Annotated in this window: 46 protein-coding genes (1 of these 46 running past the window's edge); 26 read left to right on the top strand and 20 right to left on the bottom strand. The window is 66.2% G+C overall.

What is annotated here, in order from left to right; all coding sequences use genetic code 11:
- Positions 1-466, top strand: partial view of an AMP-dependent synthetase/ligase gene (locus ACWEO2_RS23050; protein ID WP_452407201.1) — the final stretch only. The gene continues 1,373 nt to the left of window position 1, outside the view; only the last 466 of its 1,839 coding nucleotides appear in the window; its start codon lies beyond the left edge, outside the window; its stop codon occupies positions 464-466.
- Positions 467-532: 66 nt separating this feature from the next.
- On the opposite strand, the gene ACWEO2_RS23045 is transcribed toward ACWEO2_RS23050, so the two are convergent.
- The gene (locus ACWEO2_RS23045; protein WP_452407200.1) at positions 533-2,266 is read right to left on the bottom strand and encodes a GAF domain-containing protein; all 1,734 of its coding nucleotides are present in this window, start codon (positions 2,264-2,266) and stop codon (positions 533-535) included.
- A 506-nt stretch (positions 2,267-2,772) separates the two neighbouring features.
- On the opposite strand from ACWEO2_RS23045, the gene ACWEO2_RS23040 reads away from it, so the two are divergent.
- Both ACWEO2_RS23040 and ACWEO2_RS23035 read left to right on the top strand, forming a co-directional pair.
- Positions 2,773-3,693, top strand: coding sequence for an Acg family FMN-binding oxidoreductase (locus tag ACWEO2_RS23040; protein ID WP_452407315.1), 921 nt, complete (start codon positions 2,773-2,775; stop codon positions 3,691-3,693).
- Positions 3,694-3,799: 106 nt separating this feature from the next.
- Positions 3,800-4,678, top strand: coding sequence for a universal stress protein (locus ACWEO2_RS23035; protein WP_452407199.1), 879 nt, complete (start codon positions 3,800-3,802; stop codon positions 4,676-4,678).
- 121 nt (positions 4,679-4,799) lie between these two features.
- On the opposite strand, the gene mgtA is transcribed toward ACWEO2_RS23035, so the two are convergent.
- Both mgtA and ACWEO2_RS23025 read right to left on the bottom strand, forming a co-directional pair.
- Positions 4,800-7,457 carry a magnesium-translocating P-type ATPase gene (gene mgtA, locus ACWEO2_RS23030; protein ID WP_452407198.1) on the bottom strand — a complete coding sequence of 886 codons (2,658 nt, stop codon included), beginning with the start codon at positions 7,455-7,457 and terminating at the stop codon, positions 4,800-4,802.
- Complete coding sequence (locus ACWEO2_RS23025) at positions 7,454-7,777, bottom strand: CBS domain-containing protein (protein WP_452407197.1); 324 nt, start codon at positions 7,775-7,777, stop codon at positions 7,454-7,456. Before ACWEO2_RS23025 ends, mgtA begins: the two co-directional genes overlap by 4 nt.
- A gap of 423 nt (positions 7,778-8,200) precedes the next feature.
- Here ACWEO2_RS23025 and ACWEO2_RS23020 point away from each other — a divergent pair, with 423 nt between their 5' ends.
- Entirely contained in the window at positions 8,201-8,464 is a 264-nt protein-coding gene (locus ACWEO2_RS23020) for a hypothetical protein (protein ID WP_452407196.1), read from the top strand.
- Positions 8,461-8,898, top strand: coding sequence for a pyridoxamine 5'-phosphate oxidase family protein (locus ACWEO2_RS23015; RefSeq protein ID WP_452407195.1), 438 nt, complete (start codon positions 8,461-8,463; stop codon positions 8,896-8,898). Before ACWEO2_RS23020 ends, ACWEO2_RS23015 begins: the two co-directional genes overlap by 4 nt.
- Before the next feature lie 250 nt (positions 8,899-9,148).
- Here ACWEO2_RS23015 and ACWEO2_RS23010 read toward each other — a convergent pair whose 3' ends face one another.
- Positions 9,149-9,580, bottom strand: a complete 432-nt coding sequence (locus tag ACWEO2_RS23010) for a hypothetical protein (RefSeq protein ID WP_452407194.1) — start codon at positions 9,578-9,580, stop codon at positions 9,149-9,151.
- Between the two features lie 141 nt (positions 9,581-9,721).
- Here ACWEO2_RS23010 and ACWEO2_RS23005 point away from each other — a divergent pair, with 141 nt between their 5' ends.
- Complete coding sequence (locus ACWEO2_RS23005) at positions 9,722-10,126, top strand: hypothetical protein (RefSeq protein WP_452407193.1); 405 nt, start codon at positions 9,722-9,724, stop codon at positions 10,124-10,126.
- Positions 10,127-10,363: 237 nt separating this feature from the next.
- Here the strand turns inward: ACWEO2_RS23005 and ACWEO2_RS23000 are convergent, their stop codons facing one another.
- The 6 genes from ACWEO2_RS23000 to ACWEO2_RS22975 all read right to left on the bottom strand — a co-directional run bounded on the left by ACWEO2_RS23000 (position 10,364) and on the right by ACWEO2_RS22975 (position 15,824).
- Positions 10,364-10,924: a phosphoribosyltransferase gene (locus ACWEO2_RS23000; protein WP_452407192.1), complete on the bottom strand. Its 561-nt coding sequence runs from the start codon at positions 10,922-10,924 to the stop codon at positions 10,364-10,366.
- A gap of 230 nt (positions 10,925-11,154) precedes the next feature.
- A complete protein-coding gene (locus ACWEO2_RS22995; RefSeq protein ID WP_452407191.1) occupies positions 11,155-11,760 on the bottom strand; it encodes an Rv1733c family protein in 606 nt (201 codons plus the stop codon).
- 442 nt (positions 11,761-12,202) lie between these two features.
- Positions 12,203-12,682, bottom strand: a complete 480-nt coding sequence (locus ACWEO2_RS22990) for an N-acetyltransferase family protein (protein ID WP_452407190.1) — start codon at positions 12,680-12,682, stop codon at positions 12,203-12,205.
- Positions 12,683-13,133: 451 nt separating this feature from the next.
- Complete coding sequence (locus ACWEO2_RS22985; RefSeq protein WP_452407189.1) at positions 13,134-13,661, bottom strand: flavodoxin domain-containing protein; 528 nt, start codon at positions 13,659-13,661, stop codon at positions 13,134-13,136.
- Between the two features lie 185 nt (positions 13,662-13,846).
- Positions 13,847-14,101, bottom strand: a complete 255-nt coding sequence (locus ACWEO2_RS22980) for a hypothetical protein (RefSeq protein ID WP_452407188.1) — start codon at positions 14,099-14,101, stop codon at positions 13,847-13,849.
- Between the two features lie 505 nt (positions 14,102-14,606).
- On the bottom strand, positions 14,607-15,824 hold the full coding sequence (locus tag ACWEO2_RS22975) for a PucR family transcriptional regulator (RefSeq protein WP_452407187.1): 1,218 nt from the start codon (positions 15,822-15,824) through the stop codon (positions 14,607-14,609).
- An 826-nt stretch (positions 15,825-16,650) separates the two neighbouring features.
- Here ACWEO2_RS22975 and ACWEO2_RS22970 point away from each other — a divergent pair.
- The 14 genes from ACWEO2_RS22970 (at position 16,651) to ACWEO2_RS22905 (ending at position 37,423) form a co-directional block, all read left to right on the top strand.
- The gene (locus tag ACWEO2_RS22970) at positions 16,651-16,914 is read left to right on the top strand and encodes an acyl carrier protein (RefSeq protein WP_354957644.1); all 264 of its coding nucleotides are present in this window, start codon (positions 16,651-16,653) and stop codon (positions 16,912-16,914) included.
- 3 nt (positions 16,915-16,917) lie between these two features.
- Positions 16,918-22,926, top strand: a complete 6,009-nt coding sequence (locus ACWEO2_RS22965) for an aminotransferase class III-fold pyridoxal phosphate-dependent enzyme (RefSeq protein WP_452407186.1) — start codon at positions 16,918-16,920, stop codon at positions 22,924-22,926.
- On the top strand, positions 22,923-23,822 hold the full coding sequence (locus tag ACWEO2_RS22960) for a hypothetical protein (protein ID WP_452407185.1): 900 nt from the start codon (positions 22,923-22,925) through the stop codon (positions 23,820-23,822). The genes ACWEO2_RS22965 and ACWEO2_RS22960 overlap by 4 nt, the downstream gene beginning before the upstream one ends.
- Positions 23,819-24,073 carry an acyl carrier protein gene (locus ACWEO2_RS22955; protein WP_452407184.1) on the top strand — a complete coding sequence of 85 codons (255 nt, stop codon included), beginning with the start codon at positions 23,819-23,821 and terminating at the stop codon, positions 24,071-24,073. The genes ACWEO2_RS22960 and ACWEO2_RS22955 overlap by 4 nt, the downstream gene beginning before the upstream one ends.
- Before the next feature lie 2 nt (positions 24,074-24,075).
- On the top strand, positions 24,076-25,791 hold the full coding sequence (locus tag ACWEO2_RS22950) for a fatty acyl-AMP ligase (protein ID WP_452407183.1): 1,716 nt from the start codon (positions 24,076-24,078) through the stop codon (positions 25,789-25,791).
- Positions 25,788-27,179: a cytochrome P450 gene (locus ACWEO2_RS22945; RefSeq protein ID WP_452407182.1), complete on the top strand. Its 1,392-nt coding sequence runs from the start codon at positions 25,788-25,790 to the stop codon at positions 27,177-27,179. The genes ACWEO2_RS22950 and ACWEO2_RS22945 overlap by 4 nt, the downstream gene beginning before the upstream one ends.
- Positions 27,180-27,328: 149 nt before the next feature.
- Complete coding sequence (locus ACWEO2_RS22940; RefSeq protein ID WP_452407181.1) at positions 27,329-30,073, top strand: PEP/pyruvate-binding domain-containing protein; 2,745 nt, start codon at positions 27,329-27,331, stop codon at positions 30,071-30,073.
- The gene (locus tag ACWEO2_RS22935) at positions 30,070-31,401 is read left to right on the top strand and encodes an aminotransferase class I/II-fold pyridoxal phosphate-dependent enzyme (protein WP_452407180.1); all 1,332 of its coding nucleotides are present in this window, start codon (positions 30,070-30,072) and stop codon (positions 31,399-31,401) included. The genes ACWEO2_RS22940 and ACWEO2_RS22935 overlap by 4 nt, the downstream gene beginning before the upstream one ends.
- 1 nt (position 31,402) lies before the next feature.
- A complete protein-coding gene (locus tag ACWEO2_RS22930) occupies positions 31,403-32,806 on the top strand; it encodes a nucleotidyltransferase domain-containing protein (protein ID WP_452407179.1) in 1,404 nt (467 codons plus the stop codon).
- 146 nt (positions 32,807-32,952) lie between these two features.
- Positions 32,953-33,654: an HAD family hydrolase gene (locus ACWEO2_RS22925; RefSeq protein ID WP_452407178.1), complete on the top strand. Its 702-nt coding sequence runs from the start codon at positions 32,953-32,955 to the stop codon at positions 33,652-33,654.
- A gap of 1 nt (position 33,655) precedes the next feature.
- The gene (locus ACWEO2_RS22920) at positions 33,656-34,588 is read left to right on the top strand and encodes a diacylglycerol/lipid kinase family protein (RefSeq protein ID WP_452407177.1); all 933 of its coding nucleotides are present in this window, start codon (positions 33,656-33,658) and stop codon (positions 34,586-34,588) included.
- Positions 34,585-35,361, top strand: coding sequence for an SDR family NAD(P)-dependent oxidoreductase (locus ACWEO2_RS22915; RefSeq protein ID WP_452407176.1), 777 nt, complete (start codon positions 34,585-34,587; stop codon positions 35,359-35,361). Before ACWEO2_RS22920 ends, ACWEO2_RS22915 begins: the two co-directional genes overlap by 4 nt.
- Before the next feature lie 165 nt (positions 35,362-35,526).
- The gene (locus ACWEO2_RS22910) at positions 35,527-36,000 is read left to right on the top strand and encodes an HAD-IIIC family phosphatase (RefSeq protein WP_452407175.1); all 474 of its coding nucleotides are present in this window, start codon (positions 35,527-35,529) and stop codon (positions 35,998-36,000) included.
- A gap of 226 nt (positions 36,001-36,226) precedes the next feature.
- Positions 36,227-37,423 carry an MFS transporter gene (locus ACWEO2_RS22905; RefSeq protein ID WP_452407314.1) on the top strand — a complete coding sequence of 399 codons (1,197 nt, stop codon included), beginning with the start codon at positions 36,227-36,229 and terminating at the stop codon, positions 37,421-37,423.
- Positions 37,424-37,462: 39 nt separating this feature from the next.
- Here ACWEO2_RS22905 and ACWEO2_RS22900 read toward each other — a convergent pair whose 3' ends face one another.
- Positions 37,463-37,615, bottom strand: coding sequence for an alpha/beta fold hydrolase (locus ACWEO2_RS22900; RefSeq protein ID WP_452407174.1), 153 nt, complete (start codon positions 37,613-37,615; stop codon positions 37,463-37,465).
- A gap of 66 nt (positions 37,616-37,681) precedes the next feature.
- Between ACWEO2_RS22900 and ilvD the strand changes: the two genes are divergently transcribed.
- On the top strand, positions 37,682-39,388 hold the full coding sequence (gene ilvD / locus ACWEO2_RS22895) for a dihydroxy-acid dehydratase (protein WP_354959282.1): 1,707 nt from the start codon (positions 37,682-37,684) through the stop codon (positions 39,386-39,388).
- 119 nt (positions 39,389-39,507) lie between these two features.
- Here the strand turns inward: ilvD and ACWEO2_RS22890 are convergent, their stop codons facing one another.
- Positions 39,508-40,392 carry a sigma-70 family RNA polymerase sigma factor gene (locus ACWEO2_RS22890; protein WP_452407173.1) on the bottom strand — a complete coding sequence of 295 codons (885 nt, stop codon included), beginning with the start codon at positions 40,390-40,392 and terminating at the stop codon, positions 39,508-39,510.
- 101 nt (positions 40,393-40,493) lie between these two features.
- On the opposite strand from ACWEO2_RS22890, the gene ACWEO2_RS22885 reads away from it, so the two are divergent.
- Positions 40,494-40,841, top strand: a complete 348-nt coding sequence (locus ACWEO2_RS22885; RefSeq protein ID WP_452407172.1) for a DoxX family protein — start codon at positions 40,494-40,496, stop codon at positions 40,839-40,841.
- A 420-nt stretch (positions 40,842-41,261) separates the two neighbouring features.
- On the opposite strand, the gene ACWEO2_RS22880 is transcribed toward ACWEO2_RS22885, so the two are convergent.
- The 5 genes from ACWEO2_RS22880 to ACWEO2_RS22860 form a co-directional block, all read right to left on the bottom strand.
- Positions 41,262-42,857, bottom strand: coding sequence for a GMC family oxidoreductase (locus ACWEO2_RS22880; protein WP_452407171.1), 1,596 nt, complete (start codon positions 42,855-42,857; stop codon positions 41,262-41,264).
- A gap of 116 nt (positions 42,858-42,973) precedes the next feature.
- Positions 42,974-44,371: an NtaA/DmoA family FMN-dependent monooxygenase gene (locus tag ACWEO2_RS22875; protein WP_452407170.1), complete on the bottom strand. Its 1,398-nt coding sequence runs from the start codon at positions 44,369-44,371 to the stop codon at positions 42,974-42,976.
- Positions 44,371-45,459 carry an LLM class flavin-dependent oxidoreductase gene (locus ACWEO2_RS22870; RefSeq protein ID WP_452407169.1) on the bottom strand — a complete coding sequence of 363 codons (1,089 nt, stop codon included), beginning with the start codon at positions 45,457-45,459 and terminating at the stop codon, positions 44,371-44,373. The genes ACWEO2_RS22875 and ACWEO2_RS22870 overlap by 1 nt, the downstream gene beginning before the upstream one ends.
- Positions 45,460-45,622: 163 nt before the next feature.
- Positions 45,623-47,074 carry an MFS transporter gene (locus ACWEO2_RS22865; protein ID WP_452407168.1) on the bottom strand — a complete coding sequence of 484 codons (1,452 nt, stop codon included), beginning with the start codon at positions 47,072-47,074 and terminating at the stop codon, positions 45,623-45,625.
- A gap of 118 nt (positions 47,075-47,192) precedes the next feature.
- Positions 47,193-47,822, bottom strand: a complete 630-nt coding sequence (locus tag ACWEO2_RS22860) for a peptide deformylase (RefSeq protein ID WP_452407167.1) — start codon at positions 47,820-47,822, stop codon at positions 47,193-47,195.
- Positions 47,823-47,989: 167 nt separating this feature from the next.
- On the opposite strand from ACWEO2_RS22860, the gene car reads away from it, so the two are divergent.
- Positions 47,990-51,469 carry a carboxylic acid reductase gene (car, locus tag ACWEO2_RS22855; protein ID WP_452407313.1) on the top strand — a complete coding sequence of 1,160 codons (3,480 nt, stop codon included), beginning with the start codon at positions 47,990-47,992 and terminating at the stop codon, positions 51,467-51,469.
- Between the two features lie 18 nt (positions 51,470-51,487).
- Here car and ACWEO2_RS22850 read toward each other — a convergent pair whose 3' ends face one another.
- From ACWEO2_RS22850 to ACWEO2_RS22840, 3 genes are read right to left on the bottom strand one after another with little or no spacing between them, the layout of a single operon-like run.
- Complete coding sequence (locus ACWEO2_RS22850; protein ID WP_452407166.1) at positions 51,488-52,111, bottom strand: TetR/AcrR family transcriptional regulator; 624 nt, start codon at positions 52,109-52,111, stop codon at positions 51,488-51,490.
- 13 nt (positions 52,112-52,124) lie between these two features.
- Positions 52,125-53,021: an SDR family oxidoreductase gene (locus tag ACWEO2_RS22845; protein ID WP_452407165.1), complete on the bottom strand. Its 897-nt coding sequence runs from the start codon at positions 53,019-53,021 to the stop codon at positions 52,125-52,127.
- Entirely contained in the window at positions 53,018-54,502 is a 1,485-nt protein-coding gene (locus ACWEO2_RS22840; protein ID WP_452407164.1) for a flavin-containing monooxygenase, read from the bottom strand. Before ACWEO2_RS22840 ends, ACWEO2_RS22845 begins: the two co-directional genes overlap by 4 nt.
- Before the next feature lie 255 nt (positions 54,503-54,757).
- Between ACWEO2_RS22840 and ACWEO2_RS22835 the strand changes: the two genes are divergently transcribed.
- The 3 genes from ACWEO2_RS22835 to ACWEO2_RS22825 all read left to right on the top strand — a co-directional run.
- Positions 54,758-56,242 (top strand): phosphatase PAP2 family protein, encoded by a 1,485-nt coding sequence (locus ACWEO2_RS22835; RefSeq protein ID WP_452407163.1) that lies wholly within the window; start codon positions 54,758-54,760, stop codon positions 56,240-56,242.
- Between the two features lie 239 nt (positions 56,243-56,481).
- A complete protein-coding gene (locus tag ACWEO2_RS22830) occupies positions 56,482-57,045 on the top strand; it encodes a hemerythrin domain-containing protein (RefSeq protein ID WP_452407162.1) in 564 nt (187 codons plus the stop codon).
- A gap of 101 nt (positions 57,046-57,146) precedes the next feature.
- Positions 57,147-57,671 (top strand): MmyB family transcriptional regulator (locus tag ACWEO2_RS22825; RefSeq protein WP_452407161.1); only part of this gene is annotated, 525 nt, incomplete at its 3' end.

Raw genomic sequence — 57,671 nt, 5'->3', positions numbered from 1 at the left:
CGACATCGGCGAGATCGACGCCGACGGCTTCCTGCACATCACCGATCGCAAGAAAGACCTGTTCAAGACCTCCCAAGGCAAGTACGTCGCACCCTCCGCGATCGCCGCAACGTTCAAGGGACTCTGTCCGTATGCCGGAGAACTCATCGTCTGCGGCGAGACCCGACCCTATTGCGTCGCCCTGGTCGGTCTCGATGCCCAGGCCATCACCGAGTGGGCCGATAAGCACGGCCTGGCCGATATGCCGCTCGCCGACATCGCGCGGGACCAGAAGACCCACGACGTGATCGCCAGCTACATCGATGACCTGAACGCCCAACTCAATCGCTGGGAACAGATCAAGAGATTCGGGATCATCGACCGCGAACTGTCCGTCGAGGCAGGCGATCTCACACCGAGTATGAAGCTGCGCCGCAAAATAGTCATCGGCAATCTCGCGGACCGCATCGACGCCCTCTATGACTGAGGTCGAACGATGGAACGCGGAAGGCGCCACCTCCGGGGGGTGACTGTAGTGCCGTACCGGCAGAAGTCAGGGCAGCGGCGCCGACCACCGCAGCACCGTGCCCCGTTCCTCGCCTTTGGTCACACTGAAGCTGCCACCCGCCTGTTCGGCCCGGGTGGCCAGATTCGCCAATCCGCTCATGCGGGTGATGTCGCCGGGGATGCCGATGCCGTCGTCGGTTACTTCGATGGTGACGTCATCGCCTACACGCAGATGGACCGTCATCGTTGTGGCGTGTGCGTGCCGCACCACGTTGCTGACCGCTTCGCACAGTACCGCCTCGACGTCTTCGGATAGTGGCGGGGCCAGCACGGACAGCGGGCCGGCGAGTCGAACTATGGTGCGCAGACCGCTTTCTCCGATCATATCGGCGACAACGGCATGCAGGCGTTTGCGCAGCGTCGGGGCGTCCGCGGTGGTGCTGTGCAGGTCGAAGATCGAGTGCCGGATGTCTTGGACGATCGATTGGATGTCGGCGACGGTGTCGGTGAGTCGGGATTTGACCTCGGGTGCGTGGGCTCGCTGCGCGGTGCTCTGCAGTGAGAGGCCGACTGCGAACAGCCGCTGAATGACGTGGTCGTGCAGGTCACGGGCGATCCGGTCGCGGTCGGAGAGCACATCGAGTTCGCGCATCCGTCGTTGGATGGTCGCCTGTTGCAAGGCCAGAGCGGCCTGATCGGAGAAGGCGGCCATCATCAACTGCCCGGCCTTGTCCAATGGCTGTGCACCGGCCGGTTGTACGGCGGCGAGCACACCGATGACCGAATCCTTGGCCCGCAACGGAAGAATCAGCGCGGGTCCGAATTTCGAGGGCTCGTAGAAGACCGGCTGGAAGCGCAGTTCGTCGACCGCGACGAATTGGCCGGATCGGAACGCTTCGCCGGAATTCGATTCGCCCATCGGGATGTGCTCGCCGAGCAGTTCGTCGGCGCCGACGCCTGCGGCGGCGGCGACCACCAGCTCGGTGATGTCCTCGGTGGGGATGTCGGGGTCCTCGGGCAGGGCGAGGAAGGCGCACGCCGACTGGCTGAGGGTGAGGGCCCGGTCGGCGACGAGTTCGAGGGCGGTGTCGGGTTCGCCGCCTGCGAGCAGTTCGGTGGCCACATCGCGGTTGGCTTCCAGCCACTGCTGGCGAATTCGGGACTGTTCGTAGAGGCGGGCGTTGGCGATGGCGATACCCGCGGCGGCCGCCAGCGCCTGCACCACGACCTCATCGTCCTCGGTGAATTCCTGACCACCGGACTTCTCGGTCAAATACAGATTGCCGAACACCTCGTTGCGCACCTTCACCGGTACGCCGAGGAAGGTGCGCATCGGCGGGTGGTGGGCGGGGAAGCCGACCGAGGACGGATGCTTCGAAAGGTCGATCAGCCGAATGGGCTTCGGTTCTTCGATCAGCAGGCCGAGGACACCGTGACCGCGCGGCAGATCGCCGATCATGACCCGGGTCCGGTCGTCGATGCCCTCGTAGACGAATTCGGCGAGCTGATGACTGGTCTTATCGGTTTCGCGCACGCCCAGCGCCCCGTATTCGGCGTCGACCAGTTCGATGGCGGTGTGCACGATCGAGCGCAATGTGTTGTCCAGGTCGAGTCCGGCGGTCACCACCAGCATTGCCTCGATCAGCCGGTCCATCTGATCACGAACCCCCGCGATCTGCGCGATTCGGTCCTGGACCTCACCCAGCAGCTCACGAAGCCGCAGTTGCGGCAATGTTTCGGTCACCGGCATCTGGTCGGGCACGAGGAACTCGCGATCCATACCCAATTTTTGCATGAGCTCTTACCCCACGCCGTCGCGTGTCGAACCCCGCCGATGCCGATCGGTTTCTTCGTCTTGTACGCGTGGTCCCCGCACAGCACCACGACACCTGTATGGGTTTCCCGCAACTACGTCGCAGCGGCCGCGTTCAGTGCGCTTCGGCCGGTTCGACGAGTGTCATACCCGCGGTAGCGCCACCGCCGATGACGAATTCCGATCCGGTCGAGAAGGTGGCCCAGTTGACGATGAAGCCAACCATCGCCGCGACCTCCTCTGGCACCGAAACGCGGAAGCGGCTGGGCCGCAGCAATACTCGTATCGAAGCCGACTGTTCGGGGTGTGGATCGGTCCGGGGTGCAAACGAGCCTTCCGGACCGTCTGCGCGCTACCGTAGCCGGCCGACCCCAGCCGGCGTCCGAAGTCCCGCCAGGAGGGGTCGTCTTGCCCTACCTTCGGTATCGCCGCGGTGCGAGGGTGAATCGGGAGGAAAGGAAGGGATGGCGGTGATGGACCACGGACTGCCCGATGATCACACCGTGCGGGCGGCACTAGCGCTCGCGGTGCGGGCACCGTCGGTGCACAACACCCAACCGTGGCGGTGGCGGATCGCAGACCGCAGCGTCCACCTGTATCTGGATCCGACCCGGGCATTGCCCTCGACCGACCCCGACCAACGCGATCTCGTCTTGAGCTGTGGTGCTGCGCTGCATCATCTGCGCGTCGCGTTCGCCGCGCTCGGCTGGTCAGCGGTAGTGCACCGGCTGCCGAATCCGGCGCAACCGAACCACCTGGCATCGATCGAACCAGTGCGGCATCGGCCGATTCCCTACGAAATCGAACTGAGCGCCGCCATCACCCGCAGACGAACCGATCGCAGGCCCTTCAGTGCGTGGCCGGTGCCGCCGGGATACCTCGGGCTGGTCACCGAGCGCGCCGCGACCCTGGGTGCGACTGTGCGGCAGGCGGCCGATGGATCGCGCGACCGCTTGGTCGAAGCGATGCGGGCCGCGGCCGAGCGGCACGCGGGGGACCCGGGCTATCGACTCGAGCCGGCCGAGTGGAGTGGCAGGCACGATGGTGTGCAATGGTCTGACGAAGCGCACGAGTGCGACTGCGCCGAGCTGCTAGTGCTGAGCACCTCAGCCGACCATCGACTCTCGCGACTGTGCGCGGGTGAGGCGTTGAGCGCGGTGCTGCTGACCGCGACGAATATCGGGTTGGCCACCTGTCTGCTGACCGAACCGCTCGAGATCCCGGCGCTGCGGCACCGGATCCGCATCGGCGTCCTCGACGACTACGGCTATCCCCAGGCCGTGATCAGAATCGGCTGGGCGCCGACGAGTGCCGAGACGCTGCCCGCCACGCCGCGGCGGGCGGTCGAGGACGTATTGGATCCCTTCGACGCCACTGAGGTGGCAGCATGCTGAACGATCGGGTGGTCCGCGGCCAGCCGATCACCTGACCGGGCGGCCGGGCCACTCGCGACTGGGCTATTTCGTTTCCGGCAAGCACTTTTCGACAAAGGGAACGATTATGGGCAATTCCGCAGCGCCGCAGATCATTGCGGCCGTCGACGGCTCGGCGAGTTCCTATGAGGCGGTTGCCTGGGCGGCGGTCGATGCCGAGCTGCACCGCTGCCCACTGCGCATTCTGACCTCGGTGGCCGTCCCCGACTTCGGCCCCGACCGCACTCTGAGCGAGGCGGACGTGGAGTGGCTGCGCCGCGATGGCGAGCGGATCCTGGTCGAGGCGGCCAGCCTGGCACGGCACACCGCGCCGGGGGCGGAATTGGAGCTGGCCACCGAGGTGATCTTCGCCTCGATCATTCCGACCCTCATCCTGCGCTCGGCGCAGGCCAGGATGCTGGTCGTCGGCAGCCGCGGCGTCGGCGCATTCCACCGTGGACTGCTCGGCTCGGTCAGCACCGCGGTCGCCCATCACGCGCATTGCCCGGTAGCGGTGATTCATGGCGATTCGGCGATCGACCCGGAATCGGCGAGTAAACCCATCCTGGTCGGCGTCGACGGCTCACGAAATAGCGTGCCCGCCATCGAGCTCGCGTTCGAGGAGGCCTCGCGACGCAAGGTGGGGCTGACGGCGCTGCACACCTGGAGCGATGCCAGCAGCGTCGATCTGCCGCATTCGGGCTGGGAGGCCGCGCGCGAGTCCGAGCAGGCGCTGTTGGCCGAGAATTTGGCCGGCTATCGCGACCGGTATCCGGAGGTGCCGGTGCAGCGGGTCCTGAAGCTGGACCGGCCGGTTCGAGCGTTACTGGACGAGTCGGCGAATGCGCAGTTGGTTGTGGTCGGCAGCCGCGGCCGCGGTGGGTTCGCGAGTATGGTCCTCGGCTCCACCAGCAACGCGTTGCTGCACACGGTGGAGTGCCCGATGATCGTCGTACGCAGCAGCTGAGCTGATTCCGCCGACGGCACGGGGTGTCCGGCAGACCGGGGTGGGGAACGGACTGACCTCGGCGAACCAGCCCACGACTGGAAGGCCGGGCGCGCGTGGTCGAGCACCGTGCCGCAGCTGATCATGGACCCAGGCGATGTGGTGTCCGGGACCGGCGGCCGGTGGTGAAGCGGGCGGCGCGTCGGTCCACGCGGTGGCTGGTGATGCGGAGGCGTTGTGGGGCAACGGGTTTCGGGGTGCGGAAGAAGTAATGTTTGCCGAGTTCGGCCAGCACCAGGTAGGCCAGGACCATAACGGTCAGGGTTAGGAAGAAAGCGCCGGGCAGCGGGGTGAAGCCCAGGTCACGGGCGAATGGTGTGACGGGGAGCAGGGCACCGGTGGTCACCGCGGCCAATGCGGCCAACAGCAGCGCGACGCTGGGGTGGCTGCGGAAGAACGGGGTGCGCCGGGTCCGGATGACGAACAGGACCAGGGTCTGGGTGGCCAGGGATTCGACGAACCAGCCTGTGTGGAAAAGGGTTTCGTCGGCGTGGAATACCGACAGCATGATCGCGAAGGTGGCGAAATCGAACAGCGAGCTGATGGGGCCGAAGACCAGCATGAAGCGCCGGATCAGCGCGACGTCCCACCGCGCCGGGCGCGCGAGTTGTTCGGGATCGACGTTATCGGTGGGGATGGCCAGTTGGCTGGCGTCGTAGAGCAGATTGTTCAGCAGGATCTGCGAGGGGAGCATCGGCAGGAAGGACAGGAAGGCGGACGCGCCTGCGGCACTGAACATATTGCCGAAATTGCTCGATGTGCCCATCAATACGTACTTCATGGTGTTGGCGAAGATGCGCCTGCCTTCCAGCACGCCATCGGCGAGCACATGCAGGTCCTTCTCCAGCAGCACGACATCGGCGGCATCCTTGGCTACGTCAGTGGCGGAATCCACCGAGATGCCGACATCGGCGGCATGCAGCGCGAGCGCGTCGTTGACGCCGTCGCCGAGGAATGCGACGTCGACACCGGAGGACCGCTGTGCGCGCACGATCCGAGCCTTCTGTTCCGGGTCGACCCGCGCGAATATCGTTGTGGTCGAGAGTAGTTCGCGCAACTCGGGTTCTTCGAGGCGGTCGATTTCTGGTCCGGTGAGCACACCGCCGTCCGGTAGCCCGAGTTCGGTGCAGACGTGCCCGGCGACATCCGGATTATCACCGGTGATCACCTTGACCGCCATGCCGAGGTCGGCCAGCCGCCGCAGCGCGTCGCGGGCGGTGGCCTTCGGTGGGTCGAGGAACACCAGGAATCCGTGTAGGCGCAGGTCGTGCTCGTCATCGGGGGCGAGTGTGTGCTGCCCGGGCGCCGGGCGGGTCGCCACCGCGACGATGCGGTGACCGGCCCGGAATTCACTGTCCAGCACGGTCTTCGCGGTATGGGGCAAGTCGGTGCAGCGGTCGAGTACGGCCTCCGGCGCACCTTTGGTGATGATCAGCGGCTCGCCGGGCTCGTCGGCGGTGAGCACGGTGACGAGTCGGCGGCGGTGGTCGAAGGGCAGCACGGCCAACTTGGTGTACCGTTCGGCGGCCGCGCGCGGTGCGGTCGGGGCCTCCCATAGGGCGGTGTCGAGTGGATTTCCATCGACGACGCGCGCGTCGCGCACGGTGGCGTCGGTGCAGACCAGGCCGAGCAGCATCGTTTCGTCCGACGCGGATCCGTCGGGACCGAGTGCACGCATGAATTCGATCCGGCCCTCGGTCAGCGTGCCGGTCTTATCGGTGAACAACACCTCGATATCGCCGAGATCCTCGATGCACACCAGCCGTTTCACCAGCACCTTTCGGCGCGCGAGCTGCCGGGAGCCCGCCGCCAGGCTGGTCGAGACCACGGCGGGTAGCAGCTGTGGGGAGATGCCGACCGCGATGGCAAGGGAGAACAGCAGCGCGTCCAGGATCGGGCGATGCAGCGCAATATTCACCGCGAAGATGCCGATGGTCAGTACCGCGGCGACTCGGACCAGCAGTAGCGAGAATCGGCGCAGGCCGAGCTGGAATTCGGTGTCGGGCTGACGTTTTCCGAGTCCGAGGGCGACCCGGCCGAAGACCGTCGACCCGGCGGTCGCGACCACCAGCCCGCGGCCCTGTCCGGCGCTGACCACCGTCCCCATCAGCGCGCAGCTGCTCAGCTCGGCCATCGTGGTTCCGGACGGCACCGGATCCACCGACTTCTCGACCGGAATCGATTCCCCGGTCAGGACCGACTCGTCGCATTGCAATGCCGTCGTACTCAGCAACCGGATATCCGCGGGCACGAGCTGTCCGAGCCGCAGTTCGACCAGATCGCCGGGCACCAGCTCGACCAGACTGACCGATTGCGCCGCACCGTCGCGAATCACCGTGGCGCGGTGCTGGATTCGATCGTGCATCGCTTCGGCGGTACGCTCGGCGCGGTACTCGTTGATCAGGCCCAACCCGACCGAGGCGGTCAGGATGACGCCGATGATGAGCGCATCGGTGCGCTCGCCGAGAAAGAATGACGCGGTGGCGGTGACCGCCAGCAAGAGCAGCAGCGGAGACCGCAACTGCCGTGCCAACACCGGCAGGAGACGGGCCTGATGTGAGCGAATCGCATTGGGCCCGACGGCCTGTCGGCGCCGTCGGAACTCCGCTCCTGTCAGGCCCGCGGCGGTGGTCGACAACGCCGAGAGCACGTCCGCGATCGGCATCGCACCGGCGAGCGTCACCTCGAGGTGGTCTGAAGTTGTTGTCACATGATCGACTCGGTGCGGTGCCGTCGTCATCGCGACCCGGTGTGGGTGCGGCGTGACCGTATCGATCGCAATCCCGCGCTGAGCATGTGGTGGGCGATCGTGGATATGCCGGTCCCGGGCCGGACGAATTCGACCGGAACCGTCATCACCGCGTCGACGATGGTGGTGTCCACTGCGGAAGACGCGGCGAGCACTTCAGATTCGGAGAGCATGCCGACCACCTGGTCCCGGTCGGCTACCACCGGCAGCGCGGCGAATCCGTCTTCGGTGAGTTGTTCGATGGCCTCGGTCAGCGATGTTTCCGGCCGAACCGTAACCACTGGTCGGCTGAGGATGTCGCGTGCGTGCATCGCTGCCACCTCATGAATAGTCGGACCTCTCCGATCATCATCGGCGCTGGTCCGATGTGGATTCGAGGGGCGAAGGTCCCGTTTCTGTCGAGGAGTCGGTCCTTTCGCCGCCCCGCGACCGATCCGCTCGACCATGTGGAAAGGATCAAGCCGGGCGCGCCGAGCGCGAACCCGCGTCGGTGGCCGCCGGACGGGTGTTGTGCGCATTCCGCCTCGGTGAATTCGCCGACGTGGCTTGGGAGAAGCGCCGGAACAGCTCGGCCTCTCGGAATAGGTGGTCGCGTGGTGGCTTGCCGCGTTCCGCGGTGTCGCTGTGATGGGGCCGACGTCCTCGATTCATGGGCCTTTCGGCCCTGTTCGGCACTGCCGCAGCACGGTTGGATTGCCAGCGTTGCGCCGCTGTCGGTTGAAAGGGGTTGGCGAGTGAGTACATCCGAGCTGTGGTCGACCAGGACGACCGCGCCGGCGGTGTGCACCACCCAGGGTGCGGTGGATCCCGTCCAGATCCGCGGGCTGCGGGAGATCGACCGGGGCCACCATGTCGGTGCACCGGCCCGGGTGCGGTGCACCGGCCCGCAGTGTCTGGATCGGCCGATGCTGGCACAGGCGAACGTGGCGTTCCGGGGTGCTGCTGTACGCATTCAGGTCCGGATCGGGCTACCGGGAGCGGAGGCCGCACGATCGTGATCGCCGCCGAAGACTTTCCGGGACGCGCGATCGTCGAACTCGATCGCGCGACGGCGCTGGACCTGCTCTCGACCGTCTCGATCGGTCGAGTGGTGTTCAGCCGCAACGCATTACCGGCGATCCGCCCGGTCAATCACATTGTCGAGGCGGATGGCAGCGTCATCGTGCGCACCCGCCTCGCGGCCCAGCTGACTTCCGCCGTGCGCGGCAATTCCGGTGTGGTGGTCGCCTACGAGGCCGACGAGATCGACCCGCAACTACACACCGGATGGTCGGTCGTGGTTACCGGTTTCGCTCGCACCGTTACCGATCCCGCCCGCATCGCCCGCTACGAGCGCCTGCTCCGTTCCTGGGTCGACCAGGTCATGGATACCGTGATCGAGATCGAGCCCTCGATCGTCTCCGGCGTCCGCCTCGTCGACAAGGCCGCCTGAGCGGATGTCCGTGGATCGTCGAATCGCGGGTCGGCCAAGGGGGGCTCGGTCACTCGCGATCGCATAGTGGTCCAAACAACTTTCGGGAAATACAACGCTCCGCATGGTGAGGCCGGGGGACGAGTTCGTGCGGCGCGGCGTCGTGCACCAGTGCACCGGTCACGGCGGGCGCAGGAAACCCAGCAATTCCCCAACGTCACGCTGGCGAATCAGCGCCGCCAGAAGCCTCGCGGTGCGGTCGCGGCACGCACTATAGGGCGATTCGATGCTCGTCCGCGCCTGCCAATTCGATCACCACGATCGGATCGGTCAACGGCATCCGCACCCGTGGAAATGCCGCCTGGTAGACCGCTGCCGCTTCTTCGTGTTCCAGCGAATCCGGTTGTGCCACATGGCCCGTGCTGCGATGCCACCGGCCATCCAGCAACACCGAAAGTGGCCGGGGTGTGCGGAAGTTGCGCCACCATGTCTTTGTGTCAGCGCGACCGACCCGGACGACGACGCTGTCGCCCATGCGGGCATACGACACTGGTAGGGCGATATGACGCCCCGAAAGCCGCGCTTGATAGCGCAGCTGGCACAGGTTGTTGCCCAGCCCGAGGGCGAGCGGGGAGCGCAGTGCCGACAAGATCGCGGATGCGTCGAACTCCTGTTCCTGATACCGACTCGTGCTGGTTGTCATGTCTCAATGATCCTGCCGTCGCATGGTGCGAAGGCAGGACCGAATGGCACCGGTCAGGTAGTCCTTTGTCCCTGAGAATTACCCTGGTGGCCCCGAGACCAGGCCATGACGGTATCGGCCATCCCTCGGACCCTGATTGCCGTGTTCGACATCGCACCGATGCGTTCCGAGACCTGGGAGACAGCCGCGATGGTATCTCGCGGTGGCGAACCGATCTGGCGGGCGACCGGCTCGCCGATATCCAGGCGTAAGACACTGCTGATCATCGGCGGCGACGACAACGTCGTGTTCGAGTTCGATCAGCTCGCACAAGCACTGATGCGGTGCGAAACCGCGTTCGCCGTCGTATCCGGCGCGCCACCCGTCTCGGGCGATCTTCGCGTGCTCGGCGCGTCATCTGGAAGGGATGCGAAAGCCCTCCACTCGATCGTCAAAGGTCCCTACCCCTGCAGGGTATGGATAGCGCAGGATCAACTTCATCGTGATACCGCGATAGCTGCGGACCGGCCATCATGCCGACTCGGAGCTCCCGGAAAGAGAAAATGATGACATGAATCCCATACAAATGCTGTGTCATTGGATGTGCAGCCTGATGGGCGGCTGTCCGATGATGGGCAACCCGATGTAATAAGTCGCTGTGTTCGGCAGCCGCGCCACGTTGCCGCTGCGGCGAGCGAGCTGGTAGAGCTGCATAGCCGGTCGCGGTCGGGCCGCTATCGACGCCATCATCTACAGCGGGCGCACGACTTCGTCTACCTCACCGATCTGTCGGCCGTTGAGCGGTCAAGTCGAGTTGGTTGGCGGCGCTGAGACATCCGCGGTGGCCCGACGTAGCAATTCGGCTCCGGCGGCCCGGTGCAGCAGCGCGAGGACCTCGTCGTCGGAGGGGCGACGGAACAGCGAATACCATTCGCCGGCGGTGGAAAGACTCGGCGGTGTCCGCAGGCAGATCACGTCATCGGCCACCCCGGAAAGTTCGGTCACTACGGCGCTTGTGCCTACCGGGGCGGCCAAGACGATCCGCCCGGCACCGTGGACCTTGACTATCTGGCAGGCGGCTCTAGCGGGGGCACCGCTGACGATTGCGTCGACCACGATGACCGCGGTACGCCGGGTCAACGGAATGCGCGGACACCCTTCCCGAACTCTGCGGAGCTGAGTGTGCAGCATCTTGCGCTCTTGCAGGTCTATCGCTGCCATCTGCGCGGCGGTCACCCCGCTACGAGCGACTGCGGCGTCATCGATCACCCGGACACCGTCCTCACCGATTGCGCCGAACGCGACTTCCGGCCGATACGGGACCCTGAGCTCGCGCACCACGATCACATCCAACGGCGCATTCAAAGCACGTGCAACCTCGAATGCGACCGGAACACCGCTCGGCGCCAGGCCGAGAACCACAATGTCTTGCCCTCGCAGGGACCCCAGGCGCATCCCCAGTTGCCGTCCTGCATCGAACCGATCGATGAACACCATCGCAATACTTCCTGTTCGATCTATCCAGATTCCGGTTCAGGGCACGCCCATCGATAGGTCCTGATGTCGCCGATGCGAGAGTCGTTGCCCCGAGGTCGTCACCGCCGATCGCTGCCGGTCTGCCATCCGGTCTCCCGCCATTCTCGTTCCCAGCCGGCCCGACGTCGAGCGCCCAATGCCCACACAACGAACGCGACCAGGGCCAGGACGGCGCCCCAGATTTCGACCAGAACGGCCAGGCCGACTTCGATCCCGTTGCCGACGGCGACACCGGACCGCTGCGGCGGACCGGTTGGAGTGCCGTCCGGGGCGAGCCACACCGTGACCGCATCGCCGCGGGTCGCCGTATCCGGGACCGTAATCGTCGCCGTACCGGATCGGCCGTCCTGATTCCAGCGCACCGGCGCTTCGGAGTGGCTGTCGGTCATCGTCGACCGCGCCGACACCGTCGCGGTGTGCTTCGATTCGCCCGAAATCGTGCCCGTGACAGCGACTTTCGTCGAATTGTCGGAGCTGATCCGCGCCGCCGCCGCGGTATAGCCCGCGGTCCCCGCCGCACCCGCGATCGGAATGGCGACCAGCATCGCGACAGCGGCCAGCATCCAGACCAGCGCCTCGAATCGATCCGACGCCCGCATCAGCGGACTGGTATTCCACGGTCGCGTCCGCCAGATACGGACCGACAGCGACGGGTACCGCGACACCCGGATCACCTCTTCTCGACGGCACCGCCACTTTGGTGAATTCGTGGCTGGCTGCCTGGTTCGAGCATCTCGCTCGGCGCCGTCGCGGAGCAGAGACAAAGGTCACCGCGTTAGCGAGTCCTGTGGCCCTCGCATCCGAGGTCACAGGCCCATCGCCCGCGTGTCGTCGTCGGCTGCCCGGCGCAGCCGTGCGAGCCGAGTTTCATTCGGGCCCAGCCCGGGGTCCGGTGCATCGTGCGCCATATCGCACGTCTCCCGACGAGATCTGCTCCGCTCGAGCAAGGACGACACCATTGTCGAGGCCGAGATCGGCGCCCTATGCGGGCAGCAGCAAAGTATGGACCATCGACGTGGCATCCGACCGACGCAGGCCACATCGCTCCCGTGGAGCACGTGTCATCGGCACCGATCCGAGTCGTATCCGCGGATCGGTGGCGGGCCGTCAGAGTTGGATGCCGACTCGCGCGATACCGTTGTGGCAGTAGGCCGACACCGGAAGGTTTGCGGCGGCGACCAACCGCATCAGCCTGGTATTCGCCGGAATCAGTTCGGCGACAAATCGTTCGACGCCGCGTTCACGCGCGAGTCGCGCCAGGCGGTGCAGGAGTTCGAGGCTATATGCGCCTATCCGGCCGTCCTGATCGGGAGCGATGGTTATGGCTAACTCGGCCGTCCTGGTCGTCCCGAGCACGATGAAGTTGCCCAGGCCGACGATCCGGTCGTCGACGAAGGCACCGAGCGCACAGTGCGCAGGATCGCGCACGACGAGGGCGCGCGCGACATTGGGTAACTCGGTCGGGCGCGGCTCGAGAATTCGGAAGAGGCTGTCCTTATCGGGCATCCCGGCGTGCAGATCCGCGACGGCGGCGGCATCGGCGGGGCCGAGCGGGCGGACGGTGCAGGTTTCGGTCGAGCTGATCATGCAGTGGTCTCCGAGCCGAGTCGAATAGCTTTCTAGAGCATCTCTGAACGGAGTCGGATCCGAATGGGGCCGAAGGTCCCCAATCGAGGACCGAACAGCACTGCTGGTCGTCCGGGCGTTCGGCGGGATCCGCGCTCGAACGATGGCGCCGCTCCGCGGTTCGGGTGACCATGACGGGGCAATGGGCGTGCTGCACAAGGAAATTGGATATAGGGCCGAGCAACCGGCAGGTGCAAGCCGCCCGCCGACCATGATCCATTGCGCGTTATCCGTCATATCGTCGAGCGTCGGGCGATAGTTCGGTCGATATGGGCCTTACGCCCGGTCCCGAAAGTCCATGCTCACTGGCCGCCGATCGCGGCTGGTGCGACCGGACAGTGTGATGGCGGGTGCGGTCTTTGCAGAGGCGCGCTCGGCGCACCGGTTGTCGTCGGTCCGGCCGAGGTCGGCCTCAGAATTGATGCGCGATCCGGTCGGACCCGGTATGTGCGAGGCGTTCGCCCCAAGCGCGAGCGCATTCCAACGCGCCTGCGGCCAATGGTCCGGTGACGCCGTCGACCGAGAAGTCCACCGGCTCGTCGACGAGTTCATAACCCAAGTGCCGCAATCGCTTACCGACACTGCGGGCGGCCGACCCCGGCAACCACGATGGCTTCACGGCCTTGGTGCCGAAGGCTGCGGCCTGGGTACCCGGCACTACCGGCAGCGCCCGGTCGAGCCATTCTCGGATGCCGATCTCGACCGGGACCAGCGCGTCGGTCGCTTGCGCAGCATCACGGCGGGTCCGGGGTCGGCTGAGCCCGAGCATATGCGTCGGCCCGCCCACCACCAACAGATCCGCAGTTGGCTGGGGCAGCTCCGCGGCGGCCGCCACGTTGAGCAACTCCACGGTGGCGTACTCGCTGAGCCCCTGAGCGATGGCGGCGGCGATGGCGGCGGTGTTGCCGAACATCGATTCGTAGATGACCCGCGCCAGCATGTCGGTCTCCTCGTACTGCGGAAAGCTGGGTGAAGGTGATGTCAACGCTACGGGCGGACGGTGCCGCCGAACAGGGCCGAACCGACGCTCAGCGGGGGACCTTCGGACATCCGAGGGAGTTCGCGATGACTTTCGGCCGTCGCGTCGGAGTCTGCGGCGCACAATGCTGGAACGGTGAGCGGAGATCAGCCGCGGCGAGCGAGTCGGCGCAGGCGTTCGTGCTCGAGGACGAACACTGTGACGCTGGTGATGAAGCACAGTGCGGTGATAATGGCCCCGAGAGCGGCCCAGCCCGCGAATCCATAGCCTGCCGCGGTGAGGGTGGATGCCAGGCCCACAACTCCGGCGATGAAAAGCACGATACCGGGGATGTTGTATGGATCGGCGAGGCTTTCGCCGGGCTTGCTGTGGTACGGCTCGCCGGATGTCCTGTCGCTCACGGTATTTCCTCCAGTGTCGGTTGAGATCGGGCCGCGGCGGGGCGGTTTCGCCGCGGCCCATCGATCACCCTGCCCGCGGGGAGCCCGTGCGGGCAGGGGCGTTGGTCCTGTGGGAATCGGACCAAGGTCATATTTCTGGCCGACCCGGTCCACATCAGCGAGCCGCAATGCGTCCGAACTCGCCACATAGTCGCCCGTTTCGACTCGGACCTCACGAAATATCCTGGGCGTGAGCGTCTCTCGAACTCGGAGCCGATCGCCACGGTCGAAGATCCCGGCATCACCGGCGTGCGACCTTCGGGGCGGGTCGGCGATACCTCCGGGGTGGTGGGACTTCGTGCACGAATCCCGGGTCGACCTGGCGCAACTATGCGGCAGCGTGTTCTTGCTCATCGTCGGTGCGGGCGCCTACTCGGCCGACGCCGCGCTGGGCCGGGGCACTGCTTCCTGATATACCGCGCGATGGTCCGCCGGGCGACCCCCGCGCTCGCCCGGTGGGCCGGCATCAGGTGCGGTATGTGCGCGCGACCAGGGCCGAGCGTAGGTACCAGAGCCCGGACGGCTGGGACGGATCGAATCCGGTGAGCTGTCCGATGCGCTTGAGCCGGTAGTCGACGGTATTGGTGTGCACGTGCAGGACCCGGGCGGTGCGCTGGCGGTTGAGGTTGTTGCCGATATGGCGTTGCAGGGTCTCCAGCAGTTCGGGGTGTTCGTCGAGGGGATCGAGCAGCGAGCCGAGGTATGCACGGCCTGGACCGGGCCGGGTGAGCTGGTATTCGAGGGCGAGTTCGTCGAAGTGATACAGCCCGGCCACTGCCTGCAGCCGCTGCACCATATCGAGCAGCTCATGCGCCTGGTCGGCCGCGTTCGGAATCTGTTCCGGCGTTGCCTCGACCATTGTCACGGTGATCCCGACCTGCGCGGCGTGCGACATGCGCGTCACCAGAGCTTCGAGCTGATCGTTGTCGAATTGCGTCGCGGGGATCAGCACGGTGCCGCCGTCCACGCTGAGCAGCGACAGCGCGCTGGCACCGCATCGGGTCGCGAGTTCGGCCTGCAGGCGACGCAGCTTGCGCCGGGCCACCACCTGGGCGTCGAGCATCGGATTGTGCTCATCACGATGGGGCGGAATGGCAACGGCGAGAACGCTATAGGACTCGGCGATGGCGATCCCGCATTCGCGTGCCATGGTCGAGGTGCTGTGCCCGCCGAGCAGCGCCGAGGTGAGGGTGTGCACAGCGGTGTGGTGCTCGCTGACGGCCGCGCGCAGCTCCCGGACATAGGCGACCGAGATCGCCGAGGTGAGCTTGTCCAGCAGTGCGATGACCATCTTCGCGCCGTCGACGAGATTGTCGTAGTCCTTCGTCGTCGCCTTGGACACCACCAGGTCGAGGCCCATCTGGAAGCCCTCATGGATGGAATGCAGGATGGTGTCGATCGGCACGCCCTCGCGGGCCCACCCGGCGGCGTGGTCCTCGAGCCGCCGCACCTTTTCCGGGATGTCCCTACCGTCCAGCATGCTGACCGCAATCTCGAGGCAGACGCGGGTGCTGGCGGTGAAATCGCCGGTGATCGCTTCGCCCGGCATCGTCGCGCACGGGATGACGTTGTCGACGAAGTGGCCGACCATCTGCCGCGACAGCGCGCGGACGTCCTTGAGTGGCGACGACATCGGCTTACCCGAGAGGGTCAGAGTCGGCCGGGTCGAGTGGTCGACGGACATAGGCGACTCCTTTGGCCCCGATGTTGCTGTGTGGCGTATTCACACTAACTGTCCGAGGTCGGCCATGGACCGGTTCGCTCGGTTCTGTGAGAGTGCGCTAGCCCGGCCGGGATGCCCTTGTGACCGGTCACAGTGTTTCAGAGGAGCTACCGACGAGTAATGAGAGCCGTCACATCCGTGGATCGGACCAAAAGTTAGCCGGGAGTCCGGGCCGTGCGGGCGCCGTGCGACATGACGTAAAAATGGGGTTACGTGACTTTGCATTCAGCGCGGAATGTGTTAGCGCCCAATGCAAAACAAAAATACCGATGAGTTGGTTTGGAATCTCCGCTGTCCGCTCAGTGAACCGGGCGTGAACAGCGCATTTATTGGAAATTGATCCAGTCATCCGGTGGTGCGGCCGAATTGATGAATTATCTGTGACGTTGAATCGCGGATTGTGTTGTCTCAGACGGGGACTCGTTAGGCCCCCTTTTTGGTGGGTACGCGTGGGTCTCGTGCACTTTGCCGAGTCAGATTAGCGAAACAGTTGCTAACGGCTTGAACCGGCTGTGCTGCAAGGCTATTGACATTGCCAGCTGCAAATCGGCGGTGTACAGATGTGTGCATGCGCCGCTGTGATTGCTAACAGTTGTGCACATGGACGAGATATTGGACGTGACAGTCCCGATTGCCGTATCGGAGGGCAAGTGAGCGCAGTCTCGACTGGCGTTGAATTCCGCAGTGACCAGCAAGGATTCATGATCTGTTCGGTGGAGTCCGCGGTCTCGGGCTGCGTTGCGCGCATGGCGGACGCGGCAGGTTCGAGCGCGACGGAGGGTGAGTGATGACCGGGTTGAACCATGTTGACGAGCAGGTGCGCGAACTCTTTTCGCGAGGGCTGCGGGTGTCCGAGATCGATGTGAATACGCCGTTGCTGGATTATGGCTTGGACTCGGTACGGTCGGCCGAACTCGTCATCGAACTCGAGCGCACCTTCGGCATCGAGATCTCCGACGAGGAGGCCGCGGCGCTGCACACCGCCCGCGACGTAATCGACTGTGTGGTAGCCAAGTCCGCCGCGAATCGGCACTCGGGTATCGGAGCGTAGGCCTTGTCCGCAAGCGTTATGTTTCGGGAACAAATAAATACTGCTGCCATTGTTTCCGAACACGAATTATTCGAAGATTTCGCACGGTACAACCGTCCGGGGCTGGCTCGGCTGCTGCGTGCGTGCCATCTGGATCTGGTGTACACGGGCGCCGAAAGTGACTACCTGATCCGCCCCGATGGTGCACGGGTATTGGATCTGGTCAGCGGTTTCGGGGCGGCGCTGTTCGGGCACAACCATCCGGCGCTGGTGCGGGTGGCGACCGCGCGGCTCAATCAGCAGACCCCGTTCGTCGCCCAGGGCAGCGTCCGGCCCGGAGCCGCGCGGCTGGCTCGTCGGCTCTCGGCGGCGGTGGCGGCCAGCACCGGCCGTGAGTACGTGGTGACCTTCGGATCGACCGGTGCGGATGCGGTCGAGGCGGCGATCCGGCACGCGGCCGTCGCGCATGCGCGTGCGCTCGGCGAGCTGGAGACCGAACTGCGCCGCACATTGCGCCGGGTTCGGCGCGACGGTCTGCACGATGTGCGTCCGATCGCCATGGCCGACAATCGATCCGGTGCCACCGGCGACGACGGCCGTTCGGTCGCGGAGATTCTTGCCGAATCGCTGCGTGAGATCGATGAACTACGCCGTCGCGGACCGGTTTTCGTCTCGCTGGCCGGAGCCTTCCACGGCAAGACGGCCGGTGCGTTCGCGCTGACCGAGCAGGCCGATACCCCGGCGGATCTGGTGGTGCGGGGTCCGCAGCGGCGCAGGCTCGACACCTGGGAGCCGGACGAGGTCGCCGCGGCGTTCACCGAGGAACTGCGACCGATATGCCGGATCACCTTCGACGGCACCGGTCGGCCGGTCCGGTCGTGGACCCGGATCTCGCCGATCGCGGCGATATTCGCCGAGCCGATCCAGGGCGAGGGCGGTGTCCGCGAAGTTCCCGCGGCAACCCTGCGCGCATTGCGCGGTTTGGCCGATCTGCACACGGCGGCGCTGGTTTTCGACGAGATCCAGTGCGGCATGGGCCGCACCGGAACCTTCCTCGCGTCGACGCCCTCGGGGGTCGCGGCGGACTACTACCTGCTCTCGAAATCGCTGGGCGGCGGCTTGGTGAAGATCTCCGCCCTATTGGTCGACCGGCAGCACTCCATCGCCGATTTCGGCCGCTACCACACCTCGACCTTCGCCGATGACGACCTGTCCTGCGCTGTCGCCGATGCCGCGCTGGACCTGCTGCGGGACAACCAGATCCGCATTTCCGACACCGGCGCGCACCTGCGGTCCCGGCTCGATGCGGTGGCGCGACGCTGGCCGAAGGAGATCGTCGCGGTCCGCGGTCGCGGGCTGCTGCAGGGCATCGAACTAGCGCCGCTGGAACCGGCATCGGCACTGCTGCGCGAGATCTGCGATCCGGAGATGTTCGGATACGTGGTGGCAGGCTATCTGCTGCACACCCACCAGATCCGTATGCTGCCAACGCTTTCCGCGCCGACCACGCTGCGCATCCAGCCCTCGGCTTTCCTCGCCGATGCAGAGCTGGACCGGCTGGCGGCGGCACTCGACGATCTCGCCGCACTGCTGCACCGCGGCGACTACCCGCGACTGCTCGCGCATCTGGCCGCACCGGTAACCACGAATTGGCCGGTGCCGGAATATAAGTCGCCGTCGCGACGGCGCACCAACGAGGTCGCGCGCGACTGGAGCGCCCCGCCCCGGGTGGTCTTCCTCGCCAATCTGCCCGATGCCGCGGATCTGCGCAGATTCGCACCGGAACTGACCGAATGGTCCGACGGTCAGTTCGCCGCAATGTTCGAACGGCTGCGCGGGGTGGCCGAACCCTTCGAACTGACCAGGCAGATTGTCACGTCGCCGACCGGCGCCGCGGTCGAGGTCTGTTTGATCGCGGTGCCGATCTCGGCCGAACAGATCATCGAATGCCAGCGTGCCGGGCATCGGGCCTGGCTGCGCGATCTGGTACTGGAGGCGGTGGAGCAGGCGATCGCCCTGGGCGCCACCGTGATCGGGCTCGGCGGCTACACCTCGATCGTCACCAACGCCTCGCGCGATGTCGTGGAGGACACCGTCAAGGTGACCTCGGGCAATTCGCTCACCGCGGCCTGCGCCTTCGAGGTGGTCCGGGCCGAACTCGCCCGCCTCGAACCGGGGCAGCGACGGGTCGGAATCCTCGGCGCGCTGGGCAATATCGGCGCGGTGATGGCGGAACTGCTCGCGCCGCTGGCGGATTCGGTGACCCTGGTCGGGCGCGCCGGATCGGCGTCGCGGCTGAAACGGGTCGCATCCGCGCTGCCCGGCGCGGTGACGGTCAGTGAGGACCTGACCGCGCTGCGCACCTGCCGCATCGTCCTCACCGCCACCAATTCGGCCGTGCCCGTGGTCACCGCCGAGCGGCTGGCCGCCGACCATCCGGTGCTCGTGGTCGATCTCGCGGTCCCCGGCGATGTGGATCCCGCGGTGTCCCACCAACCGAATATCACCCTGGTCTCCGGCGGGCGCATGGCGCTGCCGCTCGGCCAGACACCTCCATTTCCCGAAACCGGGCTGCCCGCCGGGGTGGTCTACGCCTGCATGGCCGAAACCATTCTGCTCGGTTTCGAACCGCGCACGGCGAGTCCGTCCTATGGCGGCCTGACCGCGGCAGGTGTGCGCGCCGCGCACGATCTGGCCGCCCGTCATGATGTGCGCCCGGTTCTGCTTCCGACAGGAGCTCCCACCGTGTCCGAAACTCCCACCGCAGCCACACCTGCCCCGATGTTCCTCGGCGCGGCCGATTTCGCCCCGGACCGCGCCGGTGGCAAGGCGGGCACGCTGCACGAATTGATCGTCGCCGGATTCGAGGTCCCGCCCGGCTTCGTCGTCACCGCCGATCTCGATCTGGCCCGGGTCTCCGACGAGGACCTGAGCGGCTGGGTGCGCGCACTGGGCGGATTCCCGGTCGCCGCGCGCTCGAGTGGTGTGCTCGAAGACCTCGATGACGCCAGCTTCGCCGGTCAGTACGAGTCCTATCTCGACATCACCGATGTCGCGGCCCTGCGCGGATTTATCGGGCAGTGCCGAGAGTCGGTGCACAACGAGCGAGTTCGCACCTATCTGGCCAGGCACGGGTACCGCGAGGCAGGCGCCTCGGTGGCCGTGCTGGTGCAGCGCATGGTCGAGGCCCGCTGTGCCGGAGTGGGTTTCAGCATCGATGCGCTCACCGGCATCGAAGACAATGCGGTCGTCGAAGCGTGCAACGGTCTAGGCGAACGACTCGTCTCCGGACATGTCACGCCGACCAGGTACACGCTGCGGCTGTTCGACGGTTCGGTGGTCGAGCGGGTGGCGGGCGATGAGGATGTGGCGTTGAATGCCAGCGCCACTGCCGAACTCGCCGCGCTCATGCTCGCGGTACAGGCGCACCGGCACCGTCCGCAGGACATCGAATGGGCCATCGACGGCGACGGAAAGCTGTGGCTGCTGCAGGCGCGGGCCATTACCGCAATCACCTGGCGCACCGATATCGACCAGTTCTCCGATGCCGATCTGCGTGACGGCGGCGTCTCGGCGCGGGTCTGCACGCCGATGATGTTCTCGTTGTACGACAACGCCTTCCAGCATTCGATGCAGCAGTTCATGGAGCGGTTGAAGCTGACCGAACCCGGTGTGGAGCCGGACTGGATGGCCATGTGCTACGGCCGCGCCTACTGGAATGTCAGCGCGGTCAAGCAGTGCTTCTTCCGCATTCCCGGTTTCGACGAACAGCATTTCGATGATGACCTCGGCGTGCTCAACGACTACGGCCCCAACGGACCGCACCGCACCCCGACCAATGCCAAGACCATCGCCAAGGCGCTGCCAGCGGCGTTGGCCGTGCCTAAGAGCTACCAGGATCAGTTGGCCGCGGTCGACGCATTCGCGGCCGAATGGCCCGCGAAGCACGCGGTATGGCGCGAGCGGGTTCGAGAACTGCCGCGGACCGATGCGGCCACTTTCGTCGCCGATCTGGCGGACTGCCTGCTGACCTTCCACGCCAACACCGAGCGCGCCTACTTCACCACCATCTACAACAACTCCAGCGTGCAGACCGACTTCAAGCAGCTGCTCGACAAGGTCGACGCCGCGACCGGTGTGACTACCTCGGCGATAGATCTGATGGGCGGGCTCGCCGATATCAGCCATATGCAGCTGCAGCGCGGCATTGTCGAATTGCACCGGGTGGCAAGCGCGCACGGACTCGACAGTCCCGAGTGGACGGAGGCCATCGACGCCTTCCTGGACGAGCAGGGTTTTCACGCCGATGCGGAGCTGGATCTGACCAGCCCGCGCTGGTCGGAGGAGCCCGAGCGGGTGCGATCGATGATCGCGGTCATGCTCGAACACGGCACCGCGCCAGCGGATCCCGATGTGACGCTGGTGGATCAGCGCAAACGCTACGAGGACGAACTGGCCGCGGTGCGGGCTCGGGTGCGGGCCAAGCCGCTGGCGCGGGTGAAGCACGCCAAGGCGCTGGACAAGCAGGTCGATCGGATGCGGCGGTATCTGGTCGCGCGTGAACGCATGCGGGAGTTCTCCTCGCAGTGCTATGCCATCGTGCGCGCCTATGTCGTCGAGGCCGGGGTGCGGCTCGCCGCGGCGGGCACGCTCGAGCAGGCCGACGATGTGTTCCAGCTGTCCATCCACGAGCTGAGCGATCTCGCGGCCGGACGGGTGGAGAGCGCCACGCTCGCACCCCAGATCGCCTACCGCCGTGCCGTTTACGCGGGCTATCGGGATCTGGTGCCGCCGCATGAGCTCGGCGGTGGTGTCACGGTGGGCGCGGTCCGCGAGATCGGCGACGGCGATCTGACCGGACTCGGGTGCAGTCCGGGTGTCGCGGAGGGCACCGCTCGGGTGATCACCTCGCTGGCCGATATCGATCAGCTGCGCGAGGGCGACATTCTCGTCACCCGGTTCACCGATCCGGGGTGGACGCCAGCGCTCGGATTGGTCGCCGCCGTGGTGACCGAGGTCGGCGGGATGCTCTCACATGCCGCGGTCATCGGGCGGGAGTACGGAATTCCGGCGGTGCTCAATGTTGCCGGTGCGACGACGGCGCTGCGCTCCGGACAGCGGATCCGGGTCGATGGCGGTACCGGAGTCATCAGTGTGCTGGAGGCTGCGGTCTCCGCCGAGGCAGCGCCGGTTGCGCTGGTGTCCGCCAGCGGCGACCACGAGCAAATCCTCGCGGCCGCCGTCCCGGAACCGGAGCCGTCGCGGGAGCGTCCGGTACCCGCCGAACCACCGGTCCCGCAGTCGGATGAGCCCGCGGGTGCGGTGCCATTGCGGCCCGCGCAGCCCGAACAACAACTCCAACCCCCGGAGCATCCGCGTCCGGCGGCCAGCAGAACGGATGAACCACTGAGTGCACGCAAGCGCCTGATCTGCATCGCCGGTGCCGACGGATCGGGTAAGACGACCCAGGTGGCCCGCATCGCCGCGGAATTCGAGGCACAGGGCCAAAGCGTTGCCGCCGTGACCATTTGGGACGCATTCCTCGATCCGAAGGTCTCCTCGAAACTGCCCTGGCGCAGTCCGGCCGAGATCTACGGTTACCTGAAGCTGCTGTCTCCGCTGAGCCGGGCGCACTTCCTGTTCCACGCCATGCAGCTGTCCTTCGATCTGGCCGCCGAGCGCGGCGCGGACATCCTGCTGGCAAATGCCTACTGGTACAAGTACTTCGCCACCGAGGTCGCCCACGGCGGCGATGCGATGGTGCTGCGCAAGCTGGCGGCCGGTTTCCCGGAACCCGACCGCACCTTCTACCTCTCGGTGCGTCCGGAGGATGCGCTGGGGCGCAAGCAGTTGCGCAGCGACTACGAAAGCGGCTACGGCGACGAAGCGACCTTCCTGGAATTCCAGCGTCGCAGCCACGACGCATTGGAGGCCCTGTCGGCGGAGTTCGGCTGGATCCGCCTGGACGGCACCGCCGCCCCGGCCGAGATCACCAGGGCCGTACTCGCCCAACTGCGGGAGGACGACCGGTGAGCACCGAAACAGTATTGCGCGGCGATTCGCTGGGAGCCGACGCTCGGGCGACGGGCCGGGCCCGCCGTGTCGCGATCGTCGGCATCGATGGCGCTGGCAAATCCTCGGTGCTGGCACGATTGCGCGAATTGGTACCGGCCACCGGCTCTTTCGCCTCGATGACCTGCCCGGACTTCCACAACACCAGGAATGTGCCGCTGACCGAGCTGTCCGAGCAGCTCAAGGCCTTCAGCGTCGGATGTGACGAAATCGCCAGCCTGGAGATGAAGGCCACGGCGATGTATCTGCAGATGACGCTGTTCGGACCGGTGGAGCGGCATTTCCTGAACACCTGGTCGCCGGATGTGCTGGTCTTCGAACGGCATCCGCTGATCGAACTGCTGGTCTACGGACCGCTGTATGTCGCACTGGCCCGCCCGGAATGGAACGGTCACGACCGCGCGGCGGACATCGCGGCCGTACTGGATCGCCACCGGCCGGGCACCTTCGATGACATCCTGGCCTGGCAGCGGTCCGAATCCACCCGTCTGGGCAGCTCCCCGGATATCTGGGATCTGCTCTCGGAAATCGCGGATCTGGTGCGCCGGGACGTGACCGAATCGGTCCCCGGCTTCGCCGACCGGTTCCGCACCACACTGCCCGATGCGGTGCTCTGGCTGGACGCACCGCCGGAACAGGCTGCGGCTCGGTGTGCGCAACGTTCGGGGGACGGGCCGAAGGAGGCCCACGAAACCGCAGAGCGGCTCGGAGCCCTGCGTGACGGATATCTACAGGTGCGCGACACCCTCGCGGCGGCCTTCCCCGAAGTGGAATTCCACCGCATCGACACCGCCGACGGCGTCGACCTGGAGGAGTCGGTGCGCGCCTGCGTGACGGAAGGGAAGTTGCTCGGATGAGTACACAGGCAGGCACCCCGGCCACCGCGATCGAGGCCCGGGTGCGCGCCATTGTCGGTGAGGTGCTGTGGGTTTCGGCGGACGATATCGACTCCGCCGCCCAACTGATCGACTACGGACTGGATTCGCCGACGGCCATCGAGCTGACCATTCAGCTGGAGCAGGCGTTCGGCATCAGCATTCCGGAAGACGCTGCAGCACAGTTGAATACGGTCGGCGAGATCGTGCAGTACGTGCGGGGTGAGCAGTGACGGTGCCGACTCCCCAGCATCCGACGATCGTGCACGCGCTGCTGGCCAATGCCGAGCGTGCCGCCGCTGGTCCCTCGACGATCTTCGTTCCGGAGCGTGGCGGTGACGGCTCCGGCGGCGAAACCGCCTGGCGCCATGATGATCTCGCGGCCGCGGCAGGACGCAGCGCGGCCGCATTGGCCGCCGCGGGAGTCGAGCCGGGGGATCGGGTGATGCTGTGCCTGCCCACCTCGCCGGAGTTCGTCACCGCATTTTTCGGCGCGCTGCTACTCGGTGCGGTGCCGACCGCGGTGGCGACGCCGGGTGGTTTCGGTTCGGCGGATATCTTCCGGGACAAGTTCACTCGGCTGGTCGCCTATCTGGAACCAGCGGCGGTGGTCGCGACATCTTCGGTGCTCGCTGGGGGAGCACTGCCGGATGCCGTGGCGGCCATCGACGGCGATGTGCTGCACGCCATGGCCGGTACGGTGGATGCGCCCGCGCTGGCCCCCAGACTTCCCGAGCCGGGGGATCTGGCCTTCATCCAGGCGACCTCCGGGTCGACCGGAACACCGAAGGGGGTGCAGGTCACCCACGCCAATCTTGCGGCCAACTGCGAACAGATCGCCGGGGTCGCCTCGATGGGGCCGGGTGACACCTGGGTCGGCTGGTTGCCGCTGCACCACGATATGGGGCTGATCGGCGGATTCCTGACACCAGTGTTCCGTGGCTTCGATGCGGTGTTGATGCCGCCGAGCCGGTTCCTGCGCAGTCCAGGGGATTGGCTGCGCGCGGTCAGCCGGTATCGCGGAACGATCACGGCGGCACCGAATTTCGCCTACGGGTATGCCGCGGCCCGGATCACCGATGCCGAACTCGCCGGCGTCGACCTGTCGACCTGGCGATTCCTGTTCTGTGGTGCGGAGCCCATCCATCCGCCGACCGTCCAGCGATTCGTCGACCGATTCGCTGCGTGGGGGCTGCCGAAGGACGCGCTGGTGCCGTGCTACGGAATGGCCGAGGCCTCCCTTGCGGTCACGGTCAACCGCCCGCACGCGCCGATCGCCTACGACGCGATATCGCGCCGTGCGCTCACCGGAAACGGTGTGGCCCTCGATATTCCGCAGGACGATCCCGACGCGATGCACATCGTCGACTGCGGCGCACCGCTGCCGGGCACCGAGGTTCGCATTGTGGCCGAGGACGGCGCGATCTGCGGTGCGGATATCGTCGGCCGCATCCAGTTCCGCGGTCCCTCCATGACCATCGGCTACTTCCGGCTGCCCGCGGAGACCGCGGCCGCCACCAGCGACGGCTGGTGGGACACCGGCGATATCGGCTACCTTCGCGATGGCAGGTTGCGCATTACCGGCAGGCATAAGGACCTGATCATCATCCGCGGCGCGAACTACCTGCCTACCGATTTCGAGCTCGCCGCGCAGGAAGTCGCGGGCGTTCGATTGGGCGGTGTCGCCGCGGTCGGTCATGCCGATACCCAGGGGCTTTCGGAGGAACTGCACCTGATCGTCGAATCGGCTGCCGACGACGACGAACACGATGCGCTGCGGCGCGCCGTGCGCGTGGCGGTGAGCAAGCGCACCGGTGTGTTGCCCGCCGGTGTTCGGGTGGTGCCGCCGCGCAGCATCCCGAAAACCACCAGCGGCAAGGTACAGCGCGCGGAGGCCCGGCGACTGTTCCTGGTCGAGGCAGATCTGGTCGGCGCCGGGGGAGCGGCATGAGCGAAGGTGGCCGTCGGCTCGCCGGTCCGACGCTGCGGCATCCGCTCGGCGCGTATCCGGACTACCGCGCCGATCCGCTCGCGCTGTTCTACAAGCAGGCGGTCGCGCACGGCGGCAGCGTCCGGCTGCGCCTGGTGCACCAGCAACTGCACCTGCTGGTGGAGCCGGACCATATCAACCAGGTGCTGGTCACCAATGCGGCCAAATACGAGAAGGGGATCAGCTACCAGAGCCTGAACCATCTGCTCGGACCCGGCCTGCTCACCAGCGGCGGCGAACTGTGGAAGCGTCAGCGTGCCTTGATCAAACCGGCCTTCTCGCGTCGCCATGTCGATACCGAGATTCCTCTGATGCAGCAGTGCGGGCAGCGGATGCTGGACCGGCTCGACGGCTATGCGGCCAGCGGTACGGCCTTCGACCTGGTTCCCGAGGTAATGGGCTTCGCAGCCGATGTGGTGTGCCGTGCGGTCCTGGGCGCCGATATCGACGGCGTGCTGCCGCAGATCGAAGACGATGTGCGCGAGGGTGTTTCGTGGGTGATGCGGCATATGTCCGCACCCATCCAGGTGCCACCGAGCGTGCCGACTCCGGCCAATCGGCGCTTCCAAGGTGTGCTCGAAAGGCTGCATCGCGTGGTGGACAGCGTGATCCAGCGGCATCGGGCCGCCGAGGTCGACGCGACGTCCCTGCTGGCGCGGCTGCTCGCGGCGCGCGATGACGCCGGACACGCCATGGACGATGAGCAACTGCGACACGAGGTGCTCACCTTCCTGCTTGCCGGACACGAGACGACCGGCGGTGCGATGGCGTGGACGATCTACGAACTGTGCCGCAACCCGGCCGTGCTCGCCCGCGTGCGTGATGAAGTCGATGTCGCGCTGGCGCTGACCGATGATGTCGGCCGCGCGCTGCCCGCGCTGGAGTTGACCGGTCGTGCGATCGATGAGGCGATGCGCCTGCACCCACCCGCGTGGGCGTTCAGCCGCACCGCACTGGAGCCGGACAGTTTCGACCGCTTCGATCTGCGACCGGGCGCGATCGTGGTGATCAGCCCGTTCGTGAATCACCGACTTCCCGAATTCTGGGATTCCCCACTGACCTTCGATCCCGACCGGTTCACCAAGGAACAGACCAAGGCCCGCCCGCCGTTCCGCTACTTCCCGTTCGGCTGGGGCGCACATCTGTGCGTCGGCCAGCATATGGCGCTGACGGAGGTGCGGGTAGGCATCGCGATGTTGTTGGCCCGCTACGACATCGAACTCGTCAACGGCATGCGGGTGCGGGAGAACCCCGAGATCTCCAATACCCCCGATCCGGTACTGGTGCGGCTCACCCGGCGTGCGCCCGCCACGCCGACGGCCGAGTCCATGCAGGAGGCCGCCCAATGAGCACAGCATCGCACGGCGATTCGATGAGGGGTGGTGGCCGGGTGTCGGGTGGGCGCACAGCTTCGCACAACGATTCGATGAGGGGTGGTGGCCGGGTGACGGGTGGGCGTACAGCTTCGCACAACGATTCGATGAGAGGCGGTGACCAGGTGGCAGCTGAGCCCGGAGCAGCCGTCGGCGCAACAGTCCGCGACATCGCACTGGCCGCCGATGCCACGCTGACGACCCAGGTCGGCGCCAAGGCGGCGAACCTCGCCAGGCTGGTAGCGGCCGGATATCGGGTGCCCCCCTTCGTGGTGCTCAGCTCCGCGGCCTGCGCTCGCATACTCGAGCCGATCCGCGGATCCATTGCCGCGGAACTCGATTCGCTCGACCACACCGATCCGGCCGCGCTGCGTGCGGTGTCGGCGCAGATCCGCGCGCTCATTCTCGCCACGGCGATACCCGCGGATATCCGAACCGAACTCGACGCAGATGTCAGCGAAATCGTCGATCGCACGCCGCAGTCCGGTGCCCGGCTGGCCGTACGCTCCTCGGTGAGCGGTGAGGATTCGGCGACCGATTCCTTCGCGGGTCAGCTCGATACGCTGCTGAATATCGCTCCCGCGGAGGTATCCGGGGCGGTGCTGGAGGTGCTCGCCTCCGCGTATTCGGAGCGGTCGCTGTTCTACCGGGCGCACCGCGGTCTGGACAACGCTGAGATCGGCTGTGCTGTCCTGATTCAGGTGCTGGTCGACAGTGCGGTATCCGGTGTCGTCTTCAGCTGCAATCCGCAGACCGGCGATCCGGCCGAGGCCGTGGTCTCTGCCGCGCTCGGACTCGGGGAAGGGGTGGTCGCCGGAATCGTCGAGTGCGACACCTATTTCGTCGATACCGCCGCGCGCACGATCGTGTCCCGTTCGGTCGCCGAGAAGCAGAGCAGAGTGGTGGTCGCCGCCGATGGTTCCGGCACGGTCATCGAACAGATGACCGCTGTCACCGAGCAAGCCCTCACCGACGCGCGAGTGGTCGAACTCGTCGACACCGCGATGGCACTGGCCGAAACCTTCGGCACCCCACAGGATGTCGAATGGGCCTATGACGCTGGCGGGGCGCTGTACCTGCTCCAGGCTCGTCCGATCACCGCGACGGGCGCGCGCGAAACCATCTTCGACAACGTCAATGTGGCCGAGTCCTACCCTGGCCTGTCCACCCCGCTCACCTTTTCCATCCTGCGCAATGCCTACGAACAGGTATTCCGGGCCTGCCACAGGGACTTCGGCGCGAGCGACGCGATCGTCGACCGCAATGCCGCGAGCCTGTACCCGTATCTGGTCGGCACCGCCCACGGCCGCATCTACTACAACATCAGCAACTGGTACCGGCTGTTCCTCCAGATTCCGGGCATGGAGTTCGCCATCGAGGGCTGGGAGGCGGCCCTCAATATCGAGAACCGCTATCAGCGTCCTGCCGCACCGAAGCGCGGACTGGCACGGGCGAAGATGTATCTGCTCCGGCTGCGCATCGCCGCCATTATCACCGTCGGCTGGTTGCGCCTGCCGCGCCGACTGCGCGCGTTCTTCACCGAACTGCAGTCCTTCACCGCCGACCTGGACCGCCGCCTCGCCCCGGATACGCCGGAGCGGGAACGGGATCCGGAGGCGCTGCTGGAGTGGATGGAGCGCTGCCTGCACGAACTGGTGCCCGCCTATGCCGTGCAGATCTTCAATGACTTCCTGGCCCAGCAGATGTTCCACGTTGTCGGACTGCTGCTGGAACGCGAAGGTCTCACCGAGACGGCCGCTATTACACTGCGCAACGAATTGTTCTGCGGCGAAGAGGGGGTCGACAGCGTCGACCCGGTGCGCTCCGCACTCGCTTTGACCGCCACGGTCCGGTCCGATGCCGCGCTGCGCGAACTGTTCGAGGGTCCGCTGGAGCCGCAGGAAGTGTGGAAAGCTCTGGCGCAAAGCGGATTCGCCGAATTTCGTGCGGCCTGCCTGCGCCATATCGCGCTATTCGGCGACCGCACCGTCGATGAGCTGAAGCTGGAGACCGACCCGCTGGGCGAACATCCGGAGCGGCTGGTGCCGATGCTGCGCAACTATCTGCGTGGCGGTCAGAACATCGACGAGATGGCGGCGCGCGAGAAGCTGATCCGGCGCGAGGCCGAGGCCACCGCGGCGGCACTGTTCCGCGGAAAGTTCGTGCAGCGGATGGCATTCCGGTTCGCACTCGGCCGTGCGCGCGAGCATGTCAAGCAGCGCGAGAATATGCGCCTTGGCCGCAGCCGCTCATTCGGCCTGGTGAAGCGGGTGTTCCGCGAATACGGCAGGCAAATGCACACGGCGGGACTGCTCGACGATCCGCGCGATATCTTCTGGCTCACCTACGAGGAGATCGCGGCACTGACCCGGGGCACCGCCATCGATACCGATGCCGCGCGCACCGTGGCCACCCGCAAACGCGACCACGAGCGCTGGCGCACCGAGGAGTTGCCGACACGGATCGTCACGGCAGGCATCGCGGCCGTCGGCATCAACGATCCGTCCTTCGAACATCCGGCCCCGACCGGCGATTCCGGCAGTGTGCTACACGGAATCGGCTGCGCGCCGGGCCGAGTCGAGGCTCCGGCATTGGTGCTGACCACACCGGAGCCGGATGTGGTCGTCGACGGGCAGATCCTGGTGGCCGCCAGCACCGATCCCGGTTGGGTCTTCCTGATGGTGGCCGCAGGGGGACTGGTCAGCGAGAAGGGCAGTCCGCTCTCGCACACCGCCATTATCGGCCGCGAACTCGGCATCCCCACCGTCGTCGGCGTTCCGGGCGTCACCCGCCTGGTCGCCAGCGGGGATGTGCTGATTCTCGACGGCAAGGCCGGAACCGCAACCATCGTTCAGGAACACAGCTCATGACTTCCACTGCGGCCGTCCCGCACCAGACCGGTGCCGGGCACGGCGAGAACTTCAGCCTCGAACATTATCTCGATCCCGCCGCACACACCTTCGAACAGCGCTTCGAGGAGTTCCGGCCCTACGTCGCGAATGCGCGCGGCACCGGATTCGTGCTGCGCGAGATCACCGGACCGGCCGGACCCGTCGTGCAGGTGCGCGATCCCGACGGCGGTGCGGTCCGCGACCTGATCATGCTGGGCTCGAACAACTACCTGGGGCTCGGCAATGAACCCGAGATCGTCGAGGCCGCCGTCCGCGCCATCCGGGAATTCGGTGTCGGCCACGGTGGACCGCCGCTGCTGAACGGCACCACCTCGGTGCATCGGCGACTCGAGGAACGTCTCGCCGAAACCAAGGGCTGCGAATCAGCGCTGGTCTTCTCCTCCGGCTATGCCGCCAATGTCGGCTGGGTGACCGGTCTGCTGCGCAATGGCGACATCCTGCTCTACGACGAGCAGAGCCACGCCAGCCTCTACGACGGCATCCAGCTCGGCCGGGTCCGCTCGATGGCCTTCGACCACAATGACCTTCGGCATCTGCGGCACCGGCTGATGCAGATCCGCTGGCGCAATCCGGGCGCGAATATCGTGGTCGCCGTCGAGGGCGTGTACTCGATGGACGGTGATATCGCGCCGCTGCCGGAGATCCGGGCGCTGTGCGATTCGTTCGGAGCCTGGCTGGCCATCGACGACGCACACGGCACCGGTGTCCTCGGTGCGAAAGGTCATGGCACCGCCGAACATTTCGGCATGGGGCCCGGATCGGTCGAGCTCTATATGGGGACGTTCTCGAAGGTGTTCGCCACCACCGGCGGCTTCGTCGCCGGTTCCAAGGATCTGGTCGATACGCTGCGCTTCTTCGCGCGGTCCTACATGTTCTCGGCATCGCTGGCGCCCGCGGTGGTCGCCTCGGTGCTCGCCGCCATCGATTTCATCGACGCGCATCCCGAGCGCATCCGCCAATTGCATGACAATGTCGACTATTTCGTGCGGGAACTGCGGCGAATGGGGTTCGCGGTCGATCCGCAGACCGCGATCATTCCGATTCTCGTGCCGCAGCATCTGGCCGTTGCCGAGGTGGTGGCCGCGCTGCACGCCGAGGGCGTCTTCGTCAATGGCGTCGAATTCCCGGCCGTGCCACGCGAACAGCAGCGACTGCGGGTCAGCATGATGGCCACCCTCAGCCGGGAGCAGTTGGATTTCGCGCTGACGAAGATCTCGACCGTTGCCCGCCGTTTCGGCTTCCATCCCGAACAGATCGGCACCACCGAATACGAAGGAATCCGCTGATATGACCGGAACCGAGATTGCCGCTGGTGCAACGGCTTCCGAACGCCTGCTGGTGCACGCCGCACTGGCCGAGCCGAGCCCGGACGAGCGGTCGCAATTGGCGAAGCTCGCCCATGAGATCACCAATTGGGCCGAGGTTTTCGAGCTGGCGAAGGTCAATGCGACCGTCCCGCTGGTGCAGCGCCGCCTGGAATCCGAAAACCTCTACGAGCTGGTACCCGAATTGGTGCGCGCGCATTTCGCGGGCGTGACCGACCACATTGCCGCCGTCAACGATCGGCGTCTGGCCGGTGCCCTCGAGCTGTTGCGCCGCTTCGACGAACGCGGTGTGCGCTGTGTCGTGCTCAAGGGCATGCTGTTCTCGACGGAGATCTATCACGACCCGCGCTATAAGCGCATGAACGACCTCGACATCCTCGTCGAACTCGACCAGGTCGACACTGTCATCGAGATCTATCGGGAGCTCGGACTTTTCGCGACCTCAGAACTGCTCGGCAAGGCGCCCAAGGTACGCGCCGAACGCTCCCACCACCTGCCGTCGTTCGTCTCCCGTGACGGTGCGCTGGTCGTCGGCACGCACTGGGGCCTGATCACCCCGTTGGCCCCGTACACCATCGACTACACCGCCATCTGGAACCGGGTGCGGCGCATCGACTTCTACGGTGTGCCCGCCTGGGCCATGTCACACGAGGACAACCTGCACCACCTCGGCATCCACCTGCCCTACTACAAGACCGGTGTGCGCGAACTCGCCGATATCTGGAATCTGGCGCGCCATGCGACCGGTCTCGACTACGACCTGCTCGCCGGTGAAATCGCCAAGGCGGGCAGCGAAAACCTGATGTACCACGCCCTTTCGCTGGCCGATCGGCTCGTCCCGGTCCCCGAATTCGCGGCTCTGGTCGGCTGGATCGCCCCGAAGGTCAACCGCTTCACCCGCTATGACACCGCGCGCAAGACCGCCGATATCCACGCTCTGCTGCGCAGCCGCTCCACCCACACCTCGCGCATCGAGAAGGCCTATACCGAATTCAATATGACCGCGGTCGCTGCGGAGAAGCGCGGCAGCTTCGCGCGGCTGTGGTCTGATCTGCTGCTGGTGCCCGGCGCGGAGGCGCGCAAGATGAGTTCGCTGCGCGACCCATCGGCGCTATCCGACCTCGGCGCGCGGATCGCTGCTCCGTACCGCCTGACCCGGGTATTCCAGCGTGACCTCGGCCGCTGGCTGTTTCCGGCGGCTCTGGCCAAGACGGTCTTCGATCTCGGTGCCGCCTATGGTTCGGAACTGGCGAGCCGGGCGGGCATCGGTACGAGCGCGGCCGAGCGTCCCGGCATTGATGAATACGCGGCGCAGCTCGGCCTGACCCGAGACGATCTGCAAGCGGTTCTGGACAGCCAGGAATGAATACAGCGTCGCGCAGCGACCCCATGAGGGGTGGTGGTCGGGTGGCGGGTGGGCGTACAGCGTCGCGCAGCGACCCGATGAGGGGTGGCGGTCGGGCGGCGGATGGGCACACAGCATCGCAAAGAGGCGGGTCCGGATATCGGACGGTGCTGTGGGACCTGGACGGCACCCTGGTGCGACTGCACCGGCGCCGGTTCAAAACGCTCATGCCGCTGGCAGCCGCACGAGTATTCCGCGAGTTGACCCCGCGGCATCGGTTTCTGCGTGTCCTCTACGGCGTGCTGAAGCAAGTGCGCGCCAACGACACCGAGCACACCAATACCGAACTCATGGTGCGACTGCTCGCCGACCGGCTCGGCCTCGCACCAGATGCCGTCGCGGCGCAACTGAAGACCTTGGCGGAGACGGGCTTTCCGCGCCTGCGGCAGTGCTTTCCGCCCGAGCCGTGGGCGCTGGATACGGTGACCCGGCTCCGGGAGACGGGCACCGTGCAGGTGATCGCGACCAATCCGCTGTGGCCGGACAGCACGGTCGTCACCCGGCTGGGTTGGGGCGGCTACGACCCGTCCGTCTTCACCTTTCGCACTAGCGGCGAGAATATGCGCCGTTCGAAGCCACGCATCGAGTTCTACCGAGAACTGCTGGCTCGGCTCGGCGCGGAGCCGGGGGAGTGCGTGATGATCGGCAATGACGCCGCCAATGATGCGCCAGCGGCGCGAATCGGGATCCCTGTCTTTCTAGTGAATGTGCCGGAATCGGCTGTCCCGCAAGACTGTTCGGCTACCGGTCTAGTAAGCACCGGGGGTTGGCCTCGGCTGCGCGAGTGGCTGGGCATCGAGGAGGATTAAAATGCTCGTCGTCCTGAATCCACAGTCCAATGCCGGGACCGCCCTACAGCGGTGGCGTCCGGTCGAACATGCCTTGCGTGAACGGGATACCGACCTCACCGTCGAAATGCCCGGCGACGCAGCGCAAGCCGCGAAGGTGGTGCGCGCGAGTTTCGAGTCGGAAGCACCCGATGTCATTGTGGCGGCGGGCGGCGACGGCATGGTCAACCTGGTCCTCAACGCGATGATGGATCCCGAGACGGACCGACCGCGGCGCGCAGCGGCGAATACTGCGCTGGGTGCGGTCGGCCTCGGCAGCTCCAATGACTTCCATAAACCGGGGCGAACCAGGATCGCCGATATCCCCGTCCGGCTCGGTCCGGCCGAGCTCGTCGACGTGGGCAAGGCGACCATGCTGCTGCCCGACGGCACCCGCGCGGTCCGCTACTTCCTGCTCAATGCGAGTATGGGACTCGTTGCGGCGGGCAATCATTCGTTCAACCACGCCCGCGGCCTGATCGGGTGGCTGAAGTCACGCAATGTCGAGGCGGCCATTGTCGCCACCGCGCTGAGCAATATCGCCACCCATAGGCCGCTGGCCATCCAGGTGCGCGGCTCGGACTGGGTGCACACCGCGCCGATCACCAATGTCGGCGTGCTCAAGAGCGTGCACTTCGCCGGCGGCATGTACTACGACACCCCGGTCACTCGCGCCGACGGCCGTTTCGATATCAATATCTGGGAAGCCACTGGCCGCGCCCGGATTCTCGGTCTGATCGCCGGTCTCTACCGCGGCAAGTTCGCGGGCTCCGCACTGGCCACCTGCCACCGCGACACATCGGTGGAACTGCGCCCCGCCGCGCCGGCACCGCTCGAACTCGATGGCGAGATCACAATCGTCGAATCGGCGCGTCTCGAGGTATTGCCGCAGGTGCTGAAGGTGTGTGCGCTATGACCGTCGTCCTGGTGACCGGTGCCGCCAACGGTATGGGTGCGGCGACCATGGAATATCTTGCGCGCGTTGGCTATACGGTCGAAGGCAGCGACAGGATCGCGCGGGAGGGCGTGCGCGCGGTCGATGTCCGCGATACCGAGGCGGTGCGCGGGTGGGTGAAGGCCGTGCACGCACGGCACGGGCGGATCGATGCCGTGGTCACCTTCGCCGCCTACGGCATTGTCGGCTCGGTGGAGGAGACCGATCCGGACGAGGCCGCCGCGCTGATCGACACCAATGTGATCGGCACGCACCGCGTACTGCGCGAGGTGCTGCCCATCATGCGGGCGCAGGGCAGCGGCCGGGTGATCGTGGTGAGTTCCGGTGCGGGTGCGATCGCCGAACCCTACGGCGGCTGGTACTCGGCCACCAAGGCAGCCATCGAACGTCTGGGTGAGGCGATGCGGATGGAGACCGCCGCATTCGGCATCCGTGTTTCGGTGTTGGCACCGGGATGGACGGTCACCCCGATCATCGATTCCGCTGTGCGCGTTGCCGATCCGATCGAGGCGTACACACCCGATCGGATCTCGGTGCTGGCGCGGGTCACCGGCTATCTCCGGGCCGGACAGTCCGCCGAGGCGGTAGCCAGAAAGGTGCGGACGATCCTGGAAGCGGATGAACCGCGCCAGACCTACCTGTGCGGCAGCGATGTTCGGCTGTCGTTCTGGACCCGGCGATTCACCCCCGCGCGCGTCTACGAACGCCTCGTCCGCCGCTATTACGGCTTTTGACAAGAGCATTTGCGGGCGGTAACGGTAGTATCACGTCGGCCGGACGGGCTCCCAAGAAAGCGGGGGCTTGCCCGGCACCTGCCGTTCGCTGGATGGTGTGCTGGTACCCCATCCGCCGATGACACGGCAGGGGAGGCAGCGATGACCAACCGATAGGGGCAGGCGATGGCACCGGCTCTGAGATGTCTTGTCTGGGAACTGGACAACACCCTCTGGGATGGTGTCGTGTGCGACGCGACCAGCGGCGCACCACGGCCCGCTGCCCTACGCACCCTGCATATGCTCAGCGAACGCGGCATCTGGCACGCCGTCGCCAGCCGCAGCGACCGCGATCTCACGCTGAACAAGCTGTACCGGCACGGGCTCTATGACATGTTCTCGGTCATCGAGATCGGCTGGGGCCGCAAGTCGTCATCGGTGGTCCGCATCGCGCAGACGCTCGGGCTGACGCTGGACACCATCGGCTTCATCGATGCCGAACCGGTGGAACGCGCGGAGGTCGCCCGGAAGCACCCGCACGTGCGCTGCTACGCCGCCCGCAATGCCGATGTACTGCCAGCCCTGCCCGACTTCCGCCCGGTGCTGCGCCCGGGGCCATCGGCCACGCCACCGATGGGATTCGCGAGCATCACGGGGTAGGCACTGTCGTGAGCGGGGGCATCGGCGCCAGGTCGTGCGGAGGCGCGTTTCGTCGCAACTGGGTGCTGCCCGACGTGGTTCGGGCGACGCCGGTGAGCGAGCGTGGCGACGGCACGCAGCCGACGCCGGTCTCGAGTAGTTCACCTGTTCGCCCGCATGTACTGCCGCACCCGCGGATCGTCGTTATTCTCTGACCGTGTCGGCGGTCGTGCCCGGGCCAACGGCGATGACCCCCTGGCGGTTCGTCGTCGGATTCGGCGTGGTCAGCCTGCTCGCCGATATCGTCTATGAGGGCGCTCGCGCGGTCACCGGACCATATCTGGCCTCGTTGGGCGCCAGTGCCGTGCTCGTCGGCGTCATCACCGGCGCAGGTGAGGCCTTCGCGCTCGCCGGTCGACTGGTGAGCGGACCCCTGACCGACCGAACCCGCGCCTACTGGCCCCTGGCGGTCGGCGGCTACACCCTTACTGTCACCGCGGTGCCATTGCTCGGCTTCGCGACCGGACTGTGGTCGGCCGGGGTGCTCGTGATCGCCGAGCGGGCGGGTAAAGCGGTGCGCAGTCCGGCCAAGGATGTGCTGCTGTCCCATGCGGCGGGCGCGGTCGGGCGCGGGCGCGGCTTCGCCGTACACGAGGCCTTGGACCAGATCGGCGCGCTGGTCGGGCCACTCGTCGTCGCGGGCATTCTCGTATTGTCGGCGGGCGACTACCGGCCGGCCTTCTTCGTCTTGGCGATACCCGGCGTGGCGGTGCTGGTGGTGTTGGGGAGACTGCTGGTCCGGGTGCCGAATCCGGCCGTCTATGAACCGACTCGCTATGCGCCGACCGCAGGCGCCGGTGCCCCAACCAGATTGCCGACGGCGTATTGGAGCTATCTGGCTTTCGCTGCCGCGACGACCACCGGCTTCGCCGGTTTCGGTCTGCTCGCCTTCCACTTGGCCACCCATGCGATCGTCCCGTTGGCGGTCGTTCCCGTCGTCTATGCCGCGGCGATGGTCGTCGATGCCCTCGCCGCCCTGCTCACCGGCTGGTGCTACGACCGCACCGGTGCCCGAATCCTGCTCGCGGTGCCGATCCTGTCGGCGTTGATCCCACCGCTGGCGTTCCAGGACCAGCCGATCCCCGCCGTCGTCGGCGCACTGTTGTGGGGCGCGGTCCTGGGCGTCCAGGAATCCACCCTGCGCGCGACCGTTGCCGACCTCGTCCCGGTGCAACGGCGTGGCACTGCCTACGGGATCTTCGCCGCCGGTTCGGGCCTTGCCGCCTTCGCCGGATCCGCGCTGCTCGGCCTGCTGTACTCCCGATCCCTGACGGCCGTGGTCAGCATCACCGCCGCCATCCAACTCGTGGCCCTACTCATCTTCGTCACCTACCACCTTCGCCTGCGAGCGCCGAATCGACCTCGACCGCAGGGAAATCCGTAAGTGGATAGCCGAGATGGATCGGCGTGGCCGACCGAGTTGCTACCGCAGTGCGGGCAGGAATGCCTCGATGTGGGCGAAGGTGGCCTCCGGTTGCTCCAGGTGGGGCAGATGGCCTGCCGCGCGGATGATCGCGAAGCGGGCACTGCCGAACGGGCCACCCTGCTGAATCTGCTTCAGCGAATCGGTACACACCGATAATCGGCGCGGTGATCGGCGTGGTCGGCAGCGCTCTACGATCCGGGCGGGAATGATGTGGCCATGGCCAATGATCCGAACGTTCCCGATATCAAACCCCGCAGCCGCGACGTCACCGATGGTCTGGAGAAGACGGCCGCGCGTGGCATGCTGCGGGCCGTCGGCATGGACGACGGAGACTGGGGCAAATCCCAGATCGGGGTGGCTTCATCCTGGAACGAGATCACGCCGTGCAACCTGTCGCTGGATCGGCTCGCCAAGGCCTGCAAGGAGGGCGTATTCGCGGGCGGCGGATATCCCATGGAATTCGGCACCATTTCGGTCTCCGACGGCATCTCCATGGGCCATGAGGGCATGCATTTCTCGCTGGTCTCGCGGGAGGTGATCGCCGACAGTGTCGAGACGGTCATGCAGGCCGAGCGGCTCGACGGTTCCGTACTGCTGGCCGGATGCGATAAATCGCTGCCCGGCATGCTGATGGCGGCGGCGCGACTGAATCTGGCGAGCGTATTCCTGTACGCGGGCTCCATCCTGCCCGGTATCGCGAAACTCTCCGATGGCAGTGAGCGTGAGGTGACGATCATCGACGCGTTCGAGGCCGTCGGCGCATGCTCGCGAGGTTTGATGAGCCGCGAGGATGTGGACGCCATCGAACGGGCCATCTGCCCGGGCGAGGGTGCGTGCGGTGGGATGTACACCGCCAACACCATGGCCAGCGCGGCCGAAGCCTTGGGCATGTCGTTGCCGGGCAGTGCGGCGCCGCCTGCGACCGATCGGCGACGCGACGGCTATGCGCGGCGCAGTGGTGAGGCGGTGGTGGAGTTGCTGCGGCGCGGGATCACCACCGCCGACATTCTCACCAAGGAGGCCTTCGAGAATGCGATCGCCGTCGTCATGGCATTCGGCGGCTCCACCAATGCGGTACTGCACCTGCTCGCGATCGCACACGAGGCGAAGGTGGATCTGACACTGGACGATTTCGCCCGTGTCGGTCGCCGGGTGCCCCATCTCGCCGATGTGAAACCCTTTGGGCGACATGTGATGACGGATATCGACCGGATCGGCGGCGTGCCGGTGATGATGAAGGCGCTGCTCGATGCGGGCCTGCTGCACGGCGACTGCCTGACCGTGACCGGCCGGACGGTAGCCGAGAACCTCGCCGATATCGCCCCGCCCGACCCCGACGGAAAAGTGGTGCGGGCCATGACATCCCCGATCCACCCGACCGGCGGCATCACCATCCTCGCCGGATCGCTGGCACCCGGCGGCGCCGTGGTCAAATCCGCAGGCTTCGACTCCGACGTATTCACCGGCACCGCACGGGTTTTCGACGGTGAGCGCGCGGCCATGGACGCATTGGAGGACGGCACGATCACCGCGGGCGATGTGGTGGTCATCCGCTACGAGGGTCCCAAAGGTGGTCCCGGAATGCGGGAAATGCTCGCGATCACCGCGGCCATCAAGGGCGCGGGACTGGGCAAGGACGTGCTGCTGCTCACCGATGGGCGATTCTCCGGCGGTACCACCGGACTGTGCGTCGGACACGTCGCCCCCGAAGCGGTCGACGGCGGTCCGATCGCCTTCGTCCAGGACGGCGACCAAATCCGCCTCGACGTCGCCGCGGGCACCCTCGACCTGTTGATCGACCCCGCGGAACTCGCCCGCCGCGGCGAGGGCTGGAAACCCTTGCCGCCCCGCTATACCCGCGGCGTGCTCGCCAAGTATTCGAAGCTGGTCGGCTCGGCCTCATTCGGCGCCGTCTGCGACTGACGGCTGGTCCGGCGGGATCGGCTTCGGCGTGCGGGCGAAGGCTCGGCAGAACGTTCCTTCGCCGACATCGATCCTGATCCCGCCGATCCTCGCACCCGCGCTGCATTGCGCCTGACGGGTCAGGCGAATTCGGGCAGCACGGCCAGGTCGAGGTCGCGCAACCGGAACGGATCGGCGATCACCTCGTAGCCCGCGATCCGGTTGTGCTCGACCGTAACGGCAAGGGCGAGCAGCAGTTTGCCGCGCGGGGCGACAATGATGCCGACCGCACCGTTGACGAGCGCGAGCGTGGCGACCTGGGAGCGGCGGCGCAGGATGACGGTCTCGCGGGCCACCTCCTGCGCGCCACGGACGACCAGCGCCATACCCGAAGGCAGTGCGGCGGGATCGGCCGTGCGCACCACGTCGGGAGCCAGCACCGCAAGCAGCGCATCGAGATCACCGCTGCGGGCGGCGGCGAGGAAAGCATCGACGACGTGCCGCTGCTCGGCGAGTTCCGCGGTGGATGCGGTGGCATCGCTGTGGGCTCGGGCGCGGGCCCGGCTGGCGAGCTTCTTGGTGGTTGCCGTTGTGCGGCCCAGGATGGGGGCGATCTGGTCGAACGGCACCGCGAACATATCGTGTAGCACGAACGCGACCCGCTCGTCGGGCCCGAGCGTATCCAAGACCACCAGCAGCGCTCGTCCGACCGAATCGATCAGTACCGCTTCGCTTTCCGGATCACGGTCATAGGCGGAATCGCCGAGATCGGCGATCCGATCGATCGGATCCTCGCGCCGGGCGGCCCGCGAGCGCAGCATATCGAGGCAGATCCGGGAGACCACCGTCGTCAGCCAGCCCGCGAAATTCTCGACCTCGCCGGTATCGGAGCGGGCCAGCCGCAGCCACGCCTCCTGCACCGCGTCATCGGCTTCGCTGGCCGACCCCAACATCCGGTACGCGACCCCGCGCAGGTGATCCCGGTGCGTCTCGAATCGTCGCGCCAATAAGTCCTGTGCGTGCATCGGTCACCTTTCGTACTCGGCATCCGTCAAGTGGATAGGGCGATCGGGTGCCGCACCACGATCGCAGACTCACAGAACCGAGACACCCGGAGGGTATTCCCATGTCAGTCGCGTATGTCGCCGTCACCATCCTCGCCGCGGTCGCCGCCCTGTTCGCCGCGGGCTTCGATATTGTCAAGGCGGATAAGGTGCGCGAGACCATGCGGGGCTATGGCCTCCCGCACTGGGCACTCAACCCCTTGGCGGCGCTGAAAGCGCTCGGCGCCTTCGGCCTGCTGATCGGCCTGGCCATCCCACCGCTGGCCCTGGCCGCCGCCATCTGCCTCGTGCTGTACTTCCTCGGCGCGGAAATCACCATCCTCCGCGCGAAGTGGTACCCCCACCTCATCTATCCGTTGCCGTACCTGATCCTGGCCGCGGCGTCGCTCGCACTCTTCACCTTCGCCTGAGGCGCAGCGCGATCGGCCGAGTACGCCGTGGAATGCGTGAGCAGTGTCCGCCCGGGCCGCGGCATCCACCTATGCTGTGGCATCCGCCCATGCTGGGCGTCGGGCCATGCGCGTGTGCAGCCTCGGCCGATGCGACGTCGCCGCGTGGATGTGCGGCAACCGCCTCGAGCGAGCGAAGCAATCGAGGCGGATCGGTTGGTACCGAGTCCGATTGGTGTCTGCCCAATGACGCTCGCCGCTTCAACGCAGTCGGTGCCACGCAGCACCCAATGCGTACTTGCGCACGATGCGATGGTGCGCTGCATGCCATTTTGGACCCGTTATCCGTCAGCGAGTCCGCGAGTCGATGCTCGAGCCGAATGTCGGTGTCCAACGCCGAGTACCGCTGGACACCGAGCGCATCCGACTCCGACGAGCCAGCTAGCCCAGGATGAAATCGGCCGCCTGCTCACCGATGAAAACGCTCGGCGCATGCGTATGTCCGCGAATCAGCAGTGGCATGACCGATGCATCGGCGACGCGAAGTCCTTGCACTCCACGCACTTCCAGTCGTGATGTGACGACACTGCTCGCGTCGGAACCCATCCGGCAGGTGCCGACCGGGTGATAGAGGGTGTGCGAGAAGCCGTTCAGTGTCAGTTCCATGGCGGCTTCCATCTCCGCGGGCGCCTGCGGCGGATAGATCAGCGGACCGAGTACCGCCTTCATGGCCGGTGCGGCGGCGATTTCGGCACAGACTCGCAGACCCGACATGATCGCGGCCCGGTCCGCGCCGCCGCTATCGGACAGATAACGCGGGTCGATGATCGGTTTGGCGGTCGGATCGGTGGACGCCAATGAGATGCGACCCCGGCTGTGCGGGCGCAGCAGCACCGTCGCCAGCACCACGCCGTGCTCGGTCGGATCGACCAGGCCCTCGTAGAAGAACGGCGCTGGCGCGAAAATCAGCTCCAGATCCGGCAATTCGAGATCGGAGCGGCTGCGGACGAACCCGTAGGCCTCACCGACATTGGAGGTGAGCATGCCGCGGTGCCGGATGAAATAGTCGAGGAGCTGAAGCGGTTTTTCCGCGGTGAACAGCGAATCGGATTCGACACCGTAGCCGAGCGCCGCGACCAGGTGGTCCTGCAGATTGGCGCCCACCTCGGGCGCATGGTGCACCAGCGGAATGTGGTGGCGCGCAAGTTCGTCCGCATCGCCGATACCGGAGAGCATGAGCAGCTGCGGGCTATTGATCGCACCACCGCAGAGCACCACTTCGCGCCGGGCTGCCACCGTATGGGTGCTGCCGCCCTGGCGGTACTCCACCCCTGTCGCGTGCGGCGTGCCGGTGGGCGAGGTCTCGAAGATGACCCGGGACGCGAGTGCCTCGGTATGCACAATGAGGTTCGGGCGGCGCATGGCGGGCTTCAGGTACCCGTCGGCGGTGCTCCAGCGCCTGCCGCCGTGCTGGGTCACCATGGTTTCGCTGAACCCCTCCGGCTGCGGCCGGTTCGGCGGTTCCACCTCGAACCCGGACTCCTTGACCGCGGCCAGGTAGGCCGCGGTAAGTGCGCGCGGACTGCGCTGCCGGGAAATATGCAGCGGTCCGTTCGCGCCCTCATCCGGGTATTGGGCGTCCTCGACGCTCTCGATCTTGCGGAACTGCTCGACCGCCGCCGCGAACCCCCACTCGTCCCCGGCGAGCAGCGCCCACTCGTCATAGTCGGCGCGGAATCCGCGCACCCACATCATCGCGTTCATCGACGACGAGCCGCCGAACATTTTGCCGCGCGGCCAGTAGATCTGCCGATTCTTCAGCTCGGGCTGCGGTTCGGTGAGGTAGTCCCAGTCCACCTCCGAGCGGAACAGTTTCGCGAACGCCGCCGGAATGTGGGCGAATTTGTTCTTATCCTGCGGCCCCGCCTCCAGCACCACCACCGTGACATTCGGGTCGGCGCTGAGCCGATTGGCCAGGACCGCACCCGCGGACCCGGAGCCGACGATCACATAGTCCGCGGTAGCACCTGATTGCACTGTCCTACTCCGATCTGCGCTGCGTATGGCAAACATACGAGCAAGACGCGGTGCGAGGTTCGGTTTCGGTGACAAACCGGTCGTCTTTCCCGGATCGGATCGGGTGGTTGTGGCGGTCAGCGCCTGGTCAGCGGCGGGCGGAGTCCGAGGTGTTCGCGCAGGGTAGTTCCGGTGTACTCGGTGCGATATGCGCCGCGCTCCTGCAGTTCCGGAATCAGCCAGTCGACGATCTCATCGAGTCCGGTGGGGACCAGATATGGCGAAATATTGAACCCATGCGTCGCGCCGTGGCGCACCCAGCGGGTCAGCTCATCGGCGACCCGGCCGGGAGTGCCCGCGAAGCCGGATCGCTGCGAGGTCTCGATGGCGACCTGGCGCAGCGACAGATTCTTGGCCTCGGCCAGTGCTCGCCACTCCCGCGCGATCGCCACCGGGTCCTGGCCGTCGCGCTGGGCGCCGCGTTCACCGGAAATCGCCCGGAGCCGTGGATCGTCCGCGGGCAGCGGGCCATCCGGATCGAGGTCGGACAGATCGCGACCCCACACCTGGCCGACCAGCGAAAGCGCGGTCTGACCGGTGAATTGCGCCTCCAGCACCCAGCGCGCCTTCTCCTCGACCTCGGATTCCTTCTCGGCCAGCACGATCTGGGTTCCGGGCAGGATCTTGATGTCATCGGCCGGGCGACCCGCACGCACCAGACGCTCGCGAATATCGTTCGCGAAGGCCAGTGCGGCATCGAAATGCGTGCCGTGCCTGGAGAAGATGACATCCGCACTGGCCGCCGCGAAATCGCGGCCCGCGGGTGAATCACCGGCCTGGAAGATCACGGGGTGGCCTTGGGCGCTGCGCGGCAGGGTTGGGGTGATGGAGATCTGGAAGTGGTCGTTATCGCGGGTCACCGTGCGCACCGAATCCGATGCGGCCCAGTGGGTGTCATGGCGTGCGGTCGCGATCGCATTATCGGCCCAGGCATCCCAGATCTCGCGGGCCGTCCGGACGAATTCGCCCGCACGCTCATAGCGCTGCGCGTGATCGAGGAAGCCGCCGCGCCGGAAATTCGCACCGGTCCAGGCATTGTCGGTGGTGACGGCGTTCCAGCCCGCTCGGCCGCCGGACAGCAGATCCAGTCCGGCGAGTCGGCGCGCGAGGTCGGCGGGTTCGTTATAGGTGGTGTTCTGGGTGGCGACCAGACCGATATGCCGGGTGATCCCGGCCAGCGCCGCCAGCTGGGCGATGGCATCGGGACGGCCCGCGATATCGGTATCGAGCAGCTGACCGTGCTGCTCGCGCAGGCGCAGACCCTCGCCGAGGAAGAACGCGTCGAAGAGTCCGCGCTCGGCGGTGCCGATGATGCGCCGGAATGTCTCGAAGTCGATCTGGGAACCGCTGCTCGGATCCGACCAGATGGTGGAATGGTTGACGCCCTGGAAGAAAACACCGAAGTGAATCTGTGCGTCGGGGAACGGAACCTCACGCCCAGCCGCCGCCCGACTGTCGCCCGAGACTGTACTCATCAGTGCTGATCCTTCGCGTATCGATTGATCGGCCGTGCCAGGCCGAGATTGGCGCGCAGGGTCGAACCCGGCACCGGGCGGTGGAGCACACCTGATCGGAACAGTGCGGGCAGGACGTGGCGCGCCAGCGCCGGGAGGTCCTCGTCGATAACGGCCGGATGCAGGCGTACGCCGTCGACGTGGTGTGCGAGTTCGGTAATGAGGCGGACGAGGTCGGTGGGCGAGCCCGAGAACGTCAGGCGCTCTGTGGGATTCGCGGACGCGTACTCGTCCAGATCGGCGATGCGTTGAGCCGCCGTCGCATGCGGGATGTCCAGGGCGACCTCGAGTTCGGCGAATACGAGTGCGCCGGTGGCTCGCGCGCGGTCGGCGGCGGCCAGGGTCTGTGCGAGATCGCGTCCCGCGACCAGGATGACTTCGGCCGCGCCGGATTCGGTTGTGTCATCGGCGAAGACAACCACCTGACCCTGCGGCGGCCGTGGCACGATTGCCGGCCCCCGCACCGAGAAGGTCTCGCCGGTGAAGTCGATGTAGTGCAACTTATCTCGATCTAGGAAGCGGCTCGCCGCGTAGTCGCGCACGACGGCGTCGTCCTCCCACGAGTCCCACAGTCGGCGCGCGACCTCGATCGAATCCCGTTGTTCGCGTGCGAGTTCCACTTCGGTGGTGCGCGCGGGCCGACCCCAGGTGGTGGCGGCCGCCGGGTCGGCAATGGTGGTCGCGATCCAGCCGCCGCGCCCGCGCGAGGCATAGTCCAGCGTGGCCAGCTGCGCGGAGGTGTGGAACGGTTCCGCGTAGGTGGTCGCCACGGTCGCCACCAGTCCGATGGTGCTGGTGGTCGCCGCGACGAACGATGCCCGCGTCACCCCGTCGATGCGCACCGGGGGATGGTCCACGGGCGGCAGGATCGAATCGTCGAACGTCGCGAGCGTAAAGCCGGCATTCTCGGCCGCGCTGACGCGTTTGCGCAGCGCATCGCCGGTAAGGAAGGCATCGGGTGGATGCGCGGCCCGCCGCCACGCGGCGGGGTGATATCCCTCGCCATCCAATTCGATGCCCACCGCGAAGACGTTTCCGCTCCTGCTCATAGGTATGACGATCGTCAAACTTGCCCGGCGCCGCCAGCATTAGCGTCGCGCTGATCCGAATCGGCCCGACTTCGGATCGCGGTGACGCGAACCATGTCGCGTGGTAAATAGCGCGATCCCGGGTTCGCCGTCCGAATGGCGAACCCGGGATCAGCTATTGCGACTACCGCGCCGCGCGAGCGGACAGCGCCGCAGCCACCAGCACCGTGACACCTTCCGCGATCGCCGTCCCGCCCAAGGCATGTGCCGCCGAGAGCATCGTGGTTCCTGCGAGTCCCAGGAACACCGACCCGAAGCAGGCGATGCCCACCACAATGCCGAGTTGCACGCTGGTGACCAGAATGCCGCTGGCATCGGCCGCGAGGGCCATGGGAATCCTGGCCAGGGTGCGGGTCATCAGCGGGCTGAAGGCCAGGCCGTTGCCGATGCCCTGGATGCCGAAGACGACCAGCGCCAGCGGGCCGAAATCGGCGCCGTTGCGCAGCATCATGCCGAGCACCACCATGGTGACCGCGGCGAGTACCAGGCCGAACGGAATCATGCTGGCGTGGAAGCGATGTGGGATGCGCTCCCAGTTCAGACTGGCCAGTGCGAAGGTCGCGCCCATCGGGATGAACAGCAGGCCCGCGTGCAATGCGGTGTAGCCGAGGGTGCTCTGCAGGTGGATCGCCATGACGAACATCCAGCCGCCGAAGGTGGCCATGATCGTGAACAGCGTGCCAGCGGTCAGTGTCAGTCCCGGCGACTTCAGCACGCGCTGGGCGAAGAGCGGTTCACCGTCGCGAGCCGCGACCGCCCGCTCGATCAGCACGAACAATCCGATACCGATCACACTGGCGCCCAGGGCGATCCATGTCCACAGCGGCCAGTCCTGCTCATGTCCCAATACCAAGGGCAGCACGAGCAGCAGCACCGATACGGTGAGCATCGTCAGGCCGGCCAGATCCAGCTTGCGATCGAATCGCGCTGTGGCCGAGGGCAGAACCCGCGGGGCGATCAGCAGGAGCACCGCGCCGATCGGCACATTGACCAGGAATACGCCACGCCAGCTGCTCCCGAAAAGGTCGGCATTGACGATCAGTCCACCCGCCACCTGGCCGACGACCATGCCGCCGGAGATGATCGCGGAGTACGCGCTGAGCGCCTTGGCCCGCGCATTGCCGGTGAAGTTGCGCTGGATCATGGTCATGATCTGCGGAATCATCGCGGCCGCACCCGCACCCTGGACGAACCGGAATACGATGAGCGACAACTCATTCCACGCCAGCCCGCACGCCAGCGAGGCAACGGTGAACACCGCGAGCCCGGTGATGAAGGCGCGACGCTGGGTGAACCGATCACCCAATCGCGCACCCGTGACGAGCAGTACGGCATAGGCGATCACATAACCGGCGACGATCAACTGCAATGCAGATCCGCTGGTATGCAACGAGATACGAATAGAAGGTATGGCGACATTGACGATCGACGCGTCGAGCACCGCCATGAACTGTCCGGTGAGCAATACCGCAAGCACCGCGATGGTTCGCCGCGCACCGAACGCGGCAGGCTGAACCGCCGGACCCGCAGCGGCCGATGTGGCCGCAGCGGTATTCGGCTGCAAGGTCTGGGTCATGTTCTAGAGCTTGCAGCCGATCCGACACCAGTAACAGGAGTCCAGTAACACTGGTACTGGCAACACCCGGATACCGAACGATCGCTCGGTCCCATCGCAGTATGCACGTGCGCGACGGTCAGGGGAACTCGAAGCCCAGAGCGGCGGCCGCGGTTGCGGGAGTCGGCTGGGACCAGCGATCAGCGAGGGCATCGGCGCTGGTGAGGGAGCGGGTGATGGCGTGGTCGATATAGAGGGTGCCATTGAGGTGGTCGGTCTCGTGTTGCACGATGCGTGCGGGCCAGCCGGACACCTCTTCATCCAGCTCGCGGCCGTATTCGTCCTGGCCGCGCAGGCGCACGCCGGCGTGGCGCGCGACCACGGCCTGCCAACCCGGGATGCTGAGGCAGCCTTCGAAGAATGCGGCCCGGATATCGCCGATCGGTTCATAGGTCGGATTGACCAGAACCCGGAACGGCAGTGGGATCCGGGCGCGGACCGCGCGCACCTCGTCGGTCACCTCGGCCGGATCTTCCAGCACGGCCAGTCGCAGCGGTATCCCGACCTGCGGCGCGGCGAGCCCCACACCCGGCGCGGCGTGCATCGTCTCCCGCATCGCGAGCACCAATCGGCCGAGCTGCGCGTCGCTCAGCTGCCCGTCGTAGCGGGCGGCAGGGGTGCGAAGGACGGGGTCGCCCGCGGTAACAATGGGCAGTGGACGTGGGCCGTCGAGCAGGCCCTCGACCAGATCGGGGAGGGGGATCATCATGGTCTCAGGATCGCAAGTCGGCAGGTGGCGGCATGATCCGGCCGGAATTACTGCCCAATTCGGCCGGACCCGGAATATTTAGGCAAGCTAACTTATTAATAAATGTAGGCGCCTTTCTATGTGTACGGAACAACCGACGGTTGGCAACCCGCCGAAGGAGGCTGGCCATGATGACAGATACCCAGATGGAGCGGCTGATCGGCCGCATCACCGACCTGTATGCCACCTATCCGCAGATCCGCGACGCGCGACCGGACCCGCAGCTCTTCGCCGCGATTCGAGAACCGGGACTCAGCCCAGCCCAGATCGCGGAGATGGTGATGACGGGCTATGCGGATCGCCCAGCGCTCGGGCATCGTGTCAGCGAACCGACCACTGACGATGCGGGCCGCCGCACCCTGCGGCTGCGGCCCGAATTCGAGACCATCACCTACGGGGAGCTGTGGGCGCGAGTCGCCGCGATCGCCGCGGACTGGCAGCACGACGCCGAAAACCCGCTGCGCGCTGGTGATTTCGTCGCGACCCTCGGTTTCACCAGCAGCGACTACATTTCCCTCGACCTGGCATGTCTATACCTCGGCGCGGTCGCCGTGCCGCTGCAGGCGAGCGCATCGCCCGCGCAGTTGTCGGCGATCCTGGCGGAGACCGCACCGCGCATCCTCGCCGCGACCCCCGAAAACCTCGATGCCGCGATCGAATGCGTATTGGCCGGACCGACGCCGGAACGTTTGGTCGTCTTCGACTACCACCCCGAGGACGACGATCAGCGCGACGCATTCGAATCGGCCCGGTACCGGCTCGCGAACACACCGATAGTGGTGGAGTCGCTGGATTCGGTACTCGAACGCGGTCGCGCTCTGCCACCCGCGCCGCTGTTCGTTCCCGACGACGACGCGCTCACCCTGCTGATCTACACCTCCGGCAGTACCGGAACCCCCAAGGGAGCCATGTACACCGCCGGGCTGGTGACCGCGATGTGGTTGGCCCAGGCCGAGGTGGCCGCGATCAACCTGAACTACATGCCCATGAGCCATGTCGCCGGGCGCATGGCGCTGTACGGAGTGCTGGCCCGCGGCGGCACCGCGTATTTCACGGCCAAGAGTGATATCTCGACGTTGTTCGAGGATATCGGCCTGGTGCGCCCGACCGAGCTGTTCTTCGTACCTCGCATCTGCGATATGGTCTTTCAGCGCTATCAGAGTGAAATCGCGCGGCGCTCCGAACCGGGTATCGACCGTGCCGAACTCGACCGTGTGGTGAAGGCCGAACTGCGCGAAGACTTTCTGGGCGGCCGGTTCATCACCGCGATCGTCGGCAGCGCACCGCTGGCCCCGGAGATGAAGACCTTCATCGAATCGGTCATCGATATTGAGCTGCACGACGGCTACGGCTCGACCGAAGCGGGCGGCAGCATCATGATCGATAACCTGATCTGCCGTCCACCGGTCCTCGACTACAAGCTGGTCGATGTGCCGGAGCTGGGGTATTTCGGCACCGACCAGCCGCATCCGCGCGGCGAACTGCTATTGAAGACCACGACCATGATTCCGGGCTACTACAAGCGGCCCGAGGTGACCGCGGAGATCTTCGATGCGGACGGCTTCTACCGGACCGGTGACATCGTGGCCGAACTCGGGCCCGATCAGCTGGTCTACGTGGATCGCCGCAACAATGTGCTGAAGCTGTCCCAGGGTGAATTCGTCGCAGTCGCGCATCTGGAGGCCGTATATGCCAGCAGTCCGCTGCTCGAGCAGATCTTCATCTACGGCAACAGCGAGCGCGCCTATCTGCTCGCGGTGATCGTGCCGACCGAAGAGGTGCTGCGCAGCGCCGATCCGAAAGCGGCACTGAGCGATTCGCTGCAACGTATCGCCAAGGACGCCGGTTTACATTCCTATGAGATCCCACGCGACTTCCTGATCGAGACCGAACCGTTCACCGCCGACAACGGTCTGCTCTCCGGTATCGGCAAACTATTGCGCCCCAAGCTGATCGAGCGCTACGGCGACCGGTTGCAGCAGCTGTATGCCGAACTGGCCGAGGGACAGGCGGACGAACTGCGCGTGCTGCGCCGCGAAGCCGCCGAACTACCGGTGCTGGAGACCGTGAGCCGCGCCGCACGGGCGCTACTCGGTTGTGCCACCACCGATCTGCGACCGGATGCGCATTTCACCGATCTCGGCGGCGATTCCCTTTCCGCACTGTCGTTTTCGAATCTGCTCCGCGATATCTTCGATGTCGAGGTGCCGGTCGGCGTCATCGTCAGCCCGGCCAACGGGCTGCGCGAATTGGCCGACTACGTCGAATCGGCACAGGGCTCCGGCGCGATCCGGCCCACCTTTGCCTCGGTACATGCCCGGCCAGATCTCGCGCGTGCCGATGAACTGACGCTCGACAAATTCATCGATGCGCAATCACTCTCCGCCGCAACGACTCTCCCGCATACGACCGCGACCCGGACCGTTCTGCTGACCGGTGCCAATGGCTACCTGGGCCGCTTTCTGTGTCTGGAATGGCTGGAACGACTGGATAAGACCGGCGGCACCCTGATCTGCGTCATCCGCGGCAAAGATGCGGCCGCCGCCCGCGCCCGGCTCGACGCCGCCTTCGACACCGGTGACCCGGAACTGATCCGGCACTACCAGGAGCTGGCCGCCCGCCGCTTGGAGGTGCTGCCCGGCGATATCGGCGAGCCGAATCTCGGCTTGGACGATGCGACCTGGCATCGGCTGGCCGATACCGTCGATCTGGTCGTGCACCCCGCCGCACTGGTCAATCACGTCCTGCCCTATAACCAGCTATTCGGCCCCAATGTCGTTGGTACCGCGGAAATTATCCGCTTGGCCATCACCACGCGGATCAAGCCGGTGACCTATCTGTCCACCGTGGCCGTCGCCGACCAGATCCAGCCGTCGGCCTTCGAGGAGGACGGCGATATCCGTCGAATCAGCCCCACGCGTGCCGTCGACGACAGCTACGCCAATGGTTACGGCAACAGCAAATGGGCGGGCGAGGTGCTGCTGCGGGAAGCGCACGATCGGTGCGGACTACCCGTTGCGGTCTTCCGATCCGATATGATCCTGGCCCACAGCCGATTCAACGGCCAGCTCAATATCCCGGATATGTTCACCCGGCTGCTGCTCAGTCTGGTCGCCACCGGCATCGCCCCGTACTCCTTCTACGAGACCGACGCCGACGGCAAACGGCAACGCGCACACTACGATGGCTTGCCCGCTGACTTCACCGCCGAGGCGATCACCGCCCTTGGTGCGGAGGCGCGCAATGGTTTTCGAACCTTCGACGTGCTCAACCCGCACGATGACGGCATCTCCCTGGACGAATTCGTGGACTGGTTGGTCGAATCCGGCCACCCCATCCAGCGGATCGACGACTACCAGAAGTGGTTCAGCCGGTTCGAAACCGCCCTGCGCGCCCTGCCCGAGAAGCAGCGCCAGGCATCAGTGCTACCGCTGCTGCACGCCTACCGCCGTCCGGCTCGGCCCATCCACGGCTCCGCCATCCCGGCGAAGGGTTTCACCGCCGCGGTCCAAGCCGCGAATATCGGGCCCGAGCACGATATTCCGCACCTGACACCCGCGCTCATCGAAAAGTACGTCAGCGATCTTCGGCTGCGCGGTCTGCTCTGAGTCCGCTCGAACCGGGACTCAGCCGAGCTCGAGGATGGTAACCGTGAGGCGGGTGGCGTAATCGACCACCGCGTCGCGGTCGGACTCGATATCGCCGTCGAGCCAGTCGAGGAATAGCGCGAGCAGCGCACCGGATATCGCGCTGACCGGCCGGGGGATCCGGCCCGAAGCGGTGGCAAATCGCGCGGCCTGCTCCGGTGCGAGTTGGGTGACGACGAGTGTGACGAAGGTCGGAAGCGCATCGGCGCCGTGGGCGCGCAAGGTGTCATGCGCCAGGGTTTCCCGGAACATGATCCGTCCGCGGCGCGGGTCGTCCTGGAAGTACCGTGCCGCAGCGTCGAAAGCCGCTCGGGCGCGGGCGGTTTCGTCGGCGGGGGCATCGCGCAGCCGGGTCGTGACGGCATCGAGCAGTCCGTGCGCCGTCTGGTCGTAGACCTCGACGAGCAGGGCTTCGCGATCGGGGAAGTTCTCGTAGAAGTAGCGCAGGCTCAACCCCGCCTCGCGGCAGACGGCCCGCATGGTGGTCGCCGCCGCGCCCTCGCCGCCGAGCAGCGCGTATCCGGCCCGCACGAGCTGTTGGCGGCGTTCGGCGGACCGGCTTGCCATGGTGCTGCCGCGCCAGGTGCTGGCTGACGAACTCACGGATCCGATCATGTCATGTGCGCGCTGACGCATTCGGCGGGCGCGCGCCCGCGCGTTGTTCCAGCTTCCGGAGCAGGTCCTGGAGCTGTTCATCGGTGCTGAGGTACTGATCCATCAGCACATTGATCGCGCCACGCAGCAGGGAATACGGCACCCATACGCGGGGTGCGATGGTACGCGGGGCGCGATGGGCGATGCCATCGGCGACGGCCAGCGCGGCGTCGGCGGCGCTGATGCGCTGATCGAGCGGCCAGGGCAGCATGGCGTCGGCGGCGCGGCCGAAATCGTCGTCGTCGAGGGTGTGGTGGGTCATGGCCGTGTCGACGATGCCGAAATAGGCGACGCCGGCGCTGGCGCCGGAGGCGGCCAGCTCGACCCGCAGTGCGCGACCGAGCTGTTCGACACCGGCCTTGCTGATCATGTACGGGGAACCGCCCATACCCGGTGCGAATGCGGCACAGGAGGACACCACCACGACATGTCCGCTGGTGGCGACGATATCGTCGAGCGCGGGGCGGACGGTATTGAAGACACCGGTCAGGTTGACACCGATGACGCGGTCGAAGTCGGCCGGGTCCATGGTCCGCAGTGTGGCGGGCGTGGGGGCGATGCCGGCGTTCGCGACCACTAGATCTATGCGGCCGAAGCGTTCACGAACCGTTGCGATGGCCGCGACCATACCGTCCCGGTCGGCGACATCGGCGCGCAGCGCGAACGCTCGGGACCCCAGTCGCGTTGCGGCAGTGCGGACTTCGGTCTCGTCGAGATCGAGCATGGCGACGGTCGCGCCGCGCCGATGCAGGATGCGGGCCAGTTCGCCGCCGATGCCGCGCCCGGCGCCGGTAATGACGGCGACCTTGTCGCTCACGTCGAAGTGGGTGTCGGTGGGCAGGAGTCGAAAGAGGTTCATGATGCCTCGGTGAGATAGGCGTCGGCGTCGAACCGCATCGTGCGGCGAGCGTATTCGAAACTCCAGTTCGGATACAGCCCGGCATTGTGGTTGCCGTCGGCGGTTTGGTAATAGCTGCGGCAACCGCCGGTGACCCATACCGTGTCCCGGCTGCGCTGTTCCATCTCCTCGACGAAAGCCCGCTGTGCCTGTGGTCGCACCTCGATGCGGCGAAGACCGTTGTCTCGCATACGCTTTACCGCATCAACGATGTAACGGATCTGCGCCTCGATCATGAAGATGGCGGATTGATTTCCGGCCGCGCCGAACGGGCCGAGGGTGGTGAAGAAGTTCGGAAACCCGGTTACGGAGGTGCCGAGATAGCTTTGCGGGCGTTGCCGATACAGCTGTGCGAGGGTGCGCCCGGCGGTGTCGTGGATGGCCTCGAATATCCGCGGTGGGACACCGAATCCGGTGCCCCAGATGATCGTATCCACCTCGTGTTCGGCGCCGTCGCGGGTGATGATCGATCGCGCCCGCACTTCCGCGATGCCGGAGGTCTCCACGTCGACATTCGGCTGCGTCAGAGCCGGATAGTAGGCATCAGAGAAGATCGCGCGTTTACAGCCGATCATATAGTCGGGTGTCAGCTTTCGGCGCAGTCGCGGATCGGGAACCTGTCGACGCAGCTGCAACCGGCCCAGCGCCTCGAAGGGGTGCCGGAACCGCTTGTCCACGAACCCGACCAGCCCGAATCCCTCGATGCCGGTGAAATAGGCGGCGCGAATCGTCTTGCCCAGCAATGGCATCCGCCGCAGTAGTGTGCGCTCGACGGCGGTCGTCGCCCAATCCATGCGCGGCACGATCCACGGCGCCGAACGCTGGAATACCGTCAGCCGACTCACCACCGGCTGTATCTCCGGAATGAATTGCACCGCAGATGCACCGGTGCCGATCACCGCGACCCGCTCACCGGTCAAATCGTGGTCGTGATCCCAGTGCAGGGAATGGAATTGGGTGCCGGTGAAATTCGCAATGCCGGGCAGACCGGGGATCTGCGCCTCGCTGAACGGCCCGATCGCCGAGACGAGCACATCGGCGGTATACGAACTCTGCCCCGTGTGGATACGCCACAGTCCGGCGGTCTCGTCCCACCTCGCGTCGAGTACTTCGCTGTTGTATCGAATATGCTGCGGCACATCGAACTTCTGGGCGACGCCGCGCAGATATTCGAGGATTTCCGGCTGCGTGCCGTAGCGTCGGGACCAACTCGGATTCGGTGCGAATGAATACGAATACAGCATCGAGGGCACATCGCACGCGCACCCCGGATAGGTATTGGCGCTCCAGGTGCCCCCGAGATCGGTCCCGCGCTCGAGAATGACGAAGTCACGGAATCCGGCCTCGCGCAGTTTGACGGCCAATCCGATACCCGCGAATCCGGCGCCGATGATCACGATCGGCACATGGTCGTCCTGCGGTCGCGTTGTCGGCTGCTCCATCTGTACTCCTCGCGGCGGACCGGTCCCGCACACCTGAGGCTAGCGCGCTCTGGCACTCATGGGAATCGGTCGATTCCAGTGGAATCAGATGATTCCTATAACATCTTCGGGTGTCAAGGGGCGCGGTGGTGTCTCCATCGCTCAATCCTGTCGACGTGCATTGGGGTCGATCGCGCAATGTGCGGCGCACCTGCGATCTGTAGTGATGGCTTTCGGCGTGGTGGCCGACTCAGCGGGTGCCGATAGCCTGGGAGCATGGGGCAGCGGACACCGAACGCGCCGCGACGGAAGCTCGCGGGACGGGCGGACGCGTGGCTGGTGGCGCGCAGTGCACGGGTGCGGCCGACGCCCGCGGATCAGTTTCTGCGGACCCTGAGCACGAGTGCCAACTACAACCGGCTGTGGTTGGTGGTGGCAGCGGTGCTGGCGCTGGTCGGGGGTCGCGAACCGCGACGGGCGGCCGTGCGTGGGCTCGTGTCGGTTGCGCTGGCCAGTTCGGCGGCGAATGGTGTTGCGAAACCGCTGCTTCCTCGGCGCAGGCCGCCCGATGAGTCGGTGCCGTTCGTACGGCGGCTGGTGACACCGCCGGTGTCCTCCTCGTTCCCCTCCGGGCATGCCGCATCCGCCGCGGCCTTCGCGACGGGTGTCGCCCTCGAATCTCCGACATTGGCGGTCGCTATCGCGCCGATAGCGGCGGCCGTCGGCTATTCACGCGTGCACATCGGCGTGCATTGGCCTTCGGATGTGCTCGCCGGGGCGGCATTGGGCAGTGCGATAGCCTTTGGCACCCGCCGGTGGTGGGCGCGGCGCGAGGATATGCCCGCCGAACTCGGGCCGGATCTTCGAATCGCCCCGGTATCCAACGGTTGCGGCCTCCTGCTGGTGACCAATACCCGGTCCGGCGGTGGCACCGAACCTGAACAACTACGGTTACTTCGCGAAAGTCTGCCTGCCGCACAGATTTTGGATGTGGCCGACGATTTCGCCGCACAACTCGACGACCGAGCCGGTCGTGATGTCGTGGCACTCGGCGTATTCGGCGGCGACGGAACGGTATCGGCCGTCGCGGCGGCAGCGATCGAACACCGGCTGCCGCTTGCGGTATTCGCGGCCGGTACCCTCAATCACTTTGCCCGCGATACGGGCGTGGAGCGGCTGGAACACACCCTGACCGCATTGACATCGGGTGAAGTGGTCCAGACCGATACGGCTCAGGTGCGCTCGGACGGACTCGCGCCCCGCACCTTCGTCAACACCGCAAGTCTCGGCGGCTATCCGGACTTCGTCCGGACCAGGGAACGCTGGCAATCGCGCCTCGGCAAATGGCCCGCCGCGGGAATCGCCATGGTGCGCGCCCTGTTTCGGGCCCAACCGCTGCGGGTGGCCATCGATGGTGTCGATACCGGCATCTGGATGCTGTTCGTCGGCAACGGCCACTACCGGCCCGCCGATCAGATCCCGATGGCGCGCCCCGCGCTGCACCATGGCGCCCTCGACGTGCGGTACCTGCGCGCGGACGTGCCGTTCTCGCGAACCCGCCTGATCTGGGCCACGCTCACCGGGACCCTGGACCGCTCCGCGACCTACGTCCACCGTCGATCCGAACGGCTGACCGTGCACGTCGATAGCGGCCCGGTCGCCTTGGCCGCCGACGGCGAGGTCGATGACCGCGGCACGGACTTCACCTTCACCAGCCGACCCGCGACATTGACCTTGTTCCGTCCCGCCGATGCCCACTGACCGAGTTGCGCTCGCGGCAGCCCTCGGCGATACCCCGGGATATCGGCGCAGGTCCCATATCGCTCCCATGACCATCATCCCGCCGACCTACCAGGGTGCGGCGAGCAAACGGCCTGCTACCGCATCTCGGGGTGGATAACCGGTCGGCCAGTTATTCGAACGGAACGTGGCGCGCTGGTCGGTCAACGGAGGAGTATATGAAATACACCGCCGCCGTCGGCGCAGAAACGAGGTGCACGATGGGAAACCTGGATGAGAATGCGATCGACCTGCTGACCGCCCAGCATGAGCAGATCCGGCACCTGCTCGACAAGCTGAAAGCGGGCCAGGACGACAAGGGGGAGCTGTTCACCGAGATGGTACGGCTGCTGGCGGTACACGAAACCGCCGAAGAGGAAGTCGTCCATGCGGTGGCGCGGCGCTCGGCATTCGGCGCCGATGAAATCATCAGGCCGAGACTCGTGGAGGAGAATGCGGTCAAGCATGCACTCGCCGAACTGTACGATCTCGGCGTCGACCATCCCGAATTCGATACGAAGCTAGCCGATTTCGCCGCTGCCTTCACCGCGCACGCCGCGAACGAGGAGACCGAGGAATTCCCCTTCCTACGCAAGCAGTTCTCGGTGAATCAGCTCGAACGCTGGGCAGGCATGCTGCGCGCCGCCGAAAAGGTCGCGCCCACCCGCCCGCATCCGCACGCGGGCGAGACCGGACTGGCGAACCTCGTGACGAGTCCACCATTGGCGGTATTCGACCGTGTCCGTGACGCCATCCGCGATTGGCGCCACACCAACGGTCACTGACGCGCAGCCGGGCCGAGGCGGCGAGGGCAGCGGCCCGCGCCGCCTGAAACTAGTACTGGCAGCACCTGGATACCGCTAGCAGATTCCGGGATCATCACAGGATGACCGATGTGGTGGATGTCCGCGCAGTACGCAAGGCACGCCGCGCCGAACTCGGCGCCTTCCTGAAGTCCCGCCGCGCGCGAATCACCCCCGAAGACGTCGGCCTACCCCCGGGACCACGCCGCCGCACCCCAGGCCTACGCCGCGAAGAGGTCGCGCAACTGGCCGGAATCGGAATAACTTGGTACACCTGGCTGGAACAGGGGCGCCAGATCAATGTCAGCGTGCAGGTTTTGAATGCGGTGGCGCGGACTTTGTCGTTGGATGCGGCGGAGAAGGCGCATCTGTATCGGTTGGCGGATGTGCCGACGGTGCCGACGGCGCATGCGGGAACTGCTCTGCCGGAAGAGCTTCAGGTGATTCTGGATCATCTGGAACCGCTTCCGGGTGTGGTGCTCAGTCCGCGTTATGACGTGCTGGCTCACAATAAGTCCTATGAGGCACTGTGCCCGGGTTTCGTGCGGGGTGAACGGAATGTGGCGCGTCGGGTGTTCCTGACTCCGGAGTGCTGCAATACCTATCAC

The sequence above is a fragment of the Nocardia sp. NPDC004278 genome, from assembly GCF_053602975.1.
The sequence above is the reverse complement of the archived record's forward strand: the minus strand, read 5'-3'. Positions and strand labels throughout refer to the sequence as shown.

What these genes read in the sequence shown, in the direction of transcription:
- ACWEO2_RS22875 (WP_452407170.1), bottom strand. Translation starts at nt 44,371, where the DNA reads ATGAGTACAGTCTCGGGCGACAGTCGGGCGGCGGCTGGGCGTGAGGTT.
- ACWEO2_RS22920 (WP_452407177.1), top strand. Translation starts at nt 33,656, where the DNA reads ATGCTCGTCGTCCTGAATCCACAGTCCAATGCCGGGACCGCCCTACAG.
- ACWEO2_RS22930 (WP_452407179.1), top strand. Translation starts at nt 31,403, where the DNA reads ATGACCGGAACCGAGATTGCCGCTGGTGCAACGGCTTCCGAACGCCTG.
- ACWEO2_RS22865 (WP_452407168.1), bottom strand. Translation starts at nt 47,074, where the DNA reads ATGACCCAGACCTTGCAGCCGAATACCGCTGCGGCCACATCGGCCGCT.
- ACWEO2_RS22830 (WP_452407162.1), top strand. Translation starts at nt 56,482, where the DNA reads ATGGGAAACCTGGATGAGAATGCGATCGACCTGCTGACCGCCCAGCAT.
- ACWEO2_RS22915 (WP_452407176.1), top strand. Translation starts at nt 34,585, where the DNA reads ATGACCGTCGTCCTGGTGACCGGTGCCGCCAACGGTATGGGTGCGGCG.
- ACWEO2_RS22885 (WP_452407172.1), top strand. Translation starts at nt 40,494, where the DNA reads ATGTCAGTCGCGTATGTCGCCGTCACCATCCTCGCCGCGGTCGCCGCC.
- ACWEO2_RS23040 (WP_452407315.1), top strand. Translation starts at nt 2,773, where the DNA reads ATGGACCACGGACTGCCCGATGATCACACCGTGCGGGCGGCACTAGCG.
- ilvD (WP_354959282.1), top strand. Translation starts at nt 37,682, where the DNA reads ATGGCCAATGATCCGAACGTTCCCGATATCAAACCCCGCAGCCGCGAC.
- ACWEO2_RS22910 (WP_452407175.1), top strand. Translation starts at nt 35,527, where the DNA reads ATGGCACCGGCTCTGAGATGTCTTGTCTGGGAACTGGACAACACCCTC.
- ACWEO2_RS23045 (WP_452407200.1), bottom strand. Translation starts at nt 2,266, where the DNA reads ATGGATCGCGAGTTCCTCGTGCCCGACCAGATGCCGGTGACCGAAACA.
- ACWEO2_RS22945 (WP_452407182.1), top strand. Translation starts at nt 25,788, where the DNA reads ATGAGCGAAGGTGGCCGTCGGCTCGCCGGTCCGACGCTGCGGCATCCG.
- mgtA (WP_452407198.1), bottom strand. Translation starts at nt 7,457, where the DNA reads ATGACGACGGCACCGCACCGAGTCGATCATGTGACAACAACTTCAGAC.
- ACWEO2_RS22970 (WP_354957644.1), top strand. Translation starts at nt 16,651, where the DNA reads ATGACCGGGTTGAACCATGTTGACGAGCAGGTGCGCGAACTCTTTTCG.
- ACWEO2_RS22835 (WP_452407163.1), top strand. Translation starts at nt 54,758, where the DNA reads ATGGGGCAGCGGACACCGAACGCGCCGCGACGGAAGCTCGCGGGACGG.
- ACWEO2_RS22955 (WP_452407184.1), top strand. Translation starts at nt 23,819, where the DNA reads ATGAGTACACAGGCAGGCACCCCGGCCACCGCGATCGAGGCCCGGGTG.
- ACWEO2_RS22840 (WP_452407164.1), bottom strand. Translation starts at nt 54,502, where the DNA reads ATGGAGCAGCCGACAACGCGACCGCAGGACGACCATGTGCCGATCGTG.
- ACWEO2_RS22935 (WP_452407180.1), top strand. Translation starts at nt 30,070, where the DNA reads ATGACTTCCACTGCGGCCGTCCCGCACCAGACCGGTGCCGGGCACGGC.
- ACWEO2_RS22985 (WP_452407189.1), bottom strand. Translation starts at nt 13,661, where the DNA reads ATGCTGGCGCGGGTCATCTACGAATCGATGTTCGGCAACACCGCCGCC.
- ACWEO2_RS22990 (WP_452407190.1), bottom strand. Translation starts at nt 12,682, where the DNA reads ATGATCAGCTCGACCGAAACCTGCACCGTCCGCCCGCTCGGCCCCGCC.
- ACWEO2_RS22905 (WP_452407314.1), top strand. Translation starts at nt 36,227, where the DNA reads ATGACCCCCTGGCGGTTCGTCGTCGGATTCGGCGTGGTCAGCCTGCTC.
- ACWEO2_RS23025 (WP_452407197.1), bottom strand. Translation starts at nt 7,777, where the DNA reads ATGCACGCACGCGACATCCTCAGCCGACCAGTGGTTACGGTTCGGCCG.
- ACWEO2_RS23035 (WP_452407199.1), top strand. Translation starts at nt 3,800, where the DNA reads ATGGGCAATTCCGCAGCGCCGCAGATCATTGCGGCCGTCGACGGCTCG.
- car (WP_452407313.1), top strand. Translation starts at nt 47,990, where the DNA reads ATGATGACAGATACCCAGATGGAGCGGCTGATCGGCCGCATCACCGAC.
- ACWEO2_RS22890 (WP_452407173.1), bottom strand. Translation starts at nt 40,392, where the DNA reads ATGCACGCACAGGACTTATTGGCGCGACGATTCGAGACGCACCGGGAT.
- ACWEO2_RS23010 (WP_452407194.1), bottom strand. Translation starts at nt 9,580, where the DNA reads ATGACAACCAGCACGAGTCGGTATCAGGAACAGGAGTTCGACGCATCC.
- ACWEO2_RS22845 (WP_452407165.1), bottom strand. Translation starts at nt 53,021, where the DNA reads ATGAACCTCTTTCGACTCCTGCCCACCGACACCCACTTCGACGTGAGC.
- ACWEO2_RS22860 (WP_452407167.1), bottom strand. Translation starts at nt 47,822, where the DNA reads ATGATGATCCCCCTCCCCGATCTGGTCGAGGGCCTGCTCGACGGCCCA.
- ACWEO2_RS22870 (WP_452407169.1), bottom strand. Translation starts at nt 45,459, where the DNA reads ATGAGCAGGAGCGGAAACGTCTTCGCGGTGGGCATCGAATTGGATGGC.
- ACWEO2_RS22975 (WP_452407187.1), bottom strand. Translation starts at nt 15,824, where the DNA reads ATGTCCGTCGACCACTCGACCCGGCCGACTCTGACCCTCTCGGGTAAG.